The organism is Yoonia sp. SS1-5 (genome assembly GCF_038443705.2).
Classification (GTDB): domain Bacteria; phylum Pseudomonadota; class Alphaproteobacteria; order Rhodobacterales; family Rhodobacteraceae; genus Yoonia; species Yoonia rhodophyticola.
Window position 1 is genome coordinate 2,405,172 of record NZ_CP151767.2, and the last position, 57,671, is coordinate 2,462,842.

At 58.6% G+C, this 57,671-nt stretch carries 50 protein-coding genes (2 of these 50 cut by a window edge); 22 read left to right on the top strand and 28 right to left on the bottom strand.

All coding sequences use genetic code 11. From position 1 onward, the window contains the following. The 6 genes from AABB31_RS13410 to AABB31_RS13435 form a co-directional block, all read right to left on the bottom strand. A protein-coding gene (locus AABB31_RS13410) for a branched-chain amino acid ABC transporter permease (protein ID WP_342077662.1) crosses the window boundary here: on the bottom strand, positions 1-155 show its 5' end (the start). The gene continues 922 nt to the left of window position 1, outside the view; only the first 155 of its 1,077 coding nucleotides appear in the window; the start codon lies at positions 153-155; its stop codon lies off the left edge, out of view. Further along, the gene (locus AABB31_RS13415; RefSeq protein WP_342077661.1) at positions 156-593 is read right to left on the bottom strand and encodes a hypothetical protein; all 438 of its coding nucleotides are present in this window, start codon (positions 591-593) and stop codon (positions 156-158) included. It lies immediately after the preceding gene. A gap of 64 nt (positions 594-657) precedes the next feature. Beyond that, positions 658-1,656 (bottom strand): branched-chain amino acid ABC transporter permease, encoded by a 999-nt coding sequence (locus tag AABB31_RS13420; protein WP_342077660.1) that lies wholly within the window; start codon positions 1,654-1,656, stop codon positions 658-660. Positions 1,657-1,706: 50 nt separating this feature from the next. Then, complete coding sequence (locus tag AABB31_RS13425; RefSeq protein WP_342077659.1) at positions 1,707-2,522, bottom strand: ABC transporter ATP-binding protein; 816 nt, start codon at positions 2,520-2,522, stop codon at positions 1,707-1,709. After that, on the bottom strand, positions 2,519-2,815 hold the full coding sequence (locus AABB31_RS13430) for a hypothetical protein (protein ID WP_342077658.1): 297 nt from the start codon (positions 2,813-2,815) through the stop codon (positions 2,519-2,521). The genes AABB31_RS13425 and AABB31_RS13430 overlap by 4 nt, the downstream gene beginning before the upstream one ends. 110 nt (positions 2,816-2,925) lie before the next feature. Next, the gene (locus AABB31_RS13435) at positions 2,926-4,878 is read right to left on the bottom strand and encodes an AMP-binding protein (RefSeq protein ID WP_342077657.1); all 1,953 of its coding nucleotides are present in this window, start codon (positions 4,876-4,878) and stop codon (positions 2,926-2,928) included. Between the two features lie 418 nt (positions 4,879-5,296). On the opposite strand from AABB31_RS13435, the gene AABB31_RS13440 reads away from it, so the two are divergent. Then, the gene (locus tag AABB31_RS13440) at positions 5,297-5,896 is read left to right on the top strand and encodes a hypothetical protein (RefSeq protein WP_373634860.1); all 600 of its coding nucleotides are present in this window, start codon (positions 5,297-5,299) and stop codon (positions 5,894-5,896) included. A gap of 13 nt (positions 5,897-5,909) precedes the next feature. Here the strand turns inward: AABB31_RS13440 and fdhF are convergent, their stop codons facing one another. From fdhF to gloB, 3 genes are all read right to left on the bottom strand, one after another. Next, entirely contained in the window at positions 5,910-8,678 is a 2,769-nt protein-coding gene (gene fdhF, locus AABB31_RS13445) for a formate dehydrogenase subunit alpha (RefSeq protein WP_342077655.1), read from the bottom strand. A 711-nt stretch (positions 8,679-9,389) separates the two neighbouring features. Then, positions 9,390-11,714 (bottom strand): ATP-dependent Clp protease ATP-binding subunit ClpA, encoded by a 2,325-nt coding sequence (clpA, locus tag AABB31_RS13450; RefSeq protein WP_342077654.1) that lies wholly within the window; start codon positions 11,712-11,714, stop codon positions 9,390-9,392. Between the two features lie 190 nt (positions 11,715-11,904). Continuing rightward, positions 11,905-12,681: a hydroxyacylglutathione hydrolase gene (gloB, locus tag AABB31_RS13455; protein WP_342077653.1), complete on the bottom strand. Its 777-nt coding sequence runs from the start codon at positions 12,679-12,681 to the stop codon at positions 11,905-11,907. A 63-nt stretch (positions 12,682-12,744) separates the two neighbouring features. On the opposite strand from gloB, the gene AABB31_RS13460 reads away from it, so the two are divergent. After that, a complete protein-coding gene (locus AABB31_RS13460; RefSeq protein WP_342077652.1) occupies positions 12,745-13,497 on the top strand; it encodes a methyltransferase domain-containing protein in 753 nt (250 codons plus the stop codon). 7 nt (positions 13,498-13,504) lie between these two features. Here AABB31_RS13460 and AABB31_RS13465 read toward each other — a convergent pair whose 3' ends face one another. Continuing rightward, entirely contained in the window at positions 13,505-14,053 is a 549-nt protein-coding gene (locus AABB31_RS13465; RefSeq protein WP_342077651.1) for a CAP domain-containing protein, read from the bottom strand. 44 nt (positions 14,054-14,097) lie between these two features. Here AABB31_RS13465 and AABB31_RS13470 point away from each other — a divergent pair, with 44 nt between their 5' ends. The 4 genes from AABB31_RS13470 to AABB31_RS13485 all read left to right on the top strand — a co-directional run bounded on the left by AABB31_RS13470 (position 14,098) and on the right by AABB31_RS13485 (position 17,981). Further along, entirely contained in the window at positions 14,098-14,232 is a 135-nt protein-coding gene (locus tag AABB31_RS13470; RefSeq protein WP_342077650.1) for a hypothetical protein, read from the top strand. A gap of 9 nt (positions 14,233-14,241) precedes the next feature. After that, positions 14,242-15,585, top strand: a complete 1,344-nt coding sequence (locus tag AABB31_RS13475; RefSeq protein ID WP_373634861.1) for a hypothetical protein — start codon at positions 14,242-14,244, stop codon at positions 15,583-15,585. A gap of 39 nt (positions 15,586-15,624) precedes the next feature. Next, positions 15,625-16,734, top strand: a complete 1,110-nt coding sequence (locus tag AABB31_RS13480; RefSeq protein ID WP_342077648.1) for a class I SAM-dependent RNA methyltransferase — start codon at positions 15,625-15,627, stop codon at positions 16,732-16,734. A 305-nt stretch (positions 16,735-17,039) separates the two neighbouring features. Continuing rightward, positions 17,040-17,981 carry a stealth family protein gene (locus tag AABB31_RS13485; protein WP_342077647.1) on the top strand — a complete coding sequence of 314 codons (942 nt, stop codon included), beginning with the start codon at positions 17,040-17,042 and terminating at the stop codon, positions 17,979-17,981. 196 nt (positions 17,982-18,177) lie between these two features. On the opposite strand, the gene AABB31_RS13490 is transcribed toward AABB31_RS13485, so the two are convergent. Then, positions 18,178-18,378 carry a hypothetical protein gene (locus tag AABB31_RS13490; protein WP_342077646.1) on the bottom strand — a complete coding sequence of 67 codons (201 nt, stop codon included), beginning with the start codon at positions 18,376-18,378 and terminating at the stop codon, positions 18,178-18,180. Between the two features lie 132 nt (positions 18,379-18,510). Here AABB31_RS13490 and AABB31_RS13495 point away from each other — a divergent pair, with 132 nt between their 5' ends. Continuing rightward, positions 18,511-19,443, top strand: a complete 933-nt coding sequence (locus AABB31_RS13495; protein ID WP_342077645.1) for a LysR substrate-binding domain-containing protein — start codon at positions 18,511-18,513, stop codon at positions 19,441-19,443. A gap of 130 nt (positions 19,444-19,573) precedes the next feature. Continuing rightward, a complete protein-coding gene (locus AABB31_RS13500) occupies positions 19,574-20,419 on the top strand; it encodes a DUF481 domain-containing protein (RefSeq protein ID WP_342077644.1) in 846 nt (281 codons plus the stop codon). 132 nt (positions 20,420-20,551) lie between these two features. Here the strand turns inward: AABB31_RS13500 and AABB31_RS13505 are convergent, their stop codons facing one another. Beyond that, positions 20,552-21,847, bottom strand: a complete 1,296-nt coding sequence (locus AABB31_RS13505) for an acetylornithine deacetylase/succinyl-diaminopimelate desuccinylase family protein (protein WP_342077643.1) — start codon at positions 21,845-21,847, stop codon at positions 20,552-20,554. A gap of 160 nt (positions 21,848-22,007) precedes the next feature. Between AABB31_RS13505 and AABB31_RS13510 the strand changes: the two genes are divergently transcribed. The 8 genes from AABB31_RS13510 to AABB31_RS13545 all read left to right on the top strand — a co-directional run bounded on the left by AABB31_RS13510 (position 22,008) and on the right by AABB31_RS13545 (position 34,796). Next, positions 22,008-23,651: a S8 family serine peptidase gene (locus tag AABB31_RS13510; protein WP_373634862.1), complete on the top strand. Its 1,644-nt coding sequence runs from the start codon at positions 22,008-22,010 to the stop codon at positions 23,649-23,651. 22 nt (positions 23,652-23,673) lie between these two features. After that, positions 23,674-25,398 (top strand): serine protease, encoded by a 1,725-nt coding sequence (locus AABB31_RS13515; protein WP_373634863.1) that lies wholly within the window; start codon positions 23,674-23,676, stop codon positions 25,396-25,398. Next, entirely contained in the window at positions 25,395-28,472 is a 3,078-nt protein-coding gene (locus AABB31_RS13520; RefSeq protein WP_373634864.1) for an ATP-binding protein, read from the top strand. The genes AABB31_RS13515 and AABB31_RS13520 overlap by 4 nt, the downstream gene beginning before the upstream one ends. 16 nt (positions 28,473-28,488) lie before the next feature. Next, entirely contained in the window at positions 28,489-30,432 is a 1,944-nt protein-coding gene (locus AABB31_RS13525) for a DNA/RNA non-specific endonuclease (protein ID WP_373634865.1), read from the top strand. A gap of 119 nt (positions 30,433-30,551) precedes the next feature. Continuing rightward, entirely contained in the window at positions 30,552-31,160 is a 609-nt protein-coding gene (locus AABB31_RS13530) for a CDP-alcohol phosphatidyltransferase family protein (RefSeq protein WP_373635806.1), read from the top strand. A gap of 12 nt (positions 31,161-31,172) precedes the next feature. Continuing rightward, positions 31,173-32,372, top strand: a complete 1,200-nt coding sequence (locus AABB31_RS13535) for an ABC transporter substrate-binding protein (RefSeq protein WP_342077633.1) — start codon at positions 31,173-31,175, stop codon at positions 32,370-32,372. 101 nt (positions 32,373-32,473) lie between these two features. Further along, entirely contained in the window at positions 32,474-34,168 is a 1,695-nt protein-coding gene (locus tag AABB31_RS13540) for an ABC transporter permease (RefSeq protein WP_373634866.1), read from the top strand. Then, entirely contained in the window at positions 34,161-34,796 is a 636-nt protein-coding gene (locus AABB31_RS13545) for an ATP-binding cassette domain-containing protein (RefSeq protein ID WP_342077632.1), read from the top strand. Before AABB31_RS13540 ends, AABB31_RS13545 begins: the two co-directional genes overlap by 8 nt. Positions 34,797-34,803: 7 nt before the next feature. On the opposite strand, the gene AABB31_RS13550 is transcribed toward AABB31_RS13545, so the two are convergent. Beyond that, the gene (locus AABB31_RS13550) at positions 34,804-35,526 is read right to left on the bottom strand and encodes an FCD domain-containing protein (protein WP_342077631.1); all 723 of its coding nucleotides are present in this window, start codon (positions 35,524-35,526) and stop codon (positions 34,804-34,806) included. A gap of 149 nt (positions 35,527-35,675) precedes the next feature. Here AABB31_RS13550 and AABB31_RS13555 point away from each other — a divergent pair, with 149 nt between their 5' ends. From AABB31_RS13555 to AABB31_RS13565, 3 genes are read left to right on the top strand one after another with little or no spacing between them, the layout of a single operon-like run. After that, the gene (locus AABB31_RS13555; protein WP_373634868.1) at positions 35,676-36,776 is read left to right on the top strand and encodes a mandelate racemase/muconate lactonizing enzyme family protein; all 1,101 of its coding nucleotides are present in this window, start codon (positions 35,676-35,678) and stop codon (positions 36,774-36,776) included. Continuing rightward, complete coding sequence (locus tag AABB31_RS13560) at positions 36,773-37,804, top strand: zinc-binding dehydrogenase (protein WP_342077628.1); 1,032 nt, start codon at positions 36,773-36,775, stop codon at positions 37,802-37,804. Before AABB31_RS13555 ends, AABB31_RS13560 begins: the two co-directional genes overlap by 4 nt. Continuing rightward, complete coding sequence (locus AABB31_RS13565; RefSeq protein ID WP_342077627.1) at positions 37,801-38,562, top strand: SDR family oxidoreductase; 762 nt, start codon at positions 37,801-37,803, stop codon at positions 38,560-38,562. The genes AABB31_RS13560 and AABB31_RS13565 overlap by 4 nt, the downstream gene beginning before the upstream one ends. A 13-nt stretch (positions 38,563-38,575) precedes the next feature. Here AABB31_RS13565 and AABB31_RS13570 read toward each other — a convergent pair whose 3' ends face one another. The 4 genes from AABB31_RS13570 to AABB31_RS13585 are packed head-to-tail and all read right to left on the bottom strand — an operon-like array spanning position 38,576 to position 41,992. Further along, complete coding sequence (locus AABB31_RS13570) at positions 38,576-39,436, bottom strand: metal ABC transporter permease (RefSeq protein WP_373634869.1); 861 nt, start codon at positions 39,434-39,436, stop codon at positions 38,576-38,578. After that, positions 39,436-40,293, bottom strand: coding sequence for a metal ABC transporter permease (locus AABB31_RS13575; RefSeq protein ID WP_342077626.1), 858 nt, complete (start codon positions 40,291-40,293; stop codon positions 39,436-39,438). The genes AABB31_RS13570 and AABB31_RS13575 overlap by 1 nt, the downstream gene beginning before the upstream one ends. Further along, the gene (locus AABB31_RS13580) at positions 40,290-41,132 is read right to left on the bottom strand and encodes a manganese/iron ABC transporter ATP-binding protein (protein WP_373634871.1); all 843 of its coding nucleotides are present in this window, start codon (positions 41,130-41,132) and stop codon (positions 40,290-40,292) included. Before AABB31_RS13580 ends, AABB31_RS13575 begins: the two co-directional genes overlap by 4 nt. Beyond that, positions 41,129-41,992: a metal ABC transporter substrate-binding protein gene (locus tag AABB31_RS13585; protein WP_373635807.1), complete on the bottom strand. Its 864-nt coding sequence runs from the start codon at positions 41,990-41,992 to the stop codon at positions 41,129-41,131. Before AABB31_RS13585 ends, AABB31_RS13580 begins: the two co-directional genes overlap by 4 nt. 252 nt (positions 41,993-42,244) lie before the next feature. Between AABB31_RS13585 and AABB31_RS13590 the strand changes: the two genes are divergently transcribed. After that, positions 42,245-44,341 carry a S9 family peptidase gene (locus AABB31_RS13590; RefSeq protein WP_342077624.1) on the top strand — a complete coding sequence of 699 codons (2,097 nt, stop codon included), beginning with the start codon at positions 42,245-42,247 and terminating at the stop codon, positions 44,339-44,341. Here the strand turns inward: AABB31_RS13590 and AABB31_RS13595 are convergent. From AABB31_RS13595 to AABB31_RS13630, 8 genes are all read right to left on the bottom strand, one after another. Continuing rightward, positions 44,338-45,273 (bottom strand): DMT family transporter, encoded by a 936-nt coding sequence (locus AABB31_RS13595; RefSeq protein WP_342077623.1) that lies wholly within the window; start codon positions 45,271-45,273, stop codon positions 44,338-44,340. The two genes, AABB31_RS13590 and AABB31_RS13595, sit on opposite strands and share 4 nt — an antisense overlap. Then, positions 45,218-46,105, bottom strand: coding sequence for an NAD(P)-dependent oxidoreductase (locus AABB31_RS13600; protein WP_342077622.1), 888 nt, complete (start codon positions 46,103-46,105; stop codon positions 45,218-45,220). The genes AABB31_RS13595 and AABB31_RS13600 overlap by 56 nt, the downstream gene beginning before the upstream one ends. Before the next feature lies 1 nt (position 46,106). Beyond that, positions 46,107-47,138: a Gfo/Idh/MocA family oxidoreductase gene (locus tag AABB31_RS13605; protein WP_342077621.1), complete on the bottom strand. Its 1,032-nt coding sequence runs from the start codon at positions 47,136-47,138 to the stop codon at positions 46,107-46,109. Beyond that, positions 47,116-48,063, bottom strand: coding sequence for a phytanoyl-CoA dioxygenase family protein (locus AABB31_RS13610; protein ID WP_342077620.1), 948 nt, complete (start codon positions 48,061-48,063; stop codon positions 47,116-47,118). The genes AABB31_RS13605 and AABB31_RS13610 overlap by 23 nt, the downstream gene beginning before the upstream one ends. Before the next feature lie 13 nt (positions 48,064-48,076). Continuing rightward, positions 48,077-49,705 carry a TRAP transporter large permease subunit gene (locus AABB31_RS13615; RefSeq protein ID WP_342077619.1) on the bottom strand — a complete coding sequence of 543 codons (1,629 nt, stop codon included), beginning with the start codon at positions 49,703-49,705 and terminating at the stop codon, positions 48,077-48,079. Then, entirely contained in the window at positions 49,705-50,553 is an 849-nt protein-coding gene (locus AABB31_RS13620; protein WP_342077618.1) for a TRAP transporter small permease subunit, read from the bottom strand. The genes AABB31_RS13615 and AABB31_RS13620 overlap by 1 nt, the downstream gene beginning before the upstream one ends. 131 nt (positions 50,554-50,684) lie before the next feature. Beyond that, positions 50,685-51,701, bottom strand: a complete 1,017-nt coding sequence (locus AABB31_RS13625; RefSeq protein ID WP_342077617.1) for a TRAP transporter substrate-binding protein — start codon at positions 51,699-51,701, stop codon at positions 50,685-50,687. 171 nt (positions 51,702-51,872) lie between these two features. After that, positions 51,873-52,742 (bottom strand): NAD(P)-dependent oxidoreductase, encoded by an 870-nt coding sequence (locus tag AABB31_RS13630; protein WP_373634872.1) that lies wholly within the window; start codon positions 52,740-52,742, stop codon positions 51,873-51,875. 84 nt (positions 52,743-52,826) lie between these two features. Here AABB31_RS13630 and AABB31_RS13635 point away from each other — a divergent pair, with 84 nt between their 5' ends. After that, positions 52,827-54,659 carry an IlvD/Edd family dehydratase gene (locus AABB31_RS13635; RefSeq protein ID WP_373634873.1) on the top strand — a complete coding sequence of 611 codons (1,833 nt, stop codon included), beginning with the start codon at positions 52,827-52,829 and terminating at the stop codon, positions 54,657-54,659. Between the two features lie 9 nt (positions 54,660-54,668). Continuing rightward, positions 54,669-55,622, top strand: a complete 954-nt coding sequence (locus tag AABB31_RS13640) for a 2-hydroxyacid dehydrogenase (protein WP_342077613.1) — start codon at positions 54,669-54,671, stop codon at positions 55,620-55,622. 215 nt (positions 55,623-55,837) lie between these two features. Here AABB31_RS13640 and AABB31_RS13645 read toward each other — a convergent pair whose 3' ends face one another. The 3 genes from AABB31_RS13645 to AABB31_RS13655 all read right to left on the bottom strand — a co-directional run. Next, positions 55,838-56,059, bottom strand: coding sequence for a hypothetical protein (locus AABB31_RS13645; protein ID WP_342077612.1), 222 nt, complete (start codon positions 56,057-56,059; stop codon positions 55,838-55,840). Positions 56,060-56,169: 110 nt separating this feature from the next. Further along, on the bottom strand, positions 56,170-56,820 hold the full coding sequence (locus AABB31_RS13650; protein ID WP_373634874.1) for a YjbF family lipoprotein: 651 nt from the start codon (positions 56,818-56,820) through the stop codon (positions 56,170-56,172). Next, positions 56,799-57,671 carry the 3' end of a YjbH domain-containing protein gene (locus AABB31_RS13655; protein ID WP_373634875.1) on the bottom strand. It continues 1,308 nt past the right edge of the window, so only the last 873 of its 2,181 coding nucleotides appear in the window; the start codon falls outside the window, past its right edge; it ends in the stop codon at positions 56,799-56,801. Before AABB31_RS13655 ends, AABB31_RS13650 begins: the two co-directional genes overlap by 22 nt.

Here is a 57,671-nt window from a genome sequence, read left to right on the forward strand (position 1 = left end):
ATCGCGTTTGCCCAATAGTCATTGATCATGAATGGAATGACGAGGAATGCGATGGCCATCGTCACCCAGAACCCGACGCGATCAAACTTGATCGGAAAGGTCTGGTTGTCGGCATGGTAGGAGGTTTTGAAATCTCCGGCTTCACGGTAGAGCATTTATTCCTCTCCAAATAGTTCTTTGAGGCTGCTAAATCCGTTCAACTCAGCGACCCGAAAGAATATTTCACTGTCTTTGGTCGGCGCCGCAGATGACATAAATTCGCAACTGGGAAAGCTGTACCTGATGATGTAGCTTCTCAAGGCGACTGTGCGCTCAATAGGATCCGAAACATTTGGGTCGCTTGCGTTACCCGGTTTCGGGAAGAAATCGGCGCTAAATCTATCTCCCGCCAGCCGCGTGACCATGAACGCGTTTGTTGGCAAACCATCATCCTGCAAGTCCGGGTCACTTACTTTTTCGAACCGGGACATCATTAGAACCCCGTCTTTCTGACAGAAAGGTATTGTGCCTACCATTCCCCGCTCACCAACTTCGAGTTGGAATGCATAATTATCGCCCCTTCGTAGCAGTAATTCCTCAAATGGAATGTCCATAGTAAAGCCGTCTGCCAGTGAAAGTGTGGGCAATTGCACACAAACCAAGACCCACAAGGCGTGCCTAAACCCGTTCAATGATCTTCTCCCCGAACAAACCCTGCGGCCGGAACACCAGAAAGATCAGTGCCAGCATGTACGCGAACCAGTTCTCGGTCGCGCCCCCAAGGAACGGTGCGCCGATGGTGTATTCGAACAGCTTCTCGCCCACGCCAATGATCAGCCCCCCTGCAATCGCGCCGGGGATCGACGTAAAGCCGCCCAGCATGAGTACGGGCAGCGCCTTCAACGCAATCAGTGAAAGCGAGAACTGAACCCCCGATTTTGCGCCCCACATCACCCCGGCGACAAGCGCCACAAGACCTGCCAGCGACCAGACCAGAACCCAGATGTAGTTCAGGGAAATCCCAACACTCAATGCGGCCTGATGGTCATCCGCAACCGCACGCATCGCGCGGCCCTGCTTGGTATATTGGGCAAAGCCGATGAGACCCAGCACCAGAACAAGGGCGACAACCGTTGCAATCATATCCAGCTGGTCGATGAAGAACCCGTAGAAATCATCGCCGCCCAGGCCGGCGGTCCATTCCTCAACCACCAGCGAGCCGCCTTGCGGCAGGCCAAGGGCCAGCGTTTTGATGTCGGACCCCCACATCAGATCGCCGACGCCCTCAAGGAAATAAGCCAGACCGATTGTGGCCATGAACAGGATAATCGGCTCTTGCCCCACAAGATGCCGGAAGACAAAGTGCTGCACGGCCCAGGCAAAGAATATCATCACGACAAGGGTCAACAGGATGGCCAAAAGCGCCGGGACCTCCCACCCGAAATGGTGAATTTCCGTCCCTAAAATCGCGTTGATCAGGTGGCTGAAAGGAACCTGCCCTTCCATGATGCCAACAAGGGTCAGCGCGGCAAACAATGCCATGACCCCTTGCGCATAGTTAAAGATGCCGGAGGCCTTGAAAATCAGCACAAAGCCCAGCGCCACAAGGGCATAGAGCACGCCTGCCATCAGGCCGTTGATCACAACTTCAATGCCATAAAGGAAATCAGCAGACATCATATGCCTCCGTTGCTGGGGCGTTGCCCATGGCTGGTTTTGCGTTTGGTCTAGTCATGCGCCACCCCCAGATAGGCGTCGATCACCTGTTCGTTGTTGCGCACTTCATCGGGGGTGCCATCGCCAATCTTGCGCCCGTAATCCATCACGACGACCCGGTCAGACAGGTCCATCACGACGCCCATATCGTGCTCGATCAAGGCAATCGTGGTGCCAAATTCATCATTCACATCGAGAATAAATCGGCTCATGTCTTCTTTTTCCTCGACATTCATGCCGGCCATCGGTTCGTCCAGCAAAAGCAGCTTTGGTTCTGCAGCCAGGGCGCGGGCCAGCTCCACCCGTTTTTTCAGACCATAGGGCAGCCGTCCGACCGGCGTCTTCCGGATCGCCTGAATTTCGAGGAAATCAATGATGTTCTCGACAAATTCGCGGTTCTGCACCTCTTCACGTTCCGCCTTGCCCATCCAGAGCGCCTGGCTGAACATCCCGGTTTTCATATGCGTCAGCCGGCCGGTCATGACATTGTCCAGCACGGACATGCCTTCAAACAGGGCGATGTTCTGAAACGTCCGGGCAATGCCGAGGCGGGCGACCTGATAGGGCTTCATCGGCGGACGCTTGGCCCCGCGAAACCAGACCTCGCCTTCTTGCGGGTTATAGAAACCCGAGATCACGTTCAGCATTGACGATTTGCCAGCACCATTGGGGCCGATGATCGCCCTGATCTCACCCTCGCGGATGTCAAAAGAGATATCCTTGATGGCCTCGACGCCGCCAAAGCGCAGCGTGATATTGCGCATATCCATCAGAACATCGCCAATGGTACGCCCATCCGGCGTGACAAAGGGCGCTTGTGCATTCATGGGGTCACCTGCTGTGTATTTGCCAGAAGATCGCGCAATTTCAGACCCAGCAACAAGCCCGGCAAACTTGCCAGACAGCTTGCAAGGCCGGCGCGAAACCCACGCCCGATCAACTCGCCGATGCCAATCAGGCTGACATGCCTGATTGGCTTGGTTTCATCTGTGCGGTACGCGTCGTGAAACGCCACTGCACCTATCGCGATAATCAACCATACGTCTGTCTGCGGATCCGAGCCAAAGGCGCTTGCAACACAGACCGTACCGGCCACCAGCGCCAGAACGGTCCAGGCCATGGGCGACGGAAGCAGCCGTTTGAGTGCCCAATCGCGGCGCGAGGTTGAGGACGGGCCCGAGCGCGTGGGAGGTCGCGTATGCCCGGGTGGCGTTATGCGATCATCTTGCGTCATTCGGCGGCCACGCGCTGTTGCGCGACAACCGCATCACGCAGGTCAAGTGTCGCAGTAATCTTGCCCTTGCGCCCGTCCTCATAGGTAACTTCCGTCTCGGTGTAGACCTCGCCGCGCCCGTCATAGAGGGCATCAATCAGATCGCCGAATTTATCGGCAATCACGGCACGCCGTACTTTGCGCGTCCGGGTCATTTCGCCATCGTCGGCGTCGAGTTCTTTGTGAAGAACAAGGAAACGGTGAATTTGGCAGCCTGCCAGCATTGGATCCTGTGCAACAGACGCGTTGACGTCCGCCACATGGCCCTGGATCGTGTCGAGGACCTGCGGGTGTTGTGACAGTTCCTGATAGCTGGAGTAGGCGATATTGTTGCGTTCGGCCCAGTTGCCGACCGCCGTCAGATCAATATTGATGAAAGCCGTGCAAAAATCCCGTCCGGCGCCGAAAACGACGGCCTCCAATATGTTGGGAAAGAACTTAAGCTTGTTTTCGACGTATTTCGGGGCAAACAGCGCACCATCGGCCATTTTGCCCACGTCCTTGGCACGGTCGATAATCCGCAAGTGTCCGCTGCTTTCCTCGATAAAGCCTGCGTCACCTGTCGCGACCCAGCCTTCTTCATCCTTGGTTGACGCGGTGCTTTCGGCATTCTTGTAATATTCGACAAAGACACCCGGCGACCGATAGAAAACTTCACCACTCTCCGCGATCTTCAGTTCAACACCGGGGCTTGGAACACCAACCGTATCTGACCGAACTTCGCCATCTGGCTGTTGGGTGATGAAAACAGTGGCCTCGGTTTGGCCGTAAAGCTGTTTGAGGTTGATGCCCAGCGCGCGATAGAAATCAAAGATTTCGGGGCCAATCGCCTCGCCCGCGGTATAGCCAACGCGGACACGGCTTAGGCCCAGCGTGTTTTTCAGTGGGCCGATGATCAACAAGTCCGCCAGACGATAGCGCAACTTGTCCAGTGTGCTGACAGGTTCCTTGTCAAGCAATGCAGGTCCGATGCGGCGGCCGACAGCCATATAGCGATCAAACAGCCATTTCTTGAAGCGACCGGCATCTTCCATGCGGATCATGACGTTGGTGAGTTGTGTTTCAAAGACGCGCGGTGGTGCGAAGAAATAGGTCGGGCCGATCTCGCGCAGGTCAGTCTGCATGGTCTCGGCGCTTTCGGGGCAATTGACGCAGAAACCTGTCCACATCGCCTGCCCGATCGAAAAGATGAAATCACCGACCCAGGCCATCGGCAGATAGGCCAGAACCTCGTCCCCGGGCTGCAGGCTATCGAATTCGGCAGAGTTCTTGGAGGTCTCGATCACATTCCGGTTGGACAGCACGACGCCCTTGGGGCGACCGGTTGTGCCTGATGTGTACAACATCACACAGGTATCGTCGTAACCGCGGGCATCGCTGCGCCGCGTCACCTCGTCCATGTGGTTTGATTTGCGGCCCGCCTCTTGCAAGGCGGCATAGCTTGTCATCGCGGCATGGTCGTATTTACGCAAACCGCGCCCATCGAGATAGACGACATGTTCCAGTGCGGTCAGCGTTTCGCGAACATCGGCGATCTTGTCCACCTGTTCCTGATCGCCGACAACGGCGAAACGGGCGCCGCAATGATCCAGGGCATAGGCAATCTCTTCTGCCGCAGCATCAGCATAAAGGGGGACGGGAACGCAGCCTATCCGCTGGGCGGCAACCATTGCCCAATACAAGGCAGGCCGATTGCGCCCGGCGATGGCGATGTGATCGCCGATTTCGGCACCAAGGGACAGAAAACCGCAGGCCAATGCGTCGATTTCAGTAGCAGCTTCGGACCATGTCCAGCTTTGCCAGATCCCGAATTCCTTTTCGCGATAGGCAGGCTTGTTGCCATGCGCAGCAACATTCCGAGCAAGAAGCGCAGGAATAGATGCAAGTCCCCGCGTTGCGGCTTCGGGCATTGGTTTATCCTCCCTTGCTGAACGTTGTCAGCGCGATCTGTGCAGGCGAGTCGCCTCCTCGCGATCCCTGCTTGTCGTATATTGTGGTGTAGAGGCGTCGCAGGTCAATCTTTTTTTGAACAAGCGTTCAATTAACTGCCGAAGCCGCGTTCTTTGCGGGAAATTTGCAGGTCAAATGTCGAAAACAGGCCAAACGTGCATTTCGACACAGACCGCAGGACAGCTCGCGATTACACAAGAACAAATTGTTAACGAAACGAGCCCAAAAGTCACATATTGGGATTATTGGTGCCGCAAAATACCGTCACGGTTGCGACAACCACCTTAAATGTGGCATTATTTTGTCATCGTAAGGGTGGTATTTTTGGCCCTTAAGTATTGGATTGGTAAAATGTTCTACAAATATTGTGCAATTTCTTTGCTTGCGTTGAGCGTCTCTGCCTGCGCGACAACCACCGAAACAATAACAACACAGACGGCCCAATCAGCCTTCCGAACGCCTGTTGACGGCAAAACGGATGCCGGATTTGTCGTTGGCCCGCTGACGCGCAGCTTTTCCAACCACAACGCCGAAGGTGACGGATACGCCAACACAATTGGCCCGCTGATCGAAGGCGGCTTTGGTGCGGCGGCCGGTATCCTGCCCACAACCACCGTTCTGGCACAGCCCGATTCGGGGTCAATCAGCTATGATGCCAATTTCATTGTGCGCGCACTTGTCGGCATCGGTGAGACGGATGGGCAGGTGCATGCGTTCAGCGTCGGCCAGAACGGGCAGATTGAACTGACCGCCGATTTCGGCGCCAACACGCTCACGGGCAGCGCTGACCAATTCTCGGTCGACGGGGTGCTGGATGAAAACGGCACTGGTATGTCCGGCACAGTCCGATGGACTGACCAGACTGGCGCGCTGATCGGTCAGGTTGGCAGTGACGAGGTCATCGGGGCCTTCCAGGGGCATAGTGACACCACCGTCTTTACGGGTGGGTTCATCGGTACAGCGCAACCAACGCCATAACTAGCCCCCGGCGCTATTCGGCGGCGACTGGCGTGTCGATCTTTTCGACACGCACAGCTGCAAACTTGAACTCGGGTATCTTGCCATAAGGATCAATAGCCGGGTTCGTCAGAACATTGGCTGCAGCCTCTACATAGGCAAATGGAACAAATACCATATCGGGCGCCACAGCCCGGTCAGCCCGTGCCATGATGTCGATACTGCCGCGGCGGGTTGATAGCCGAACCATGCCCCCCGGTGCGACGCCCAATTGGCGCAACGTGGATGGATGAAGCGAGCAATTGGCCTCTGGCTCCACCGCGTCAAGCACCTTGGACCGGCGGGTCATGGACCCAGTGTGCCAATGTTCCAACTGACGCCCAGTGGTCATGATCATCGGGTAATCTGCATCCGGCGTCTCATCAGGCGCGATGACATTCGCGGGGGTAAAGCGGGCACGGCCATTCTGGCGCGGGAACCCATCACCAAACACAATTGGCTGGCCCGGATCCTCGGGCGAGAGCGAGGGATAGGTCACCGCATTCTGGCTTTCCAGCCGATCCCAGGTGATGTTGCTCAGCGATTTCATCGACCGTCCCATCTCGGCAAACACCTCTGATGGATGGGTGTATGTCCAGCCAAGGTTCAGGCGTTTGGCCAGTTCGACGGTGATCCACCAATCTTCCTTTGCATCCCCCGGGGGTGACACGGCCGGGCGGCCCATCTGCACCTGACGGTTGGTATTTGTCACTGTTCCGGTCTTTTCAGCAAAGGCCGAGGCCGGCAGGATCACGTCTGCATAATTGGCGGTTTCGGTAATAAAGATGTCCTGCACAACCAAATGGGTCAGCTTTGCCAATGCCTCGCGGGCGTGTTCCACATCAGGGTCCGACATGGCCGGGTTTTCGCCCAGAATATACATGCCATGAATGTCGCCATCATGCACGGCATCCAGGATCTCGGTCACGGTCAGCCCCTTGTTGGGGTCAATCTGACCTTCCTGCCAAATCTCCTCGAACGCAGAGCGGACGCCATCGTCGCCCACAGGCTGATAATCCGGCAGGAACATCGGGATCAGGCCCGCATCCGACGCACCCTGGACATTGTTTTGCCCCCGCAGCGGATGCAAGCCCGCGCCTGGACGCCCAATCTGACCGGTCATCAGGGCCAGGCTGATCAGGCAGCGGGAATTGTCTGTCCCGTGAATATGCTGCGAAACGCCCATTCCCCAAAAGATCATCGCTGATTTCGCACCCGCAAATGTCCGTGCCACGTCGCGCAACGTGTCAGCAGGAATGCCGCAGATGCCTTCCATTTTTTCGGGGGCGAAATCAGCAAGATGCGCCTTCTCTGCCTCCCAATTCTCGGTATAGGCCGCGATATACTGCTGGTCGTAAAGTTCTTCTTCGACAATCACATGCATGATCGCATTCAGCATCGACACATCGGCACCCGGACGGAACTGCAACATATGTGAGGCGAACCGTTTCAAGGCTTGGCCACGCGGGTCCATCACGATCAATTTGCCACCACGTTTGGTGAACTGCTTGAAATAGGTGGCGGCAACGGGGTGGTTTTCAATTGGGTTCGCGCCAATCACGATGGCCACATCAGCGTTTTCAATTTCGTTGAACGTCGCCGTAACAGCGCCAGAGCCCACATTCTCGATCAAGGCCGACACGGACGAGGCATGACACAGGCGGGTGCAGTGATCCACGTTGTTGTGGCCAAAGCCTTGGCGGATCAGCTTTTGAAACAGATACGCTTCTTCATTGGTGCATTTTGCAGACCCAAAACCGGCGACCCCCTTGCCGCCGATGCGGGCCAGCCCATTTGCTGCGACATCAAGGGCCTCGTCCCAGGTGGCCGCGCGAAAATGGGTTTCCCAATGCGCGGGATCAACATTCAACCCCTTGGCCGGAGCATCATCGCGGCGGATCAGCGGGGCGGTCAGACGATGTTCGTGATGGATGTAGTCAAAGCCAAAGCGGCCCTTCACACATAACCGTCCCTCATTGGCCGGGCCGTTGATGCCTTCGACGAATTTGACCTTGTCGTCCTTGATCTTCAACGAGACCTGACAACCTACACCACAGAATGGGCAAACGCTTTCAACTTCCTTATCGTAATCTTGGGTGTCGCCGTGCTGGTTTTCATCGGTCACCGTTGCGGGAAGCAGCGCACCGGTCGGGCAGGCCTGCACGCATTCGCCGCAGGCCACGCAGGATGACGCGCCCATCGGATCATCCATGTCGAAAACGGGATATGCATTGTGACCGCGCCCCGCCATGCCGATCACATCATTGACCTGCACCTCGCGACATGCGCGTACGCAAAGGCCGCATTGGATACAGGCATCAAGGTTGACGGACATCGCCACATGGCTGTCATCAAGCAATGGAATGTGGTCACCTGCCATCGCGGGAAATCGGCTGTCGGTCACATCCTGGCCCGCGGCCATATCCCACAGATGAGATGATTTGTCGTGGGCCACGGCCTGTTCCGGCTGATCCGCAACAAGCAATTCCATCACCATTTTCCGGGCCTGCACCTCGCGCGGCTGGTCCGTGGTCACGACCATCCCGTCAATCGGTTCACGGATGCAGGACGCTGCGAGCGTACGTTCCCCCTCGATCGCCACCATGCAGGCGCGGCAGTTGCCGTCAGAGCGATAGCCGGGTTGCGGCTTGTGGCACAGATGCGGGATCACAAGGCCACGCCCGTGCGCGACCTCCCAAATGGTCTCGCCAGGGGCGGCGGTCACTGTCTTGCCGTCAAGGGTAAATGTGATCTGGTCCGACATTCGCATTCTCCGCGCAATACTTGGGCAATTTAGATCAGTTTCGGCGTGCTGTTGAAAGGTCCTGGGCGACCCGAACGCATGCATTTGCGCCAGCCGGCATTTCCAATGACGGACCCACGGTTCCGATACGGAACCTTTTGGTGCGAGCGAAATCCTGTGTTTGGTGCCAGCATAATGTCCGACACGCGGTGCTGTGGCACGAACTTGCACCGGTGGGCGCTTTGCCGCGACCCCGTCGAATAGCCGGATGTCTCGGCAAGCCCTCGCTCCCATCAGACTGCGTGAGGCGGCTTGCCAAGGCCGATATGGGTTGGGGTTCATCCGCATCACGACCAATAGACCGATGAGGGCAATCTGACCAATTAACACAATGCCCTGGGCACAAAGGGAGTTTTACCCGGTCCGCGTCACGCGCTGAAGAGGGAATTTGCAGATGTGCATCCGCGTCTGCGCGTCAACCTGTTCGCGTATATTTTGGCTGGGCCAGTCACACGATCCCGGGTGAAGGGGTTGAGACGAACAGCGTTTGGCCGCCGCTTTACACCGGATAACTAAGGGGAGGTGAGGCCATCACGTGAAAAGCTGCCAGAACGCACGCGGCTTTGTGCAATTGATCAAAAAAAAACGCGCATGGCAGACGATATCAGCCTGCCATGCGCATGTGTTGTCTGTTGTGGGGCGCGCCATAACCCGGCCCCACATCAATCATATTCAGTCAGCGGTCAGCAGCGGCGGCTTATCACCTTTGTCGGTGATCTTTCCTTGCTCCGGCGCTTCATACTTCAGCTGCAATTCGCCGCCCTTGACGCCAACCTTGACAATGCCGCCTTTCATAAGCTTGCCGAACAGCAACTCCTCTGCGAGCGGCTTTTTGATGTTTTCCTGAATGACCCGCCCAAGCGGACGGGCACCCATTTTCTCATCATAGCCCTTATCGGCGAGCCATTCGGCGGCAGCCTTCGTCAGTTCAATGTGAACATTGCGGTCGATCAATTGTGCCTCAAGCTGCAGAACAAATTTTTCGACAACCTGCATGATGACCGGTTTTGGCAGCGCGCCAAAGCTGATCACGGCATCCAGACGATTGCGGAACTCGGGCGTGAAAGTACGTTCGATAGCGGCAGTATCCTCGCCCTCGCGGCGATCACGACCAAAGCCCATGGCATTCTTGGACATTTCCGCAGCACCCGCATTCGACGTCATGATGACAATGACATTCCGGAAATCGGTTGTGCGACCGTTATGGTCCGTCAGTTTCCCGTGATCCATCACCTGCAACAGAATGTTGTAAACGTCCGGATGGGCCTTTTCCATCTCGTCCAGCAGCAGCACACAATGCGGGTTTTGATCAACCCCGTCGGTCAGCATGCCCCCCTGGTCAAAACCGACATATCCCGGTGGCGCGCCGATCAAACGGCTGACAGCGTGCTTTTCCATGTACTCCGACATGTCAAAACGCAGCAGTTCAACACCCAACGTGTCGGCCAGTTGTTTGGCAACTTCGGTCTTACCAACACCGGTTGGACCCGCGAACAGATAATTGCCGATTGGCTTTTCAGGTTCGCGCAGGCCGGCCCGCGCCAGTTTGATCGCAGATGACAGCGCCTCAATGGCCGTATCCTGACCAAACACAACACGCTTGAGCGTTTTCTCGAGATCCTTCAGCACCTCTGCATCATCCTTGGAGACATTCTTGGGCGGAATGCGCGCAATCTTGGCGACGACATTCTCAATCTCCTTGGTGCCGATTGTCTTGCGACGTTTGGATTCGGCAACCAGATGTTGCGCTGCCCCAGCCTCGTCGATGACGTCGATGGCTTTGTCCGGCAATTTCCGATCATTGATATAGCGCGCCGACAATTCGACCGCGGTCTTGATCGCATCGGCGGTATATTTGATGCTGTGATGCTCTTCAAAATAGGGTTTCAGACCCTGCAGGATCTTGATGCTGTCTGGCACCGATGGTTCTGTCACGTCGATTTTCTGGAACCGGCGGGACAACGCGCGGTCCTTCTCGAAATGTTGACGGAACTCCTTGTAAGTCGTCGACCCCATGCAGCGTAGCTTGCCGCCCTGCAGCGCAGGTTTCAGCAGGTTGGAGGCATCCATCGCCCCGCCAGATGTGGCACCCGCACCGATCACGGTGTGAATCTCATCAATGAACAGCACCGCATCGGGGTGGTCTTCCATCTCGGTCATGACGGCCTTGAGGCGTTCCTCAAAATCGCCGCGATACCGTGTCCCGGCGAGCAAGGCGCCCATATCCAGAGAATAGATCGTCGCTTTCGACAACACCTCTGGGGTTTCGCCATTGACGATCTTAAAGGCCAGCCCTTCGGCAATTGCCGTTTTGCCAACACCCGGATCACCCACAAGAAGCGGGTTGTTCTTGCGTCGGCGGCACAGAACCTGAATGCAGCGTTCGACCTCATGCGCCCGCCCGATCAGCGGATCCACATCGCCTTTGGTGGCCTTTGCGTTCAGGTCTACGCAATATTTGGCAAGCGCACTTTCCTTTTCGTCACTTTCACCGCTGTTGATTGTCTCTGTCTCTTCGGTGGACCCGGTCACGGGCCGCTGTTCGCCAAAGGCAGGATCCTTTGCAACGCCATGGGCGATGAAGTTGACCGCGTCATAACGGGTCATGTCCTGTTCCTGCAGGAAGTAGGCCGCATTGCTTTCACGTTCCGCAAAGATCGCGACAAGCACGTTGGCGCCGGTCACCTCGGATCGGCCGGATGACTGCACATGAATTGCGGCACGCTGAATAACCCGCTGGAACGCGGCCGTTGGCACGGCCTCGGACCCTTCAACATCGGTGATCAAGGTCGAAAGATCATCTTCGATGAACTCTTCCAGATCCTTGCGCAGATCATCAAGGTTCACCGAACAGGCGCGCATCACGCGGGCGGCGTCAGGTTCATCAATCAATGCCAGAAGGAGATGCTCCAATGTGGCGAGTTCGTGCTTGCGTGCATTCGCAAGGGCCAGTGCCCCGTGAATGGACTGCTCCAACGTTGTCGAAAATGATGGCACGATCTGTGCTCCTTCATATCGGGGGCAGGATTGGTTCCGGCCAACCCTACCGTGGCCTCTTATCCTTAAGGTTTGGTTTTATCCCGGAACCTTCAAGGACTTTTTTTGATTTCAGGGTCACAAAAGTGTCGCGTGATCGCGCAAAGACCCAAATTTCATCAGCTTTCGTGAATATTTCACATATTCGTGGTCAAAATTTGTCCTTCCGGGCTCTGATCTGCGCAAACACCTCGACATCGGTGGCATCTGCCAGCCCCAACACGGCCTTGAACGCCGGATCATCGGCACGCAAAAACGGGTTTGTTCTGATTTCGTCATCCAGTGCCGACGGCACGGTGGGCCGTCCTGCCGCCCGCGCGGCCTTCACACCCTCTAGTCGAGAGATAAGCGCGGTATTTTCCGGGTCAAGGGACAGCGCGAAACGTCCGTTGGTTTCGGTGTATTCGTGACCTGAACAAATGATGGTGTCTTCCGGCAGGTTGCGCAGCTTTTGCAGGCTTTCCCACATTTGCGCAGGTGTCCCTTCAAACAAGCGCCCGCAGCCAAGCGCCATCAGACTATCGGCGGTAAAGGCCAGCTCTGGCTCGGGCATATGGTACGCGATATGGCCGATTGTGTGGCCGGGTACGTCCAGCACATGTACATCAACGCCGCAAACGGTGATGACATCGCCGTCGCCGACTTCCAGATCAAGATCGGGCAGCCGATGTTTGTCGGATCCGGCCCCGACAACGCGCACGCCGTCGCGCAGGGCCTCCACCGCATCAATATGATCGGAATGATGATGGGTGATCAGAATATCTGTCAGGGTCCAGCCCTTGGCCCTCAACGCATCCTGAACAGGCCCTGCCGCGGGGGCATCAACCAGGGCGGTCTCACCACTGTCCCGGTTGTGGACCAGGTAGGTATAATTGTCTGACAGACACGGGACAACCACCAGATCAATCGGAGCGAATTCGTTTGTCATGGCAATATACCCTTCAGTTGATATGTTAAGCGGCAAGCTTTGCCGAACGGGGACCAAACCGCAATGCATCTCGACGTGCTGGATCTGCGAAAGTTCTACTACCGCAGCGCGCTTGGCCGGGCGGCGCAGAAAGTCATCCGTGATGAGTTGACCACGCTTTGGCCCGAGGCGAAAGGCCAGATGGTTGTGGGCTTTGGATTTGCGGTCCCGCTGCTGCGGCCTTACCTGAAAGATGCGCGGCGGGTGATTGGTCTGATGCCGGGGCCTCAAGGGGTGATGCCATGGCCCCCCGAGGGGGCCAATCACAGCGTGCTTTGCGAAGACACATTATGGCCGCTTGAAACCGGCCATGTCGACAAACTGATTCTGCTGCATGGGTTGGAAACGACAGAGCATCCCTCTGCCTTGCTGGATGAGGCATGGCGGGTTCTTGGCCCGGGCGGGCGGGCCGTGTTTATCGTTCCGAACAGGGCAGGCCTGTGGTCGCGATCCGACGCGACGCCGTTTGGCTATGGCAGGCCCTATTCGCTGGGGCAGCTAGAGGCACAACTCCGCAAGCATCAATTTGTGACGGAACGCACCCTGTCGACACTGTATCAGCCCCCATCCACCAACCGGATATGGCGCAGATCGGCCAGTCTTCTTGAAAAGATTGGTCATAGCATGCCGGTTATTGTGGCTGGCGGGGTATTGATGGTTGAGGTCAGCAAGCAGATGGCCGCCCCGACCCGTCCCGGTCTGGGAGAAGCGGTCAAGCGCCCGCTGAGAGCGCTTGAAGAAATCACCAAACCAAAACCGAAACCGGAAACCGCCTGATCCGGCCTTACTGTTCTGCAGCCAGAACCAACACCCAACGTGTGCTTGATCCGCTGCCGGCACGTGCCAGGCCGAAATCTTCGAAATTGGGGTTCACATTGTTGCGCTGGTGGCCGGGGGAATTGACCCAGCCCTGCAGCACGGCGGCTTCGGACTGATAGCCCTGCGCAATATTTTCACCATATGTGCGCCAGCGATACCCTGCTGCCGTGATCCGATCGCCGGGGGAGGATCCGTTGAGACCGGTATGGCTAAAGTAATTCTGCGCCAGCATGTCATTGGCGTGGTTTTGCGCCGCGTTGCCCAAGCGGGCATCAAACGTCACAGGTGCCGCCCCATTCGCAAGGCGTACGTCGTTCAGCATGCCCGCAAATGTGGTGGGCGCGGGCGCGCTGGGTGATGAAGACGGGCGCGCCGCCGGGGCGGATGCGGTGGTCGGCGACGTCGACGCCGCGACCGAGGGCGCGGTTAGCGTCGAGACAGAGGTATTTCCCCCGCCAGAGCCACCACAGGCAGCCAGTGCTACAAGCCCAACAATTGCGTAAATAATCTTCATGTCCCGATCTCCTGTCGTCCCCCAGCAATGGTCCTAACCGGGAAATGTGGCGGGTCGTAGGCAAGAATTGGGTGGGTGCGGGCAAGCAGCGAGATCACGCCGATCTGTCAAAATCCGACAAGCAGGCTGTCGCCACAACGGGGCCACACAGCTATGCCAACATGGGGCAGGCAAGGTAACAGATCGACATGCATGTACTGACAAGAACCGTTTGGGCGAGCATCCTGCTGGTGGCGTCAACAATCGGGCTGGCTGCCCAAGATGATGCGGAGGATCCGATCACAACCGCCTTGTCGGCGGGCGATCCGGGCAGGGCATTGGCGCTTGCCGATCAACGGCTGGCCGATGATCCCGATGATTTCGAGGCGTTGTTTCTAAAGTCCTTGGCGCTTTCCGATTTGAACCAGCCCGACGCGGCCGCGCAGGCCGCAATGCGGGCCTATGCCGCAGCGCGCAACGATGCGGAACAGTTTCAGGCAGCACGGCTTGTGGGCGGCGCCCTCTTCAGCGCAGAAGCGTATGGGCGCGCAGGCTGGTGGCTGCGCAGGGCGGCCAATCATACCCAGACGGAGGATGAACAAACCACCTTGCGCGCAGAATTTGGCCGGGTTCAGGCGGCAAATCCATTTTCCGCGCAACTTAGCTTTTCCCTAGCTCCGTCAAGCAACATCAATGGCGGCGCGGCGGATGCCTCTTTCATTCTGGGAGACTTCGAACTGCTTTTGCCCCCCGACCGCCTGGCATTGTCCGGGATTGAGTATGCCGGCGATGCGCAGCTTTCCTATCGGATCAGCCAGGGCGCGCGCTACCAGACCAGCATTGAGGCATACGCCTACGGACGGACCTACAGCCTGTCCGCCGACGCGCGCGAACAGGTGCCTGATCTGTCAGGCAGCGACTTTTCCCTCGGGCTGGCCGAGGTTGCGCTAAGCCATCGACAGTTCCTGTTCGCGGGGGCCGGGCCAACCAGCATTTCTGTCCATGAGGGCAAGGTGCGCTATGCAGGGGCGCCGCTATGGGATTACCGCAAGATATCGCTTGGTCAAACGCTGCTTGTCGGGACATCGGGGCAATTCAATCTGCTTGTGTCCGCGCAGGATCAGACCGCGCGGGACGGGCTGCAATCGGACACAATCGTCTATGACACAGCGCTTAGCTACGGGCATACATTCGGCAACCGGGATTATATCGAAGCATCCCTGTCACGCCGACTAAACGCGGCAGAAGAAGAAGACGACACGTTCACGGATTATCGATTCAATCTGTATTACAGCCCTGCCGAACCGGTACTTGGTACCAAATGGACCTTTTCAGCGGGGCTTGGTCATGTGAATTACGACTCGTTTGACATTTCGTTCGATGGCCGGCGGGATGATATTGTAACCGTCGGCGGCACAGCCACTTTCGAAAACCTGTCCTATTTCGGTTTCTCACCCAGCATCAGCGTTTCCGCAACGCAAACCACATCCAACGTGTCGCAGTTTTCGACAACCCAGGTGCAGGGACGGTTCGGGATCCAATCCAGCTTCTAACGCGCTTGCGATGTGCGCAAATGGCGCTAAACACGGCGGGTGGATCAGGCATTCGAAATATTTCTGACGGGAACGCCGGGGCTTGAAAAAGCACTTCAGGCCGAGGCGCTAGAGCGGGGGTTTACGGGTGCCGCCGTGACCCCGGGTGGTGTGACCTTCACCGGAACATGGGACGACGTGTGGCGTGCCAATCTGGTGATGCGGGGGGCCACGCGGGTGCTGGCCAGAATTGGCAGCTTCATGGCCTTCCACTTGGCTCAGCTGGACAAACGCGCGCGCAAATTCCCTTGGAAGGATGTGTTACAGCCCGATATCCCGCTGCGGGTCGAGGTCGCGACCTCACGAAAATCCAAGATCTATCACGCCGGGGCTGCAACACAGCGGATCGAAACCGCGTTAAAGGCCAATGGATACACGATCGACGCTGATGCACCGGTCGTGATCAAGGCGCGGATTGATGACAATCGGGTCACGATCAGCCTCGATACATCCGGCGAAAGCCTGCACAAACGGGGTCACAAACAGGCGGTCGGCAAGGCGCCCATGCGTGAGACGCTGGCAAGCCTGCTGTTGCGCGAATGCGCGTATCGGGGTGATGAACCGGTCCTGGACCCGATGTGCGGGTCAGGCACGTTTGTCATCGAAGCGGCCGAGATTGCCATGGGGCTTTATCCGGGCCGGCAGCGCCATTTCGCCTTTGAGCATTTTGCCAATTTCGACGAAAGCCGCTGGAACGCGCTGCGGCAAACAGGCCCGCACAGGACACCGGCGACGCAGTTTCACGGCAGCGACCGGGACGCCGGCGCAATCCGGATGAGCATTGCGAACGCAGAGCGCGCGGGTGTCAGCGATCTGACAGCGTTCACCAATCTGGCGGCGAATGACCTGCAACGGCCCGATGGCCCGCCAGGCCTGATCATCTGCAACCCGCCTTACGGCGGACGGATCGGCAACCAAAAGATGCTGTTTGGCGTCTATGCAGGCCTCGGCGCCCGCCTTATGTCGGCGTTTCAAGGCTGGCGAGTGGGAATGGTCACAAGCGATGCTGGGTTGGCCAAGGCGACCGGCCTGCCATTCGGCCCAAAAGGGGCGGCCATCCCGCATGGCGGTCTGAAGGTGTGGTTGTTTCAGACGGGACCGCTGCCATAGGACTTGCTGACGATATTGGCTACTATGGTCACGCTGAATGTCTTCCTGACCAGCCGTACCTTTGAGCCGCTGGTTAATGTGTGACGTCAAACACTATTCAATTGGTACCCTTTGTCATCAAGACGGCAACACCATGCCATGTCGCCGGCTTCATGCCATCGCAACCTTTCGCCGAACCAGTCACGCAACCGGGTTGCGTTAGAAGACAGGGTTAAGCTACTACAAGCCGCCATGATTGCTTTTGAGCACGCCACATATGCCGACGTTAAGGTGGTAGAATAGGTCAGATAGGAAACCAGGATTCAATGGTTGATGCAGTTATCGCGTGGGTTGATGGTTCAGACCCTGAGCATATTCGGAAGCGGGAAAAGTACAAAAGCACTCAGCATACGCAACGTACAGACGCATACGCGGCGACGCGCTTTTCAAATAATGGCGAATTGCGCTACTGTATCAACCTCATTCGAAAAAACGCGCCTTGGATCCGTGAGATTTTCCTCATAACCGATTCACAGTGCCCAGATTGGCTGGATGCAGCACGACGGACCGAGCTTGGGGTTACAATTGTTGACCACAAAGTCATATTTCGCGGGCACGAGGAGGTGCTGCCGACCTTCAACAGCCTCGCCCTGGAAACCGTTTTACATCGGATACCCGGACTGGGCGAAAAGTTCATATACTTTAATGATGACTTCTTCATCGTTAAGCCGGTTTTGCAGAAAGATTATTTCGATGGATCAATTCCATTGATACGGGGATTCTATTATTCCAATAATAAATTCTTTCGTGAATTGAATCGCCTTTTCGGCCCGAAGAAGTTCAAAATGAGAGGCATGGTCGGGACACGCTTCAGGCAGGAGGACGGGGTTCCGCTGCCTCATAAAGTGAAAATATGCCATACGCCGCATCCAATCATCAAACAGGATTACGCAAATCTGATGGAAGATTGCGACCGGGTCGCACGAAACACGAAATATAGGTTTAGAGACGCGGCGCAGTTTGGCCCTGTTCCATTTTATGTGAGTACTGCATTCAGTGCTGGAAGAGCAAAAATCGTGCGACGTGACGACCTGTATTTGGATCCGGCGGACCGTGAAGACATTGATCAATCAGACATCAGGGCCCAGCTAAGTAAGAAACGCATCAGACATATGTGCGTGCAAAGCCTCGAAGAGTTTGCCGATGGGTCGCGGGCTGGTATCTATGACATCCTAGATGAGCTTGTTGCGAGTGACGTAACCCCCTGAAACCACCCAGGCGGCTAAGCTGTCTCGCCGGTCGATAAAGGGACACGAAAGTCTGGGCGAACCCTATCAGGGGTGCCACGATCCAGCCACGCAGAACGCGTGTCGTGCGTGGTGTTGCGGCAGTTCGCGGACTTGCTGATAACAGCAAACGGCTTCGGGCAAGGGGGCCGCATCGGTCCCCCCGCCAATGGCTCGATCACTCGCCGGATGCGGCGTTCACAACTGCGCCGGTTCCCCGCACGACCAGCTTGCCTGCGCCCACGGTCCCTTTGACGGCGGTCCGGCCCACGAACAACGCGCTATCGACGCTCCGGTCGACGACTTTCTCTGCAGAGCAGGCGGACAGAAAGACAAGACCGGTCAGGATCATGATTGTGCGCATAACATTCTTTTTCATTGTCATTTCCTTTCAGTTCAGACGCGCATCGGCGGTGTGCCGTCGCTTGAACCGATAGATAGCGACTAGCGATCCACATGAAAAACGAATAAGAAATATATATAAACTGAGTTTCTCATATGGATAACCCCGATGGACATTACATTGCTGAAAACCTTTCTGGAGGTCGCCGCAACCGGATCGTTTGTGTCAGCGTCAGAACGGCTCTACGTCACCCAATCGGCAGTATCCCTGCGCATTCAGCGGCTGGAAGATACGCTGGGAAAGCCAATGTTCACCCGGTCCAAGGCAGGTGCAGAACTGACGAATGCGGGTCGCGAATTTGAACGCTACGCGCTGTCGATCATTCGCGTCTGGGAAGAGGCCCGCCAGCAGGTCGCCATCCCCGAAGGCTTTACGCGATCCCTGACAATCGGGGCGCAATATTCGCTCTGGCCGCGTTTGGGGTTTCGCTGGATTGACGCCCTGCGACAGGACTTTCCCGATTTGAATATTCGGGCAGAGTTGGGCATGCCCGACCGCCTGACCAGGTTTCTGATCGAAGGGATCATGCATGTCGGCCTTCTCTACATGCCCCAGCTGCGGCCGGGCCTGATGGCCGAGCAGATATTGGAGGAAGAACTGGTCATGGTTGCATCCTGGCCCAATCCGACGATGGAGATTTCGGATCGCTATGTCTTTATCGACTGGGGGCCCGAATTCGTGGGTGCGCATGCGCTGGCCTTGCCAGAACTGACCAATCCGGGGCTGACATTTTCGCTGGGCGCGATGGCGGCCGAATATATCGTGAACCGTCAGGCCGCCGCTTATCTGCCTGCACGCTATGTCAAAAGGTATCTGGATGCCGGGCAATTGCATCTGGTGCCGGACGCCCCGCGCTTTCCCTACCCGGTATGGGCGGTCTGGCGCGAAGATCTCGACCCTGCCTTGCGCAATGGTGCGGCGCTGGCCCTGCAAACCGTCGCGACCGCCGCAGAAGCGGACGGTGACGCCGTCATCGAAAAGCTGCGCGACATCAGCGAAGATGGCGAAGTCGACATCCTCGGGCTTACAGAGGATACATAACAATTACTCGCCTCAAGCATGATTATTTTGAATTTCCATTGTTGATACGATTTCCATAAACGTCATCGCAGCAGGAATGCTCCCGTTCTGAGAACAGGGCGGGTCACCTTCTTTGGGAGAGGAATGACCCATGAAGAATGTCTTTATTATCGCTGCAATCAGCGGCTTTATGGCAACCGGCGCTGCCGCACAGACAACGACTTTCAACAACCAGGACGCATCTGCAGACGCTGTTGAAGCGCTGGAAGAAGCCATCGAAGATGATCGCGATCGCGACCTTGGTCGTTTTGGCAATGAAGGCCGCGAAATCGGCTCTTACGGCTCACTTGCGGTCCGGGGTACAAATGTTCAAAGCGGCGACGACTCCACAACCGATATCGGTTTGGGCCTGCGCTATGGTGCGTTTGACGGCGTGAACGGTTTCGACATCACGGCAAGCCTGTCATATGGCGAAACTGACAGTGAAACCACCAAAGATACATTGCTGGCCGGCATCGACTACCGCCGCGATCTGACAGCGTCGACTTTTGCCTTCGGCAAGTTGGAAGCCTTCTTTGACAACCTCGCAGAAGCCCCTGCTGATCCGACCGAAACTGCGCCAGTCGAACAAGACGTGTTTGTTGGTGCGGGTCTGGGTTACCGGATCTTCAACGACAACATGATGCAATGGTCCGTGCAGGCAGGCCCTGGCTACCGGTCCGCAAAACTTGCCGGTGGTGATGAAATCGAGGAAGCCGCAGCATCCGTGTCGTCCAACTTCTTCCGCAGCCTGTCGGAAAGCTCTTACGTCACAAACGACACAGACGTGATCTATTCGGAAACGCTGACAACCGTGAACAACGAACTGGCGCTGAATGTCGCAATGACACAGACGCTGTCGCTGCGCACCAGCTACACATCAGTTTTCGATGTGGATCAGGGACCACAGGAAGGCACAAATACGCTGGGCGTATCTGTGATCTACAACTTCAACTGATCACGGGTTTGCATTCCCAAGTGGGCCGCGCCCTCGCAGGTCCTCGTCAGATTGAAGCAAGGGGCGGAGAAATCCGCCCCTTCGTTTTTTTTTGGGAATAGCTTGGCCGGAGCGGTCCAGTTACGCACAAGGTTATGATTGCGGCAGCAGAATATCCACCAGCCCCCGCACCATGATTTCGGCGCTGTCGATCATATCCTGCACGCCGATATATTCGTCAGGTTTATGGGCAAGTTCCAATATCCCCGGGCCGTAAGCGATACAGTTTTTCAGTTTGCCGATCCGGTCGATATGCTTTTGGTCATAGGTCCCGGGCGAGGCGACAAACTCTGCCGGTTTTCCCAGAACTTTCTCGATCTGGCTGGCGATGACCTGCACCACTGGCGCGGCGCGATCCGTCATGCTTGGCAGGACCAGATTGATCTCGCGCAGGTCGTAGTCAAACTTGTCCCGCGTCGCCTTCAACCCATCCAGCAAGGCGGTCACCTCGCCACGCACATCGGCGATGTTTTCCTCGGCCAGAAACCGGCGGTCGATCACGATCCGGCAGCTGTCGGGGACGCAATGGGCGGGCAATCCGGTATAGTCCGCCGGCTGTTCGGGCTGGCCGCCATGTACCGAATTAATATTCATCGTCGAAGACCGGGCGCCTTCAGGCACGACAGGCATATCCGTCGTCCGGGCAGCCATGGCCGGGTACAGCTTATCCTCGAACTCTGTCAGCACCGCCCCCATATGCCGCACCGCGCAATCGCCCAGAAAGGGCATGGACCCATGGGCAATTTCGCCAAATGTCTCGATCTCGGCCCACCAGCCCCCGCGGTGACCAAGGCAAACCCGATCCTTGTTCAAAGGTTCGGGGATAATCACATGCTGCACGCGCTGGGGGCTGAAATAGCCCTGCTCGGCCAGATAGGCCACGCCGCCATAGCCACCGGATTCCTCATCCGCTGTACCCGAAATTTCGATCGCCCCTGAATAATCCGGAAATAGCGCAATAAAGGCCTCGGCGGCGATAATGGACGTGGCAAGCCCGCCCTTCATATCGCAGGCCCCGCGCCCGTAAATCTTGCCGTCCTCAAGGGCGCCGCCAAATGGGTCCTTCGTCCAGCCATTGCCGACCTCAACCACATCGGTATGGCTGTTGAAATGCACGCAAGGGCCCGGGTGGCACCCCTCACGACGGGCAATGATGTTCCAGCGCGGATATGTGTCGCTATCCCCCGGCGTACCAACGGCGCGGATCAATTCGGTCTCAAACCCCGATTGCGTCAATCGTCGGGCCAGATATTCGCAAATCTCGCGATAGCAATCGCCCGGCGGGTTCAGCGTGGGAATGCGAATAAGGTCCTGCGTCAGCGAAATCAAATCCGCCTCGCGCGATCTGATCAGCGCTGTGATTTGCTCAAAGGCGGGTTGGTCATCCATAATCGGAGTATTGGCGAGAATGCAGACAGGTTCAACTCACCCCCATCCATGCGGTCAGGATTCTATGACCTTGAGAAAAATCGTGGTGTCGCTAACGTCAAAGGCGGTGTTGACCTAACGTCAGTAGGCCTGCGCGCAAGACAGTGAAGGAGTGGGGACAATGTTACAGGACATTTATCAGGCTTTGACCGCCGATGAGACCATGTCGGGGGCAGAGCCGATCATTATCGAGTTGGTTTTTGAAGACCCCCAGACCCCCGATACGGTTGCTGCCGGCATCGCCGCTGCACTGCCCAACGCACCGGTGACAGTGACAAGTGCGTTCGAGACCCCGACCGATCAGTTTCTTTTCGCCGCATTTGAAGGCATCCGCGAACGCGGCCAGGAAGCACAGATTTTCGCGATGGCCCGCGCCCTGCGCACCGCCCTTGACGCGGTCGAGGCAAACCCCGTTCTGACCGACAGCACCTATGGGGCCGCTGCCGTTGACGCCGCCACGGATCGTGAAAGCTTCAAGGGGCTGTGCACGACCGAAAAGACAAATCTGCAACCCTTCGGATGGCCACACAAGATGATCCGCACGCCGCAGGCCTGGCGCAAAAGTCGCGGTGAAGGCGCCCGCGTTGCAGTGATTGATACAGGTCATTCCACCCATCAGGAATTGAACGGCGCCATCGTGCAGACCGGCCAGCGCAATCTGGTCGAGGGCGGCACGGACGCGCATGACAGGTTTAACGACGGGATGATGATGAACCCCGGCCACGGCACGCTGGTATGTTCGGTTGTGGGCAGCCGTGGTGACGTCGATACCCGGGGGAATGTTGCGAATAATGGTGCGGTTGTCGGGTCTGCCCCCGCCGCCGAGGTCTTGCCGATCCGGGCAATCAAATCGGTCGTCAATTTCCGGCAATCAACGATACCCGCCGCGATTGCCCATGCCATCAACCAAGGTGCAGATGTGATTGCCATGGCGTTGGGCGGGCCGACCCGCGTCGCCTCGACCGAGCGGGCGTTGCGGCAGGCGGTTGAACACGGGCTGGTCATTGTCTGTGCGGCAGGGAATTGCTGGCCCAAGGTCGTCTTTCCAGCCGCCTATGCCGCCGAAGGGCTGTGTACAGCCGTCGCGGCACTGACCCAGTCCAAACACCCTTGGGCCAAATCGGGGCAAGGTCCGCAAGTGACCATTGCCGCCCCGGGCGAAAACGTCTGGGGGGCGTCAAAGAACAAGGCCTCCGATCCCGATAACGGTGTCCGGGCGTCACAAGGGACAACGCTGGCCACATCCCTGACCGCCGGTGTCGCGGCCCTTTGGGTGGCCCATCACGGCGGGCGTGCCGCCTTGCAGGCCAAAGCCCGGGCCGCCGGCACGACGGTGCAGGCGATGTTCGTGGCCAGCGTGACCCATGACATCACCAAACCCGGTGTCTGGCGTGGTTCAAAAACGTTGGGTGCCGGGATGATCGACGCAGAAAAGACACTGGCAGCCCCGCTGCCCGGACAGGCCACAGGCACAGAAGCAGTGGCCGCAAAAAACCTTGGAAAGACCGGGGTCAGCCCGACCCTGAACACGCTGATCACCCATCTTGCAAATCATGATCCCGACGCGCTTGACGATGTCGGCCCCGAAATAGCCGATTTCGCAGCTGAAATCCTTTGGCTGTCTCACCGGGCAGGGGCCAAGGCGCGCGCGGTTGAAACATTGGGGGACGAGGCCGCAGTTGGGCCGGATCACGCCAGCGCAGACCTCGCCGCCGCATTGTCAGACAAACCACATTTGCAAGCCGTCCTGCGGATTGCTGGCTGACGGCCATGTTTGGACGCCGGGCATGACAGCGGTCCTGACAGCTGACTTGTTGCAACCACATCTGGAAGCGCATCCAGATCTTGTTGATGATGCGCTGGCCGAACTTTACGCAGGACAGCCCGTCAAACTCAGCATGGACGCGGTCGAGGTCAACGCCGGGCTTTTGGGCCTGAACCCGGCGGACCTGCTTGTGCTCAGCCTGAACAAGCACCAGACAGCCGCGAAATTCGTGGCCTTCCTGCAGGGGCACGGTATCGCGATTTTTCCGCTGACGGGCCTGCAGGCCGGGCCTGCGGATGACACGGTTGATCATCAGAAGATGTCAGATTTTGCAGCCCGCAGTCAGGCGTTCCGCTGCCGGATTCAGGTGGGCGGCCGCGTGATGGGCAGCGGCGCGCTTGTCTCGCCGCGCATGGTCCTGACAGCCGCACATGTTATCCAGCAGGTGCTTGACGCTGCCGAAGGGGATGAACCGGCGCTGGAAATCATCGCCTCGGATACCAAGCGTTATCCGGCGCGCACGGCATTTGCCCTGCCCTGCCATCCGGACGAGCATTCCGGCGCCTTGCCCCCGGCCACACTCGCCAAGGCGCATATGGATGTGGCCCTGTTGCGGATTGATCACCCGCTTGGGCGTCTGTATGGCCACATCAAATTGCCCGATGCACCGCATGAATGGACCGGACACAGCCGGTTTTTCCTTGTCCATTTCCCAAGCGGCGCCGATACCGGCCTGTCAATTGGCGAGGTGACCCGGCAAGGCGCTGGCGATATTCGCCTGCCGCATAACATTGCCGCCGCCGGTGGGTCGTCAGGCGGGCCGGGTTTCGGTGGGGATTTTCAATTCCTCGGCATCCATCAGGGACGTTTGGGGGATTTCCGCCGGATCGTCCCGTATAACCAGATTGCCGCGAATGATGATTTTCGGGCAACGCTGCAAAGCGATGCACCCCCCCGCTATCTCTGGTCGCTTGATGGATCGCTGGACAGCCACCTGATCATTGGACGCGCGCTGTTCTTTGATGCGCTTTCCGCCATTGTTGAAGGGACCGCCCCACAATTGCGGGGCCTTTGGATCCGCCGCATGCGTACTGACAGCGTGACGGGCCTCAGCTTCAGCCACACCCTGCTGGATGGGTTTTTGCGCGCACATGATGTGCCGCACCGGATCGTCCGGGTGCCGATGGATCTTGGGGTGACCGATCTGGCAGATCACCTGCAACAAATCACGGATGCCGGTCCGCTGGACACCGATGAAAACGACGCAGACGCGCGCCTGCATCATCTGGTTGATCAACTCAATTCCGCCGCGGCCGCAGCGGATGAGCTTTTGTGGGTCTACATCGACAACCCACCGGCCGGTCTTTTGGCGCAGACCCAGGTGCAGCTGGAACATTTTGTACAGGCGGTTCTGGGGCAATCCCATCTGCGGATCGTGATCGCGGGCTATGAAACCGTCGGGCTGCACAACGCCCTGTCCGAAAACGTCGCCGACGCGCGACGCGCCAATCGCCCGAACCTGCTTGTCGAGCATCTGGCGGATTTTAGTCTGCGTGACATCGAACTCAGCGTGAAGGCCATGGCAGACGCACTGGATCTTGGTTGGGGGCCCGAGATGATTGCGCACACTGCCCGCTTTGCGGTGCGGAATATCCCGGCCAAGTTCGGAACGCTCTACGATCCGAGCCACTTTCGTACTGTGTCTGACATCGTGCGCGAAGAAGCACGGCGGACCATGCCGTCATGACCGATGGACCAACACCGCGCCTTCAGGAACTGGTGGAAAAGGCCCGCTATCAGGCCGCCATCCGCGAAAGCTTTGCGCCGGCCGTGCTGATACAGGACATCAGTGCCGATGCCTCTCTGGATCCGGTCATGATGGTTGATGTGTTGTCCGCATTGCGCGCCGATTGTACCGTGGACGGGCCACGCTGGGTGATGCGCCCCGGTGTGCGCCGCAAGGTGCTGGGCGATGTTGGACCGGACCCGGCAGACAAGACGGCCGCAACACCGGTTGAGGATGCGCTGGCCGGCAAGGGGATATTCGCCCCCGCCAACCTGACACCCCTGATCACTGATCCCGGCGACACTGATCTGCAACAGATCGTTGCCACCCTTGATCGGGCCGGGCCGACGGCGCCGGCATATGGCCTATTGGTTGGCTTGCGCGCGGCCTTGAATACCCAAAGCCAGTCACGTCGGACGGATGAGATATTGGCAAAAGGGTTCTTTGGGCGCGAGGTTGAGCTAGGCCATGCCGCAGATTGGGTCGCCACCCCCCAGCATGCACCGCCCTTGCGGACCTGGCATATCTCGGGGCTGCCGGGCATCGGCAAATCCTATTTGCTGGAAAAGGTGCTGCAAGCTGCCCGGCTTGCGGAAGAACCGCTGCTCATCCGTCTTGATTTTAACCGGATCGCCCTTGATGTGCTGAACCCCTCGACATTGTTCGAAGAGATTTCCCGCCAATTGGGCGATGCTGTTCCTGCGGCTGCGGCCGATATGCGCAGCTTGCGGATGGAAAACGCCACCGCACGCGAAGCGGCAGGCAATATGCGCCATGTGCCGCGGACCCTGCTGCGGGGGGTGGCAGAGGCCGCAAACAACTCCGGCCGGACCGTGTTGATCATCCTTGATACACTGGAACACTTGCGCAGCCGCGGCGAGACCCATGTTGCGGGCCTGTTTGCACAACTCGATTTGTTGCTCTGCTACGGCATGCGGCGGGTCACGGTCGTCTCTGCAGGGCGGGGCGATGCGCTGGCCCCTGCGCCAGACCGGATGCGCCATCACACGGCACTGACCGGGCTGGAGGATTGGGCCGCCGAAAAACTGCTGGATAAGCAGGGGGTCGAACGGGCGCTTTGGCCGCGTATTTTACCGTTGGCCAAGGGCAATCCGCTTTTGTTGAAACTGGCCGGTCGGGCCCTATCGCAACGCAGCGTCGCGGTCGCAGACCTTCCAGCGGATGTGTCGGGGATCGGCAGCTATCTCTATCGGGCCATGTTGGCCCGCCTGCCATCTGATCTGCGCGAGATCGCCAATCTGGGCTTGATCCTGCCGTCGATCAACAAAACCGTGCTCGAGAATGTCATTTCACCCGCCCTCGGCCTTGCCCTTGATGCGGTTGGATCGCAGGCCGCAATTGCGGCCCTGCGCGCGCATGACTGGCTGGTTGCACCAACGGCCGACGGCGGCCTGCGGCATCGGCGCGATATCCGCGCGGCCTTTCTGCAGCAGATATACGCGGATGAACCCAAGCAAACGGCAGCAATCAACGCGGTTGCCGCTGATTGGTTTACACAACGCGATCCGGTTCTGGCGCTTTACCATCGGCTGCAATTGGTGCGGTCAGGGGGCAAGTTACCCACAATCAGCCCTGCCGAGGCCAGCAGCGTTACCCCGGCCCTGCTTGCCGATCTGCCCGCCCGTTCGCGGGATCAGGTCTTGCAGGCACAGGGCCAGCGATCCGGCTTTGCCCGCATTGGCGACGGGCCTGCCCGACCCGGCCCGGATGATGCCGCGCCACCGGCAGATGGCTGCATGGCCTGGTCCGAAAGGCTGGATCGGATCATGTTCGACCCACCAGGGTCGCCTCGCAGCCCTGATCCACGGGCGATCAAGGACCTGACGATGTCTATTGAACGCAACGATGCCGCCGAGGCTGCGTTTATCGTGTCGCGCGCGTTTGAAGCGCCCTTTCCCTTCGACAGCAATGCGGCCCTGCTGGTGATGTGCCAGCAATGGCAAGCCGGGCGCTGGGACAGCGTTGACCATCTGTACAAGCACCTGGGCTTTAAGCGGGTGTTGAACGCAGTCGTCGATGACAATCACCCGCCGGCCCGTCTGCTGTTGGAGATCGCAGCAGAATTTGATTTTGACGCGACGGTAGAGGCGCTGCAGACCCGCGATCTGGCGAATGTGGTCAACACCCTCGTACATAGTCCGCCCCCCCACGCCGCAACGCCCGGCGCATTGGATTTTGCATTTCTGGTCGCCATGGGCCTGCCTGCACTGGGGCAAGCGTCAGACCGCATTTTGGGGCCAATCGCCCATCACCTTGGCGGGGTTGCGCCAGACGCCTCAATCCTCGCCCGGCGCCGGACCGATCTGCTGCGCAAACCGGTTGGCGTTGATCTTGTCGATAGCGGGCATATCGCGACGACCGCAGTTTTGCCCATCAACCCTTATGGGGCGTTCTTCGCCAACCGGGTCGCCGCACTGCCATTGGCAACGGATGCGATCACACGGCTTGATATCGGCGACCTGGCCACGTTTTTTGCGCCGGGGTTGACCCCGGTTCCGCCGCTGCAGGCCAGCGACTATCGCAGCGATCTTGACGCGATTGAACGGCTGGGCCTGCTGGTTGAGACGGCAACCGGATTGTCAGGCTATCACCGGCTGCCAGACATCCCGCGTATCGCGCGGGCGGCGTATCGCTGGCGACGGACGGTATCTGGCGTTTGGTCTTATGGGCGGGCGGCACCGTCCGGTTGGGCGGATCAGTCGTCAGACCTTGATGACTATAGCGCCATGCAGCTTGATCATTTCCTGCAGCAACCCGATCCCACGCGGCTCGCGCGGCGGGCGTTGCTGTCCTGGGTGCCACCGGGTGGGGACGCGGGGCGGCTGGTCCGCCGGTTTGGCCGCCGGTATCACCGGATCAGAACTGACCATGATGACGCCAAGGCACCTGCCGGGCGCGCAACCGGGCGCAAGGCGACCGAACAATTCATCGCTGCCGGCGTGCCGTTTGCGGTTGCTCTTCCACTGGCCGTACTGGCCATCCACGCATTTGATTTGACCCAAATTATTGATTGAAAAAGGGGGGCTTTTGATGACTGATCACCGTTCCATTTCCCGGCTTGAAGGGCTGGCGACCACAGGCGCGCTCGACCGTGTGCAGGATGCACTGGACAAGGCCCCGCCCATACTGAACGAACTGGGGATCAGCCCCGACGCTGTAAAGACCGCGCTGGGCACCGGGTTCACCCAGTTGGAAAGCATCGGGATGCAACCGTCGCAATTAGAGGCCATTGTGCGCGCCGTTGGCCGCCCGCCCATGCTGGTCAAAAACAGCAAGGTGGAAGGGAAAATGTCGCTATCGGGTGATTTCGACGCAAATATCAGCGGCAAGATCACCGCGGTAGAGCCATTTCTTGGCTCTGTGGGTAGGGTCGAATTCGTCAACCATGACATGGGCTGGGGCGGCACCGGCTGGGTAATCGCGGATGATGGCACAACAATGCTGATGGTGACCAACCGGCATGTGGCCAAGCTTGTCGCGAAACGCACCCATCGTGGCGATGGCGTCTTTCTGTTCAGCCCCTTCGGGGCCACCCGCTATGCCGCCCGGATTGATTTCGGCGAAGAGGCCGGCGTGCCACCGGATCCTGCGCGTGTGCTGCAGGTCGAAAAGTTCACCTATCTGGCCGACGATGCCGCCGCGGATGTTGCCATCGCCGAGATCAGGCGCCCGTCCGAAGGCGTCCAGATCGGCGCGCTGCCGCTGGCCGCCTCGGATGGCGATGACGGCGAGACTGTCGCGGTTGTGGGATACCCCGCTGCCGATCCTTTCCGAAACGACCCGACAGAGATGCAGAATTATTTTCGCAACCTTTACGACGTCAAACGGTTTGCGCCCGGGTTGCTGCGTGTGCAGGATACGCTGGGCATTCTGGGGCATGATTGCACCACATTGGGTGGCAATTCCGGGTCGCCCGTGATCAGTCTTGATCAGGGCGGTGTCGTGGGGCTGCATTTTGCTGGCACTTACGGGGTTGGCAACAGCGCGGTGCGCGTCAGCACCCTGAAAGGGTTGCTGGATCAGACCGTGACCACAGTGCCTGCTGCCGCGGTGCAGGCCCCCGCATTCCAGGACCCGACACATGATGCAAAATATTTCCGGGGTCGTGACGGGTATGATCCGGGCTTTTTGCGGGTTGTGGATGTGCCGCTGCCAACGTTGCCCGCGCATCTGGATCTGGCCCGCCCCTCTGACGGAACCGATGACCGCCCGCACGAGCTGCGCTATCAGCATTTCGGCGTTCTTTACAGTCTGGCGCAGAAAAGCCCCGCCATTGCCGCGCTGAATATCGACGGGGCCAAGACCCGACGCATCAAACGCAGCAACTCGCGCTGGTGGAAAGATCTGCGCATCCCGGCGGACCGGCAATTGGGGCGCGATGACTATAGCGATCCCGAAATTGACAGGGGTCATATGGTGCGCCGGGCCGCCACGAACTGGGGGCGCGACCTGCGCATCGCCAAGCGGGCCAACCGCGACACGTTCCATTATACCGTGGCCAGTCCGCAGCATATGGGATTGAACCGCAGCCGGTCATCCTGGCTGGGTCTGGAAGACTACATCATGGAAAATACGCGCACCTTTGGTTTCCGCGCCAATGTGTTTACCGGCCCGATCTTCACCGATGACGATCCGCCACTGGGTGACAGCGGGGCCACAATCCCGCTGAACTACTTCAAGGTTGTCACCATGCTGGCCGAGGACGAATGGGACACGCTGCGCCTGCATGCAACGGCCTATGTCCTGTCGCAGGGGCAGTTGATCCAGCAGATGCTGCTTGAGGAAGGGCTCGCAGCCGCGGTTGAGGGCTTTACCTTTGGGGAATACCGGACCTTTCAGGTACGGATCAGCGATCTGGAAGGGATGACCGGCTATGATTTCGGCAATCTGCGCGACGCTGACCCGCTGGCGCACGAGGATGAGGCTACCCTGCGCGTGCAGGCCATCGACGCATTGGCACAAATTCGGATGTAGGCAAAAGGCGGTCCACCGGATTTGTGACAAAGACGCACCCACCGCTCACATTGCTGTGGGTGCGATTGCGTCTTGATGCCGCATGGGTCAAAACCCTGCCGAGCTTTGGATCGGAATGGATGCTAGATCGTCGCGCACGCCAGTTGATTGACCCGCCGTTGAACCAGATCGGTCAGGGTTTGGCCCAGCGCGGGTTCACCGCCAATGGCGTGACATTGATCGGGCTTGGCCTGGGGCTGGTGGCCGCAGTCTTCATCGCATTGGGCGCGCCGGTCCTTGCGATTATCCCACTGCTTCTTGGCCGGTTGGCCGATGGGTTGGACGGCGCAGTCGCGCGGGCCACGCAAAAGACCGACTTTGGCGGGTATCTGGATATCACATCGGATTTTCTGTTTTACGGCGCGATCCCGGCAGCCTTTGTAATCAACGACCCGGCGATGAACGGGGCTGCGGGAGCGTTCTTGCTGACATCCTTCTATTTCAACGGTGCCAGCTTTCTGGGCTATGCGATCCTGGCGGAAAAACATGGCCACAAGACCGACGCCCAAGGGCAAAAGTCCCTCTATTACTCCAACGGGATACTTGAGGGGACCGAGACAATCGTCTTTTTCGTTCTGCTTTGCCTGTTTTCAGCCCATTTTGCGGCACTTGCCTGGCTTTTCGGGATCGTTTGTTTTGCCACAGCCGCGCTGCGCATCTATGCCGCCTATCAAATCTACACCGACTAAAGGAAACCACCTATGAAACATCTCGCCATTTTGGCCGCAATAATGTCGCCACTTGCCGCGATGGCTGACCCCGATCCAGCAGACTGGGATGCCGTCACCCAAGAGGCAAATGGCCAGACGGTCTATTGGAATGCATGGGGTGGGTCGACCACAACCAATGACTTTATCGCCTGGGTCGGTGACCGGGTCGCCGAGGACTACGGGGTCACGCTCGAACATGTGAAGCTGACCGATACCGCCGACGCGGTTACCCGGGTGCTGTCAGAAAAGCAGGCCGGCGAGAATGACGACGGCGCCATTGACATGATCTGGATCAACGGCGCCAATTTCGCCGCGATGAAAGAGGCCGACCTGCTGTTCGGCCCCTATGCCGAACAACTGCCGAACTGGGCCATTGTCGATAGTGCGGGAAAATCCGTTCAAACCGATTTCACGGTGCCGGTCGAAGGTTTTGAAAGCCCTTGGGCCATGGCCCAGGTCGTGTTTGTACATGATACAGAAGACATGCCCAACACGGTTGGGTCCATGGTCGAACTTCTGGAATGGGCGCGCGAAAATCCGGGTCGTTTCAGCTATCCGCAACCGCCGGATTTTCTGGGGACAACATTCCTGAAACAGGTTCTGGTTGATATTCTGCCCGACCCGCAAATTCTGGCGACCCCCGTGACGGATGCCACCTATGACGAGGTCACGCCGATCCTTTGGGATTATCTGGACCTGCTGACGCCGAACCTCTGGCGGCAAGGCAAGGCATATCCGGCCACAGGCACAGCCATGTTCCCGCTGATCGCGGATGGCGAGATTGATCTGTCGATTTCGTTCAGCCCCGGTGCTGCATCAACTGCAATCGCCAATAACGAACTGCCCCCAACCGTCCGGACCTTTGTTCTGGACAAAGGCACCATCGGCAATGCGTCCTTTGTGGCGATCCCCTATAATTCCGGATCAAAGGCCGGGGCGATGGTCGTGGCCAACTTCCTGATGTCCCCCGAGGCACAGGCTCGCGCGCAGGACCCCGAGGTGCTGGGTTACGGCACAGTTCTGAACATGGATGCCCTGTCAGCCGACGATCGGGCCTTGTTTGACGCGCTGGATCTTGGGGTCGCGACCCTTTCGCCTGCTGATCTGGGGGTCGTACAGGCCGAGCCGCACCCCAGCTGGATGACCCGTATCGCCGATGATTGGGTCGCCCGCTATGGCGTCGCGCAATAACGCCATTCCGGTGTTTGCGAGAGATGCCCCGGAACAGGTCCGGGGCATTTTTGCGCAATGAAGGCACTGTCTGAAATCAGCGACATATCGGTGGGCTTTTCATGAACCGGCGGCGCGCCTTTCCCGCACTGCCTGTCCTGACATTGCTGGCCATGCTTGGCCCGGTTGCCGCGGGCCTGTGGGGGACGGTGCTTCCCGCGTTTGGGCATCTGCCTGCTGCGGGGCTGACCGGGCCGTCGCTGGACCCGTTTCGCGAGCTTTTCGGTTGGGCCGGCTTGCCGCGCGCGGTTCTGTTATCGGTCACCACAGGGGTCATTGCCACATCCATCTCGCTTGCCATCGTCATGCTGGTGACGGCCGGTTGGTCCGGCACCCGGCCATTCCGGGCGCTGGAACGATTGCTATCGCCGCTTCTGTCGGTGCCACATGCGGCGGCGGCGTTTGGGTTGGCCTTTCTGATTGCACCTTCGGGCTGGCTGTCGCGGATCGCTTCGCCCGGGATCACAGGCTGGGACCGCCCGCCGGACCTGTTGATTGTGCAAGACAGCTGGGGGCTGACCATGACGGCAGGCCTGATCATCAAAGAGGTCCCGTTTCTGCTGTTAATCACCCTTGCCGCACTTTCGCAGGCAGACGCCCCACGCAGTGTCGCAATCTCGCAGGCGCTGGGCTACGGGCGGCTGACGGGCTGGTTGAAAACCGTGTTTCCACGGGTCTATGCGCAGATCAGACCACCGGTTTATGTGGTTCTGGCCTATGCAATGTCGGTGGTGGATGTCGCGGTTATTCTAGGGCCGAACACGCCCCCCTCCCTATCGGTGCAGATCGTGAAATTGATGTCGGACCCCGATCTTGCCATGCGTCTGGAAGGTGCAGCGGGTGCGTTGCTGCAACTGGCGTTGGTGATCGGCGCCTTGGCTGTCTGGCGTCTTGGGGAGGTCATTATCGCGCGGCTCGGACGCCGTTGGATCATGACCGGGCGACGCGGGCGGTTTGATCCGCTTGTCGCGCAGGCCGCATTGGGATTGGGGGCCATCTCTGCGCTGGCTGTGCTGCTTGGTCTTGTGGTGCTGACCCTGTGGTCCTTTGCCGGGTATTGGGGGTTTCCGGACGCTTTGCCAGACAGCTTTACGCTCAAGAACTGGATGCGGCACGGCCCCGGCACGCTGGAGGCTTTGGCCGAAACCGGGCTGATTGCCATCACTGTGGCCACCGTCGCGTTGATCCTGACCATCGGTTGTCTGGAGGCGGAATACCGATACGGGCTGACCTTCAGCGCCCGGACCGTCTGGCTGCTCTACCTGCCGCTGCTTATTCCGCAAACCGCCTTTCTGCCCGGGCTGCAGACGCTCATGCTGAACCTTGGCGCGCAGGACGGGCGCTTTGCGGTCATGCTGGCACATCTGGTTTTTGTGCTGCCTTACGTTTTCCTGTCATTGGCAGATCCGTTTCGGGCATGGGATAGCCGCATGGGTGTAATCGCAGCCGCATTGCGGGCCAGTCCCAACGGTGTCCTCTGGCGGGTCAGGTTACCGATGCTGCTGCGCCCGATCCTGACGGCGCTTGCAGTTGGCGTGGCCGTGTCGGTCGGGCAATATCTGGCCACCCTTTTGGTCGGGGGCGGGCGGGTTGCCACCCTCACGACCGAAGCCGTGGCACTCGCCTCGGGCGGTGATCGGCGGGCAATTGGCGTCTATGGTTTGATGCAAACGGGGGCCGCACTTGTCCCCTTTGCGCTGGCACTGCTCATTCCGGCGATTGTCTGGCGCAACAGAAAGGGATTACGGCATGGATAAGGGATTGTCGCTGCGCAACGTGATCATTCACAAGGGCGACACGCAGCTTTTGTCAGTCAACCACGATATCGGCCCGGGTGAGGTGCTGACGATCATGGGGCCATCCGGAGTTGGGAAATCGACGCTGCTGGCCTTTATCACCGGCACGCTTGCGCCCGATTTCACAGCCACTGGCGAGGTCTGGCTAGACGGGCAGAACATCACCCATGCCCGCCCGCATCAACGCCGGGTTGGTATTCTGTTTCAGGATGATCTGCTGTTTCCGCATCTGTCTGTGGGCGCCAATCTGGGCTTTGGACTGCAGCCGGGGGGCAGCCATGCGGCCCGGCAGGCAAAAATCGCCGAAGCACTGGACGAGGTCAGCCTTGCGGGCTTTGCCGACCGCGATCCAGCCACGCTGTCAGGCGGGCAAAAGGCGCGTGTCGCCCTGATGCGCATGCTGTTGTCGGAACCGTGCGGGTTGCTGCTGGATGAACCCTTTTCGCGGCTGGACGCGGCCTTGCGGGCGCAGGTACGTGATATGGTGTTTGACCGGGCAAGGGCGCGGGCGCTGCCAGTGTTGATGGTCACACATGACGCCGACGATGCGCGCGCTGCCGGGGGCACGATCATCACGCTGGGCGACTGATCCGCAATCAAAGATCGCCAAAGGTTTCTTTAACCTGTTGCCAGGCTTCGTGCAGATGCGCCCTGACAGCCTCTTCCGCCGCGTCGGCAGAACCCGCCTGAATGGCCTCGAATATCCGTTCATGCGCTGCAAAATTGCGGCTGTTTCGCGTGGGCCGGCGGGGCATCTGGGACCATTGCGGGGCAAGCCATGTCGAATAGGCGGCGTGAATGGCGGGCAGAACCGGGTTTCCGGACAGATCAAAAAGCACTTTGTGAAAGGCCATATCGGTCTGGTAAAACGCCTCGCTGTCCTTAATGGCCGCATGATTATCTTCAAGCGCCTGTTTCAGCGGGGCGATATGCGCATCATCGGGGCGCTTGGCAGCCTCGCGGGCAAGGGCAACTTCGATCAGGATGCGGGTCTCAAACAGGTTCGCAACGCCGTCCGGTTCGCGCAACAGGCGGCCCACCACATTGTCGACAGTCTTGATCGCCGTCTTATAGCTGGGTCGGCGTACAATCGGTCTGTAACGCGGCCGGGCCTCGACCAACCCTTTGTTCGACATCGCAAGCAAGGCTTCACGCACAACCGTGCGACTGACCCCATAGGTCGAGACGATTTCACGCTCGGGCGGCAACGGGTCCCCTTCCTTGAGGACGCCGGTATTGATCATGTCCTCGAGGGTTCGGAACAGGTCGTCCGCTGCCCGACGCTGATCGGACCCGTCTTGTGATGGCTTCTGGCCCATGAATGTCACCCCACCTGCGTCCACTGCCGCTGCAGCTTAGACAAGTTGTAAAGTTTGATCTAGTTTGGTCTGACCAAATACGTTAACGATTGAATCGCAAGTTAACCTTGTCTGCACAAGGTGAGAAGTCACGACAATTCGGGTAGGGTATGACGAGGATCACAAACGTAGAGGTGCAGGTATTTGATGTGCCTCTCGCCGAAGTGCTGACAGACGCAAAGCATGGCGATCACACCCATTTTGAACTGATCACTGCAACGATCACCCTTGCGAACGGTGCGGTGGGCACCGGTTACACCTATACCGGTGGCAAGGGGGGCCGGGCCATCGCGACCATGATCACACATGATCTTGCGCCGTTCCTGATCGGGCGTCGCGCAACGGGGGTTGAAGAGCTCTATGACGCGATGCAGTGGCACATCCATTATGTCGGGCGCGGTGGCATCGCCGCCTTTGCGATTTCCGCGTTGGATATCGCGCTATGGGATCTGCGCGGCAAGGCACTGAACCAGCCCTTATGGAAAATGGCGGGCGGCGCCTCTGATCGGTGCAAGGCCTATGCGGGCGGTATTGACCTGAATTTTCCATTGCCCAAGCTGTTGGCCGGCATTCAGGGGTATCTTGACCGCGGGTTCAACGGGGTGAAAATCAAGATCGGGCAGCCCGATCTGGCGGATGATATTGCCCGGATCAAGGCAGTGCGGGACTTGATCGGGCCGGATATCAGCCTGATGGTTGACGCGAATTACGCGATGACCGTGGACGAGGCGATCACTGCCGCCAACGCCTTTAAGGCATACGATATCCTGTGGTTCGAGGAACCAACCATCCCCGATGATTACAAAGGCTTTGGCCAGATCGCTGCGGCCACCGGCGTGCCGCTGGCGATGGGTGAGAACCTGCACACGATCCACGAGTTCGAATATGCCGTTGCTGATGCCGCCCTCAGCTACATGCAGCCCGATGCCTCCAATTGCGGGGGGATCACCGGATGGCTGCGCGCGGCTGCGCTTTGCGCGGCACATGACATCCCTGTTTGCAGCCACGGGATGCAGGAGCTGCATGTCAGCCTTGTCTCCGCCCAACCCAAAAGCGGCTGGCTCGAGGTACATGCGTTTCCAATCGACACTTACACCACCCGTCCGCTGGTCGTTGAAAACCATCTGGCCGTTGCGCCGGATACCCCCGGTATCGGGGTCGCCTTCGATTGGGACAAACTTCACCAGGCACATAAAGGAATGCACAGATGACCGCAGATATGATCAACGCCGCCTTTTATCGCGGGGACAGAACGTTTGCGGTTGAAAAGACCCCAAAGACCGCGCCGCAACCCGGCGAAGTGCCGATCCGCATTGCGTATTGCGGTATCTGTGGCACGGATATGCATGTCTATCACGGAAATATGGACGCCCGCGTCGGTCACAACCGGATCGTGGGGCACGAGATGTCCGGCATTGTCGCAGCAGATGCAGAAGGCTTTGCTGCCGGTCAAAAGGTCGTTGTTCGCCCGCTGGATCACTGCGGCGATTGCCCTGCCTGCAACGCAGGCAATCAACATATCTGCCATAACCTGAAATTCCTTGGGCTGGATACGGACGGCGCGATGCAGGAAATCTGGTCTGTCCCGGCCCACACATTGCACCGTTTGCCCGACGATATGCGGATGGACCATGCCGCATTGATCGAACCCGTCGCGGTGGCCTGTCACGACGTGCGCCTGTCAGGTCTGCGCCCGGGCGAGGATGTCGTGGTAATCGGCGGTGGTCCGATTGGCGTGCTGGTTGCGATGGTTGCCCGCGATACCGGCGGCAAGGTGGTCATTTCCGAAGTCAATCCGCACCGGCTTGCCATTGCGCAAAAGATGGGGTTCGACACGATCAATCCCGCCGAAACAGACCTGAAAACCGCAATCGAACAGCGCACTGGCGGCAAGGGTGCCGAGGTTGTCTTTGAGGTGTCCGGCACGCAGCCCGGGGTGGATGCCATGACGCAAGTGGCCGCAACCCGGGGCCGGATTGTCATGGTCGCCATTCATGCGCAAAAGCCGCAGATTGATCTGTTTCAGTTCTTTTGGCGGGAATTGCAGCTGGTTGGTGTCCGGGTCTATGAACCCGAAGACTATGAAAAGGCGATTGCCATCATCGCCGCAGGCGGTGTGGACGCCGACACGTTTATTACTGATATCAGCCCGCTGTCGGATATTCAGGCTGCGTTCGAAGCGCTCGACAGCAGCCCGACAGCAATGAAAAGCCTGATCAAGGTAGGAGAAGACGCATGAAAATGTTCGATCTGACGGGCAAAACCGCCCTGGTCACCGGCTGCAAACGGGGCATCGGGCGCGGCATGGCAGAGGCACTTGCCGCAGCGGGTGCTGATATCATCGGTGTTTCCGCCTCGCTCGAGGCGCAGGGCAGCGCGGTTGAAAAGGCCGTCACCGGGCTGGGCCGTCGCTTTACAGCGCATCAATGCGATTTTGCCGATCGCACGGCCGTCACGGCCTTTGCGGCATCCCTGGCCGCGGCGGGGATCGTTCCGGATATCCTGGTCAACAATGCGGGCACGATCAAACGCAAACCCGCTGCCGATCATCCTGATGACTGGTGGGACGAAGTGCTGGAGGTGAACCTGTCCGCCCAGTTTGTCCTGAGCCGCGAGATCGGCCGGGGTATGGTTGCGCGCGGGTCCGGCAAAATTATCTTCACCGCCTCTTTGCTGACGTTTCAGGGCGGGATCACTGTACCAGGCTACGCCGCCTCAAAAGGTGGGATCGGTCAATTGACCAAGGCATTGGCCAATGAATGGGCCGGTGCGGGTATCAACGTGAATGCCATTGCACCCGGCTATATCGCAACCGACAACACCCAGGCTTTGCAGGATGATGCCGCCCGGTCCAGCGCGATATTGGAACGTATTCCGCAAGGGCGGTGGGGCACACCCGCCGATTTCGGGGGACCCGCGGTATTTCTGGCCTCATCGGCGTCCGATTACGTGAATGGCGAAATTCTGGTGGTTGATGGCGGCTGGATGGGCCGCTGACCCCGGGGCGTCCTTATCCATCACCCGAGGCAAGCCCGTCGATACCGGGCCGATTGCTTGCACGTCTGGCCATCCGGCCTGCCCGCAGGAAAGCCACGATGAAGATGGCCGTCAGCACAAGGATCATGGTCGGCGCAGGCGCGCTGTCCAGAAAAAAGCTCAGATAGACGCCCGTTAGCCCCGAAATCACGGTGACCACCACCGCGATCAGCAGCATTCTGTCGAAACGCGACGTCAACAGAAAGGCGATAGCACCGGGCGCGATCAACAGGCCGATCGACAGGATAATGCCTACCGCAGACAGGGTGGCGACGATCGTCATCGAAATCAGTGTCAGCAGCCCATAATGCAACCAGTTGACCCGCAACCCAACCGCCCGCGCCTGCACCGGATCAAAGGCATGCAGCAGGAAGTCCCGCCATTTCCCGACGATAATCAACGCAACACCGGCGGCGATCAGCCCCGCTTGCCATAGGTCGGCCTGGTCAACGCCCAGCATGTTGCCGAACAGGATATGATCCAGATGCAAATCCGTGTCGATCTTGGTGTAAAGCACGATCCCAAAGCCAAACATGCCTGAAAACACGATCCCCATGATGGTATCCTGCTTGACCCGGCTATGTTCGGCCAGAAATCCGGTCGCCAGCGCGCAAATCATTCCGGCGCAAAATGCGCCCAGGATCAGCGGCGCGCCCACAAGGTAGGCCAGCACAATCCCCGGCAAGACCGCGTGGCTGATCGCATCTCCCATCAGTGACCAGCCTTTCAACACCAGATAGCAGGACAGAAGGCTGGTCGGCACCGCAAGGATGGTGACCATCACAAAGGCCTTGTTCATGAATGCAAACTGGAACGGCAGGAAAAGCGTCTCCATCAGCCGCGCTCCAACGCACGGGCGGCACGTCGGCGCGCGGCCAGAAACCCGTGTTTGGGGGCCAGAAAAAACGCGGTCAGAAAGATGATCGTCTGCAATGACACGATTATTCCACCCGTGGCCCCATCAAGGAAAAAGCTGAAATAGGCGCCGACAAGGCTGGTACTGGACCCGATCAGCACGCTTAGCATCAAAAGTCGGGGAAACCGGTCAGTCAAAAGATATGCGGTCGCCCCCGGCGTCACGACCATCGCAATCACCAAAAACGCACCCACAGTCTGCAATGCGGCGACACAGGACGCGGCAAGCAGGGTGAAGAAGACGACCTTGAGTATATCAGGGCGCAGTCCGATTGACCGAGCGTGGTCTTCATCAAAGAAGGTCACCATCAGGTCCTTCCATTTCGACAAAAGCACGGCCAATGTCACAAAACCGATGATCGCAAGTTGCAGCGTGTCCGATGGGGTGATCGCAAGAATGTTCCCCAGGGTGATCGTTTCCACACTGACCGATGTGGGTGAGATCGAGACCATGAAAAGGCCCAGGCCGAAAAATGACGTAAAGATCAAACCAATGATGGTGTCTTCCTTCAGCCCCGATCTTTGGTTCAGGAACAGCATTGCGCCGGCGGCAAGGCCGCCAGCCGCAAAAGCGCCCAACGCAAAAGGAAGGCCCAGCATATAGGCCCCCGCCACCCCCGGTACGATGGAATGGCTTAACGCATCACCGATCAGCGACCAGCCTTTCAGCATCAGATAGGCAGACAGGAACGCGCAGATCGCGCCAACCAATGCGCTGACCCACATGGCCGTCACCATGTAATTATAGCTGAACGGCAGCAGCAGCGTTTCGATCATTGATCTGTCTCGTCGCCATAAACAACGAAAGGGCGTTCATCATCTGTGATGACCCTGATCTGACGGCTGTCATCATCGTCATGCAGCTCCGCACCACCAAGCACGAAGTGCCGCAGAACCCCGCCAAAGGCCAGTTCGAGATTTTCCTGGGTAAAGGTTTCGTCCGTGGGCCCATGTGCGAGGACCGTTTCCTTGACCAGAATGGTCCGGTCACAGAATTCCGGAACCGACCCCAGATTATGGGTGGATACCAGCATCACCCGCCCCTCGTCGCGCATCTCGCGCAGCAAGGCGATGATTGCGTCTTCGGTCTGCACATCGACGCCGGTGAACGGCTCATCCAGCAAGATCACCCGGCCCTCCTGCGCCAGCGCCCGGGCCAGAAAGACCCGCTTGCGCTGCCCGCCGGAAAGCTCGCCGATTTGGCGGTGTCGGAACGGTTCCATATTGACGCGGGCAAGGGCGGAGGTGACAGCAGCCCGATCCGCCGCACCGGGGCGTCGGAAAAAACCCATATGCCCGTAGCGGCCCATCATGACCACGTCTTCGACCAGCACCGGAAAGCTCCAATCGACATCCTCGGATTGCGGCACATAGGCCACGATGTTCTGGGCCAATGCGTCTTTCACCGGGCGCCCAAGAACCGAGATCGCGCCACGCGCGGCAGGGACAAAGCCCATGATCGCCTTGAAAAGCGTCGATTTACCCGCCCCATTGATGCCGACAAGCGCCGTGATCGTCCCGGTCGGAATATCAAAATTCACGTCGCGCAGGGCTGTATGCCCGTTGCGATAGGTCACGGTCACATCCTGTGCCGATATCCCGGCGCCGGCGGTCATTCGGTCAGACCGTTCACAATTGTCTCGGCAGTCACGCGCAGCAGATCAAGATAGGTAGGCACCGGGCCGTCAGCTTCGGTCAGACTATCCACGTAAAGCACGCCGCCATATCTGGCACCGGTTTCGCGGGCCACCTGCTGGGCCGGGGCCTGACTGACCGTGCTTTCGCAAAACACGGCCGGGATCGCATGCTTGCGCACGCCATCAATGACCTTGCGAACCTGCTGCGGGGTGCCTTGCTGATCAGCGTTCATCGGCCAGAGATACAGCTCTTGCATCTCGAAATCGCGGATCAGATAGCTGAACGCGCCTTCACAGGTCACCAGCCAGCGTTGTTCTTCCGGCAAGGCAAGCACCGCAGCACGCAGCGGCGCAATCGCATCGGTGATCTGTTGTTGATAGGCCGCCGCATTGGCGGTGTAGATCGCTGCATTTTCTGGATCATGTGCAATGAACGCATCGCGGATATTATCCACATAGATCAACGCGTTGCTTAGACCCATCCAGGCATGCGGGTTGGGTTTTCCGTTATATTCACCCTCTGCGATGCTGATGGGGGCGATACCGTCGGTCAGTGTCGCGCTTGGGACATCAGACAGGTTGGCAAAGAATTGTTCGAACCACAATTCCAGGTTCAGCCCGTTCCACAGGATCAGGTCTGCATCCTGCGCACGCAGGATATCGCGCGGGGTTGGCTGATAGCCATGGATTTCGGCACCGGCCTTTGTGATGCTTTCGACCGTGGCTACATCACCAGCCACATTCCGGGCCATATCGGCAATGACGGTAAACGTCGTCACCGCCTTGAATTTATCGTCCTGGCCCATAGCGCTTGTTGCCCCGAGGACGGACAAAAACATCACTGCAATCGCGCGGGTAAAACGCATTTGATAGTCCTTTTGCAATTCACGAAGGTGGTTGGGTTCTTTTTGCTTATGAGAATTATTCGCAACTGTAAACGCATCTGACAACTATTCTCAACTCAGCCAGATAAGTGATGCCGCGCGACTGGCAAGGGTATGCGCAATCTTACGTGCCCCCCGCCCCCTTGCATTGGCGGGCACAATTCGAAACACCTGCGTCATGCCCCGCGCACTCACAGGAGAACCGTCATGACATCCGCGTTTCCAGCCATCCCAGATGCCCCTATCGCCGAGCGTCGCCAGACGACGACTAACGTACACGGGGTGACCCTGACCGATGATTACGCCTGGCTGCGGGCGGATAACTGGCAAGAGGCAATGCGCGAGCCTGAATTGCTCCCCGATGATATCAAGGCCTATCTTGTTGCCGAAAACACCTATTACGACCGTGCCATGGCGGATACCGAGGTGCTGCAATCCGATCTGATTGCGGAAATGCGTGGCCGGATCAAGGAAGATGACAGTTCGGTCCCCCGCAAGAATGGCCCTTACGCCTATCAGTGGCGCTATACAGAAGGGGCAGAGCACCCGGCCCTTGTCCGCACGCCACGCGACGGCGGTGAGGCCACCATTCTTCTGGATGTGAATGCCGAGGCAGAGATCGAAGACTATTTTCAATTCTCGGATGTCGAAGTTTCGCCCGATCACACCATGCTGGTGTGGAGTGCGGACACCAATGGGTCAGAGTTCTATAATCTGCGCCTGCGTGATCTGGCGACGGGCGACGACCGTGCCTATCAGATTGCGGATGTCGGATCGGTCGCCTGGGTCGACAACAAGACGCTGATTTACGCAAAGGTTGATGAAAACCACCGCCCCACAAAGGTTTTCCGCCACAGTCTGGGCGCTGATCCCGCAGATGATACCCTGATCTACGAGGAAAAAGATCCCCGCTATGGGCTGGGCGTGGGTAGGTCGCGCTCTGGCGATTTTGTGGCGATCTACACTGGGATGAATGACGAAAATGAAGTCTGGATCATACCGACCGCAACCCCGGACGCCGCGCCGCAGGTGATCGAGCCCCGCGCGCCGGGCATCCAGTATTCAATAGAGGAACAAGGCGACCACTTTCTGATCCGGACCAATGCGGATGGCGCTGTCGATTTCAAAATCATGCGGGCGCCCATCACGGCGCCAGCCCGGGCCAATTGGGTGGATGTGGTGGCACATGAAGCGGGCCGCATGATTGTCAGCATGTCCGCCTACAAGGACTGGATGATCTGGGTGGAACGCAGCAACGCATTGCCGCGCATCTGCTATCTGGCCAAGGGGCAGCCACTTTCAGACATGCAGGCCATCGCCTTTGACGAAGAGGCTTATGCGCTGGGTGCCGACCCAAGCCCGGAATACGACACCGCTGATTTCCGCTTTAGCTATTCATCCCCGACAACGCCGGGGCAGGTCTATGACTACGATCTGGCAACCGGGGCGCGGGAACTGCGTAAGACCACGGAAATCCCGTCAGGACATGACCCGGCTGACTACGTGACGCGCCGCATCATGGCCCCGTCCCATGACGGGGCAGAGGTTCCGGTCACCATCCTGCATCACAAATCCACCGCGCTGGACGGCACAGCCCCCTGCCTTCTTTATGGCTACGGGTCCTATGGTGTCAGCATGCCCGCATCATTCTCGGCCAACCGGCTGTCCTTGGTTAATCGCGGGTTTGTCTACGCCATCGCCCATATCCGCGGCGGCGAGGAAAAGGGGCGGGCATGGTATGAGGATGCCAAGTTCGGCAAAAAACCCAACACATTCCATGATTTCATCGCAGCGGGTCAGAAACTGATCGCTGATAGCTACACCCTAAAGGGCCGGATTGTCATTCAGGGTGGGTCGGCCGGTGGGCTGCTGGTGGGGGCTGTGCTGAACATGCGTCCCGATCTTTTGGCGGGCGCCATTGCGGATGTTCCGTTTGTTGATGTGTTGAACACCATTCTGGATGATACCCTGCCGCTGACGCCCGGCGAATGGTCACAATGGGGCAACCCGATTGAAAGCAAACAGGCTTTCGACGATATCGCCGGCTATTCGCCATATGACAATGTCACGGCACAGGACTATCCGGCGATGTTGGTCACCGCAGGCGTGTCCGACCCCCGTGTCACCTATTGGGAGCCCGCCAAATGGGTGGCCAAGCTGCGCGCGACGAAAACCGACACAAACATCCTGATGCTGCGCACCAATATGACGTCGGGCCATTTCGGCAAGTCGGGGCGCTTTGCAATGCTGGAAGATGCCGCGCGGTCCTACGCCTTTGCGCTGAAAGCCGTGGGGATGGCCTAGCCGCGCCCGCGATACCAGATCACAAGGCCCGACATGACGATCACCATAATACCTGCAATTTCCACCAGATCGGGCAGAAAGCCAAAAATGGCGACGTCAAAAACCGTCATGTAAATCAGGAAACTGTAGGAAAACGGCATCAACAGGCTTGCGGGCGCAATCGCATGGGCACGGGTCAGCAACTCGTGCCCGGCCCAGCCCGAAAACCCAAGGGTTGCCCAGCACAGCCAGACCAGCGGGTCAGCACTGGGTTGCCAGACAAGATAGGCCATGGGGGCGAAGACAAGCGTGCCAATCGCACCCGTATAGAACTGCAAGACAGGGGTCGGAACCGTCTGTGCCAGTTTCCGGGTCAGGATGGAATAAAGCGCCAGGGTCAACGCGTTGAACACACTCAGCAGGGCCGCCCAGCGAAAGTCATCACCAAATGGCTGGATGACGATCATGACGCCAACCGCGCCCAGAATGATCGCAGACCAACGCCAAGGGCCGACCGGCTCACCAAGAAGTTGCACGGAAAGAAAGGCCACGATGATTGGTGCCGAAAACATGATGGCCGAGGTGATCGTCAGTGGCAGATAACTCAGCGCCAGAAAGTTCCCCAACGTCGACACCACTAGCAGCCCGCCACGCAGGATCACCAGAGCAACGCGGTCGGTAACAAGGGCCGGACCGGCCTTTCCCCGCCACGCAAACAGGCCAAGGCTGATCGCGAAATGCCCCGCATAGCGCAGAAACGCCATTTGCAGCGCAGATGCGCCCAGACCCATCAGCCATTTGGCCGAGGTATCCACCGTCGAAAACAGGAAATTCGCCATCAGCATCATCACGATGGCGGCTGCAATTGTCTGAGGCAGGCCGCGCCCCATCACCCGGTCAACGCGCGAAAAGGTCAGCGAAGAAATCAACCATCTGCGACACCATCTGATCACCGCGCCCATCCTCGGTCGCCGTTCCCAGTGCCTTTAATGTGCCGGTGGACATGATCGACTGCACGCCAGCCGCTTCGGCCATCTGGCTGTAATAGCCGACATCCTTTGCGGCATTCCGGATCGAGAATGCCAGCATGTCGGGGTTTCCATCGACCCCGTAAGCTTTGACAAAATCCATCATGCCCGAATGCAGCGGCCCTGCCGCGATGACATCATACAGCATCTTGCGGTCGACACCCGCCGTATCAGCCATTGCAAAGGCCTCTGCCATCGCATTGGCGACGGTCATGCCAAAGAAATTGTTCATCAGCTTGATCGTGTGACCTGCGCCACTTTCGCCAAGGTAAAAGACATTTTCGCCAAGATCTTCCAGCACCGACTTGGCCTTGGCAAAGCCATCCGGACCGCCGGCGGTCATGATGTTCAATTGCCCGTCAAGGGCATGGGATGGCGTACGCCCCAACGGCGCGTCCAGCATGGTGCCGCCGGCATCTGCGACCTCCCCGGCCAGGGCGCGGGTACTGGCAGGCAGGGAGGTGCCGAAATCAACGACGACCGCCCCCGGTTTCAACCCTGCAATGATCCCGTCCGGGCCACGCATCCGGCCTTCGACACTTGCGGATGTATCAACGCAGAGCATCACGATATCGCTGGCCGCTGCAACGTCGCGGGCTGTTGCAACCTCGGTTGCGCCACGGGCAACGGCCGCATCTACATTGGTGCGCGATCTGTTGGCCGTTACCGTGACCGCATAATCGAGATCCTGCAGTCGATTGACCATCGCAGAGCCCATCAACCCAAGGCCGATAAATCCAATACGGGGTTTTTCCATCTCAATCATCCTCTTTGCTTGCAGTAAGGGTGGGCGCGATTGCGTTTTGCAATGCGGTTGTGACCCGTAAGGTTTCAGTGGCGTCACGGATATCGATCAGGGGTGTTGCATCACCTTTGATCACATCCAGAAAATGGGTCAACTGCGCCTCCAGCGGAATGGTTTTGGCCGCATCGAACTGATGCGGCGTCGGGGCGTTTGACCAGTCCTCTGATCCGCTCCAACAGGTGAGGGACGGAAAGGCGATACCGCCCCTGGTGCCAGTCGTCCACCACATGTCCTGACCGGTTGAGGCGATATTGGGGTTCTCGGCTGTGCCAGCCTCAAACCCCCAAGGGCTGGGGGCGGTGTCGGCAAAGCTGATTGTGGCACAGGCACCCGATGCAAATCGCAGCACGGCACCGCCGCTTTCGATGCGATCGGCATTACGTTGTAGACCGGACCCGAGCCCCACGACATCGGTCACCTCGCCCAGAACATAGCGCAAAAGGTCGATATCATGCACCAGATTGATCATGATCGGGCTACCGCCTGTGGCGCGCCACGCGGCGTCAAAATAGCTGTCCGGCTTGCGAACAGCCCAGATCAGCGTTGCCGTCACCGGCGCCCCGATCTGTCCCTGCGCGATGACCTCGCGCAAGCGTTGGACAGACGCGTGATACCGCCGGTGATGCCCAACGATGCAACGAACACCGTACCGGTCAACGGCCGCGCGCAGCGCCTGCGCTTCGGCCACATCGCTGGCCACGGGCTTTTCCATCAATATGTGCCATCCACGCTTGGCCGCGGCGATCCCATGTTCGGCATGCAACTGCGTGGGCGTCGCAATGATGGCACCGTCAACAGGAACATCGACATCGGCGATAGCGCCAAACTGCGGGACATCCGGATCCAAACCGATATGCGGATCAACCACCCCGGCCAGACGACACCCGGGATGATCGCGCACCATGCGCAGGTGACGCGCCCCGATCAGGCCGGCGCCGACAACAAGAATATTCTTGACCACGTCAGGCGCAGCCCGGGCTGTCATGCTGCCAACGGTGCTGGTCGATATGGGGCGAGCTTGCCGCGACGCTGCGGGCGGTTTCCCACATTTCCTTCCAGCTGCGCCAATCACGCAATTCATCCGCAGGATTGCAGGCGGAGCGGGCAACAAAATCGGGGAATTGCGCACGGCCCGTCGGCTGACCCGTGACGTTATATCGGATGTCAAAGGACCAGCGATATCCATCGCTAAGGTTCGGGCCCGCACTATGCGGGGTCAGCGGGTGGATCAGGACGATACCGCCGGCGGGCACCTCTGCCGGGACGGCGCGCGCGGTATCAATATAATCATCCGCAATCGTGGTCTGCGCACGGGGGCAATGGGGATACATATCATCGGGCGGGTTCGGGATGACCTGCAGGCATCCATTCCGGGTTGTGGCATCGGTCACCGCAATCCAGACGGTGACAATCTCGGTCTGATCCGCCTCGGCCAATCCAACGCCGCGGTCCTGGTGCCAGGCTGTCGGTGCAATATGGGCGCGCACCTCGCCAGTCGCGACATGTTGCTGGGGCGGCTTGATCCGAACGTGCTGGATCGGGTTAGAGGTCAGTTCCGGCCCAAGCAGGCTTTGCACAATATCAAGGATCGGCTTGTAGGTCAGCAAGTCGAACGCGGCAGGCCCGGCATGAAACGGCGTTTGTTCGGTGATGTCTGCATGCGGCAGGCTGATATCAAGCGGTTGAAACCACTCCAGCCCGGCGGCACCGGCCCGGTCCAGCATCGCCCAGAAGTCCAAACCGTCTGCCGGATCGCTTACCAGACCCTGATCATGCCAGTTGCGGTAATGGACGCGCAATACGCTCTCATATTCCTCCCTGAGGCGGTCCAGCAGGCCTGCATCAACCACGTCATTGACGATCAGATAGCCTTGGGTGTCAAAACGTGCGATCTGTGCATCAGACAGCATTGGCTTTCCTTTCTCAAAGCAACAGCGTCACAATCGAAGGCCAGATAAGAAGCACCGAAATCGCAACAATCTGCACGCCGATAAATGGCAGGAAGCCCCGGAAGATATCTGTCAGCGAGATATGGGGCGGCGCGACCGATTTCAGATAAAAGGCTGCAGGCCCGAACGGCGGTGACAGAAAGCTGACCTGCATATTCATGCAGAAAAGCACACCAAACCAGATGGCGACCTGGCTGGGCTCGAGCTGACCGATAAACCCGATCTCTTCGATGGGAAGGCGTTGCACAATTGGCAAAAAGACCGGGATGATCAGCAAGACAATCCCCACCCAATCCATGAACGCCCCCATGAATAGCAGGATCACCATCATCGTTAGAAGCACCAGCATAGTTGGCATCTCGGCCCCGACGATCAGATCGGCGATATAGACTGGGCCGCCAGCCAGCGTGTAGGCCCCCGCCAATGCAGCCGCACCTACCGTCACCCAGATGATTGTGCCGGTGGACCGCAAGGTGCGCATCAGGCTGTCCCAGATCAGCGCAACGGTGGCCTCACCGCGCGCCACGGCGATCAGGAACACGGCCACAGCCCCCATCCCGGCGGCTTCGGTGATCCCCGATATGCCGCCATAGATCGAGCCTAGCACAACCCCGATGACACTGAATGGCGGGACAAGGCCCTTGCCATGTTTCCAGCCTTCCTTGACCCGTGCTGGCCCAAAGACAAAGGCCGCAAGGACCAGACCGGCCACCAGATAGCCGATGATATAGGGGATGTGATAGGTCATCCCCCATGCGATCGGGTCCACGTTTTCGCCCATCGCGGTGTTCTGTCCGGTGACGGTAAAGAACAAGGCCCGCAGCAGCAAAAGCGTCGATACACCGGCCAGCAGCACAGACAGGAAAGCCCCGAACAGCCCAAGTTTCTGAATGCCTGTCGGGTCATCCTCTTCCGGTTCGGGCAAAGGGGCCAGCGACGGGTTCAGCTGCGTCCGCACCACGATATAGGTGATGATCAGGCAGGCGAGCATAAAGCCCGGAATGAATGCGCCGGTAAACAGCGCCTTGATCGAGGTCTCGGTAATCAGCCCGTAAATGATCAACACCAAGGAGGGCGGGATCATCGTGCCCAGCGATCCGCTTGCGCAGATGGTCCCGATTGCGAGGTTCTGATCATATCCAAGACGCAGCATCTGGGGCAGCGCGATCAGACCAAGCAGCACAACTTCACCGCCAATGATCCCCGACATTGCAGCCATGATGACAGCCATCAGCGATGTGATAATCGCAATCCCGCCGCGCACCCGGCTTAACCAATAGCTCAGCGAGTTATACATCTCTTTGGCAATGCCGGACCGTTCCAGCAAGGAGGCCATGAAGATGAACAAGGGGACGGAGATCAGGACATATTCGGTCATCAGATCAAATATCTTCTGCGTCAGCAGGTATAACGGCCCGGTCCCCGGTCGGCCGGTCAACAGCCCGTCACCCCAGCTGAACGGATCGGTCAGCAATGCGGGCTCAAACTTCATCACCAGAACCACGACAGCCAGAATGGCAGATGCAAAGCCCAGCGGCATCCCGATTGCCAACAGGATGATCAGGCCCAGAACCAGAACCATCGAAATTGTGCCGACATCCATCAGTTTGATCCAACGCTGCGTTTGATGGCTTCCAGTTCGTCATCGTCCAGATCGACGGGGCCATGTTCTTCGGGAATGATGTTCCAGTCGGCGATCAGATTCAGAACCGACTGTATGGCGATCAGCGTCACGATGATCAGGATCATCGGCTGGATCGTTGCGGGGATCGGTGGATCAAAGGCCGTGCCAAACATTTCCCAGCGGTAGAACTTGATCACAAAGACCTGCTTGAAACTGCCAAAAACCAAAAAGAAGGCAAACAGGCATATCAGCGCGGATGAAAGGATATCGCAGGTATGCTGCATCCATCGCGGAACCCGCTCGTAAATCAGGAAGATCCGGATATGGCAGCGTTGCTGCATCGCGTAAAAGCCCGAGCACAGGAAAACAAAACCCGCCAGCCACAAGGTCAGCTCGTTCGCCCAAAGGGTCGGTTTTTCCAGCGCATAGCGCAGAAACACCTCGTACATCATGACAAGGGTCATCAGCAGGACCAGCATCATGGTGACCCGGCCAATGAACAGACCAACCCGGTCAATCGCGCGCCAGTCCGGATATTCCATCGCCGCGACCCGGACGCTGAGCGTGCCAAACAAAAAGATCACCGGGATCAGTAGCAAGGCGGCCCAATCAAGAATATCTGCGGTTCCACCAAACAGCCCGGCCATCTGGGGGGCCACATCCTTGCGCGCGTGCAGGCTGCTGATCTGGTCAAGAAGGCTTGGATTTTCCGGGGGCAGAAAATCGAGAATAAAGGCAGGCATGTGCCAGATCACCCAACCCGCACAGACAATAAAGGCAAGTGGCAGCACCCACTCCCAAAAACCACCGGTTTGTTCTTCCACCATGTTCCCGCCTATTCGTACCGCGACAAGGGGCGTCGCACAGCGACCCCGGATGCCAGATTTATCGCAGTTATTGGAAAGGTGGCGGGATCACTCCTGACCCCGCCACCTGTTCGTTGCGCAATCCTTTTGGATTACTTCATCAGGCCGAGACCGGTGAGAAAGCTGATATGGCTTTCCAGCATGGCCTGCGCTTCAGGCGTGGTTGCAAATTCTGTCCAGCCTGCTTTCACAGCCTCGCGATATTTGCCCAGTTCCTCTTCGGACCATTCATAAAGGTTCACACCCTGCGCCCGCAGGTCCTTTGCAGTTTGCGCGTTCTTGACCTCGTTTGCGGTCGCATTGCGCAGTGCAAGGGCCTGCATCCCGACTTTTAGGATCGCCTGATGATGGGCAGGCATCGCCTCCCAGACGTCCTTGCGGCAGGCAAGGTGGTCAGCCGGCATAGAGTGGAACCCCGGGAAATTTGTGTGCTCTGCAATGTCATAAAGACCCAGACCCACATTGTTGGTCAGGTTTGCGGCGTCAGCACCGTCAATGATGCCGGTTTCCAGCGCGGTGAAAATTTCGTTGAAGTCCATCACGATCGGGGACGCGCCCAGATTGCTGAACACCATCGTCGCCATGCCGGGAGGTGAGCGGAACTTCCAGTCCTTGAAGTCTTCAACACCGCGGATCGGGCGTGTCGATGACAGCGATTCCGGTCCGGGGATCCACCATCCGACGAATTCCATGTCATATTCGTTGTAGAGCCCGTTGATGGTTGTGTATCCATCATTGTGAAGCAGCCAGGCCAGCTGCTGATATGGGTTGGTATAGCCACCCATCAAATCCCCGGCGAACTGGAACGCTGGGTTCTTGCCGGTCTGATAGGCACCACCGGTCATGTCGCAATCCAGAATGCCCGTCGCCGCCGCATCAAAGGTTTCGGCCGCTTTGACGACAGAGCCGGAATAAAACATCTCGACCACGATCTCACCGTTCGACATCGCAGTAATGTCTTCGATGAACTCAGCCGCCATCTGTCCCGAAAGGGTTTCCGGCGAGAAGTGGGTTTGAATACGCAGGTTGGTTGTTTGCGCGGATGCCGCGCTTCCGATGCATAAGGCAGCTGCAGACGCCGCCAGCGTTAGTGTCTTGATTAAGTTCATAAATTATTCCTCCCTTGGCCACAAACAGTCGCAGTCTCTCTTATGTTGAGAGGCCGCTATTCCGCTTTTGGTATGACCAGACTAGCGAGCCACCCAATACACGGCAACAGATTTTTCCCCTAGGTAAGGTTGATACGACTGCCGGTGCGGGACCGGTTGCCAACGTGCCAGTCAGACAGGTGTGGTCCGTCCGTTGCGGGCAAGCAATTCCTCAAACAGGCCGGAATGGTCCCTGTCACCACCCCCCATCACATCCACGTAATGGGCAAAGCGGTCCCTGACATGCTGGACGGTGGGCAATGCAAGCGTCCCGGCCTCTGCCAGAACGTTATCAAGGTCCTTAACCTGCAGCCGCGACAACCCGCCCGGCACAAAGTCGCGATTGGTCATGCGGGCGCCGTGCTGTTGCAGGATGGTGCTATCGGCAAAGCCCCCCTTCAACGCGGCACGCACAGCCGCAGGGTCAGCGCCCCCATCCTCAAGCAAAAGCATCGCCTCGGCCACGGCTGCAATTGTCACCGCAACGATTGATTGGTTGGCAAGTTTGGCCAGCTGGCCCGCGCCGGTCGGGCCCACCAAGGTGGGGCGACCCATCGTCATCAGGACATCCTGCACCCGGTCCAGGACTGCCTGATCACCGCCGACCATGATGGCCAGCGTCCCGGCCTCGGCCCCTTTGGACCCGCCCGAGACGGGGGCGTCAAGAAACGACACATCGGCCGCGCCCAGAAGGGCGGCCATGGCGCGGGCCTCTGCCGGTTTGGTGCTGGACATATCCACCCAGGTGGCCCCGGATTTCGGGCGCACGGACCGGGCGATTTCCAATACCGCATCCCCATCGGACAACATGCTGATCACGACATCCGCATTCGCCACCGCATCCGCAGGTTTTGGGGCAACCATGATCCCTTCCGATTTCAGGGGGTCAGCCTTTGCACGACTTCTGTTCCAGACGGTCAGGTCAAAGCCGCCACGCGCAATGTTGCGTGACATCGGGAAGCCCATCAATCCGGTCCCCAACAACGTGATCTTTTGGTGCATGCGCGTTACCCCTATCCAGCATGGACAGTCTGAACGCTGCCCGCAATGATCTTCCTCTGGATAGATGCAGTTTGGTATGATCAAATGCAAGCAACCCCGACAAGACAGGAGCAGCCCGCCGTGACCAAAATTCGTCCCGAAGACCTGCGCTCGCGCAAGTGGTTCAACAACCCCGACAATCCTGAAATGACGGCGTTGTACCTGGAAAGATACCTGAATTACGGGCTGACCCGCGAAGAGTTGCAATCAGGCAAACCGCTGATCGCCATTGCCCAGACAGGCAGCGACCTGAGCCCGTGCAACCGCCATCACATCGAATTGGCCAAGCGGGTCCGCGACGGGATTATCGCGGCAGGCGGGGTGCCTATCGAACTGCCCGTCCATCCCATTCAAGAGACGGGCAAGCGCCCTACGGCAAGCCTGGACCGTAACCTGGCCTATCTGGGGCTGGTGGAAAGCCTCTATGGCTATCCAATTGACGGCGTTGTGCTGACCATCGGCTGCGACAAGACCACCCCTGCATTGCTGATGGCTGCTGCCACGGTCAACATCCCGGCCATCGCCCTGTCGGTCGGGCCAATGCTGAATGGGTGGTTCGAAGGGTCCCGTGCCGGGTCTGGCACCGTCATCTGGAAAGCCCGGGAGCGGCTGGCCGCGGGCGAGATTACCGACGATCAGTTCATGGAAATCGCCGCGGCCTCTGCCCCGTCGGTTGGCTATTGCAACACGATGGGTACGGCGACCACGATGAACTCACTCGCCGAGGCGTTGGGGATGCAATTGCCCGGCTCTGCCGCCATCCCGGCACCCTACCGGGAGCGGGGGCAAATCAGCTATCAGACCGGCAAGCGGATCGTCGATATGGTCTGGGAGGACCTGCGCCCCGCTGACATCATGACGCGGGCGGCATTCGAAAATGCGATTGTGATCAATTCCGCGATTGGCGGATCAACCAATGCGCCCATCCACCTGAACGCTATTGCGCGCCACCTGGGCGTGCCGCTGAACAATGATGATTGGCAAACCCATGGGCATGACATCCCACTGTTGGTCAATCTCCAACCGGCAGGCACCTATCTGGGCGAGGATTATCACCGTGCGGGCGGGGTGCCAGCGGTCGTGGCGGAATTGATGCAGGCTGACTTGCTGCCCCATCCGGGCGCGATCACGGCCAATGGCCAAACCATGGGTGACAATTGCGCACTCAGGCGGACCAGCAATGATGATGTGATCAAACCGGCCGATGCACCGTTGATGCAGGCCGCCGGGTTCATCAATCTCAAGGGCAACCTGTTTGACAGCGCGATCATGAAGACCAGCGTAATCAGCCCGGCATTCCGCAAGACCTATCTGTCCAACCCCGACGACCCGGATGCATTCGAGGGGCGCGCCATCGTCTTTGACGGTCCCGAGGATTATCACCACCGGATCGACGATCCGGCAGAGAACATCGACGAAGGGTGTATCCTGGTGATGCGGGGTGCGGGCCCAAAAGGATATCCGGGCGGCGCGGAGGTCGTGAATATGCGCCCACCTGCCTATCTTTTGAAAAAGGGCGTTGGCGCATTGCCGTGCATCGGCGACGGGCGGCAATCCGGCACGTCCGGGTCCCCATCCATCCTGAACGCCGCACCCGAGGCTGCTGATAATGGCGGGCTGGCCCTGCTTCAAACCGGAGATCGACTGCGCATTGATCTCAAAGCCTGCAGCGCCAATATCCTCGTCTCGGACGAAATACTCGAGGGCCGGCTTAAGGCACTGGTCGCCGCGGGTGGCTTTCCCATTCCTGTCAGCCAATCCCCCTGGCAGCAATATTTCCGCGAATTGGTGCAGCCATTTGACAAGGGCATGACCTTGCGTGACGCGCCGGAATATCGCGATATCGCACGCAAGCATATGCCCCGCGACAACCATTAGGACCTGCCAATGAACGATCTTTTTGTCATCGCCCCTTTGAATGCCGAGATGCGCAAGGCGCTTGAGGCACATTTCAACATCCATCATGTCGATGACATGGATGATCCGATCCGCTGGCTGGCCCGGCATGGGGCGGGGATCGAATATGCGCTGACCGACGGGCATTACGGTATCCGGCCCGATTTCATGGCCGGGCTGCCGAACCTGAAACTGGTCAGCTCCAACGGGGTTGGGTATGACGCAATTGACACCGGCGCTGCGGTATCGCGGGGCATCCTTGTGACCCATACGCCGGCCGTTCTCAGTGCTGAGGTTGCGACCACTGCGCTGATGCTCTTGATTGCGTGCTACAGGGATTTCCGCGCAAATGTTGATCTGGCCACCTCAGGCAAATGGGCCGTGGATGGAAACCTGGCCCTTGCACGCAGCGTCGACAACCGGACCATTGGCATCCTTGGACTGGGACGGATCGGCCAGGCTATCGCAGACAAGCTTGCCCCGTTCCAACCGCGCATCCTGTATAACAGCAGGTCCCCCAAAGCCGTTGACTACACATATTATGACGATCTGACGGCCATGGCCCGCGATGCAGAGGTCTTGATTTGCATTGCCCCCGGCGGGGCGGAAACCCATCACCTGGTCAACGCGAAGGTGCTCGAGGCCCTTGGCCCTGATGGGGTGCTGATCAATGTCGGGCGCGGATCAGTTGTGGATGAAAACGCGCTGATCGCGGCCTTGTCTGATGGGCGCCTGGGCGCTGCCGGTCTTGATGTGTTCGAGGATGAGCCGAACATCCCGGATGCGCTGCGCGCAATGCCCAATGTCGTGCTGACCCCGCATATCGGCAGCGCCACGGTCGAGACCCGGGCGGCGATGGCGCAGCTGGCCATCGACAATCTGCTGCAACATCGCAAGGATGGCACCGTCATAACACCCGTACCAGAATGCGCAGAGCTTCTATAGCCGGGCAGGCATTTGGCGCCCCGGAGTAGATCAAAATCACACCGCAAGACCGATGGCAGGCCCGGGCTGGTCAGTTTCCGATCAGTCGCACGCAAACATCAGGCCGATCACGATGTTGCGCGATGTCAGCGCAGCTATGTCGATATCCGATGGGACAGAAACGCAAAAAGGCAGGCGCGAGAGCCTGCCTTTTCAAAATCTGTAGAACGCGGGCGTTATTCTGTGCCGCTTGTTCCGCTTGTATCGTCGTCATCACCGCCGGAGGCGACGATTGCACCAACAACAACAACGGCGGCAATAGCCGCAACTGTCCCAGATGTACCAAGTGCACCCAGTTGCAGGCTGGTTGCTGGATCTGGTGCCGATCCGACAGGTTGGGCAAATGCGCCCGATGCGGCCATCATGCCAGCGAGAGAAAGTGCGACAAGCGTCTTCATACTGTGGTCTCCTTGAGCCAAAGAATTTCGTTGATCAGATAATACAAGTTCAGCGCTGGTTGTAAAATGCATTCTACTAACAGGCGACTAAGACGTGCCATATATGCCAACTACTTGATCTTTTCGATCACAATATAACCGGTTTCGGCCGAAATCCATTGCCGGGAGGTACGAATATTTCCACTCGAATCAGTTAAATAGCTGTTTGTGAAGGTGCGATCAGGGCTTTCACAGGTCTCGGCGATCTGCCCATCGGGGCGTCGCGCATAACTGCAAACGAAACTGGTCGCAATAAGCTGGTTTTCGCCGTCAAGATGGCGGTGAATGCGGTTGCCTGTCGCACCGCCGCCGCGCAGGGCGCGGGCAACGTCGTTCACATCAGCGGACATCAGATCGAATCCCAGTCCGCGCGTGGCGACAACAAGGCCATTTGCTAGGCTCAGGCTGATACCGTCAGGCGTCAGAAACGTCTCAACCCCGCGATTTGTCCCAATGCGGGTCAGCACGGCAGCTGCATCGCGGGCAGGCAGTTCAACAAGCAAGACCGGCCCATCAACCGGCGCAAGAACCTGCGGTGTCAGGCTGGCGCGCAACGCCGCGGCATCCGGCGCAGGTTCACCTGCCCCCTGCGCGGTCGTGAACAGCTCAAACAATTGTTTGGTCAGCACATCCCTGTTTTCGGTATTTCCGCAGCCTGCAAGCGCAAGCACAAGGGCTGCCATGATTGCCATGCCGGATTTCATCGCCAGAACCTGCCCCATGAGCCCACCAGATTGTCATCGTGATTTTGCCGGACGGTTTCGTAGAGCCGCCAGTCCACATTCAGGCGCGCGCCCCCGTCGCGTACCAACGGCCGGATACTGGCGCTGTAGACCTTGCGCGATGGGGTTCCGACGAAATGCCCCAAAGGCACCGAAAGGCGCAAACCCTTGTCGAACGACCCCTCGCCAAAATCCTCGAACGGGACATCCGTCAAGGTTGCATATGCCCCGACCCGCCAGCCATTGTCGAATTCGCGATCAAGGGCAAAAGTCGCACCATAGTCGCCCGCCAGATAGCGCCCGACATCAATCTGCCCATGCCAGTTATTGTCGAAAGCATAATAGGCCGACGCATGCCCGGTCACGACCTCGTAGTCCCGAAAATCAAACAGCTGATCAAACGCGCGCTGGCGCGCATAATTCAGCTCCAGTCCCAGACCCAATCGACTTTGTACCGGTTTCCACAGAATTTCGGTCGAGACGCCGCCAAACATCGTCTCCAGATAGCCCGCCGTTACGCGGCCATAATAGTCAGGCGCCAGATTGAACTGATACGCGGCCGTCAGACGACTGATGGCTGGATCGCCCTCTCTGACATAAAGCTGCGCATTTGACCGGACCCGTTCGATGACGGAATTCGATGGGCGGGGCTCATCGGTCCGATTGAAGAACAGGGGCTGCCGAAGCCGCCCGGTGAATGTCAGACCGGGTGCTGCGGAATACGTGGCCGAAAGCTCTGCGCCGACGTCAAATTGCACCGGATTGTCCGGGTCAAAATAGGTCGCGCGAACATACGGCCCAAGGCGCCAGTTAAAACGCGGATAGACGCCCGCGATTGGGGTCGCGTTTGT

Bases quoted from the DNA above. Each gene is read 5' to 3' on its own strand.
- AABB31_RS13615 (WP_342077619.1), bottom strand. From the start codon at position 49,705: ATGGATGTCGGCACAATTTCGATGGTTCTGGTTCTGGGCCTGATCATC.
- AABB31_RS13415 (WP_342077661.1), bottom strand. From the start codon at position 593: ATGGACATTCCATTTGAGGAATTACTGCTACGAAGGGGCGATAATTAT.
- AABB31_RS13500 (WP_342077644.1), top strand. From the start codon at position 19,574: ATGAAGAATGTCTTTATTATCGCTGCAATCAGCGGCTTTATGGCAACC.
- AABB31_RS13475 (WP_373634861.1), top strand. From the start codon at position 14,242: ATGCATGTACTGACAAGAACCGTTTGGGCGAGCATCCTGCTGGTGGCG.
- AABB31_RS13545 (WP_342077632.1), top strand. From the start codon at position 34,161: ATGGATAAGGGATTGTCGCTGCGCAACGTGATCATTCACAAGGGCGAC.
- AABB31_RS13620 (WP_342077618.1), bottom strand. From the start codon at position 50,553: ATGGTGGAAGAACAAACCGGTGGTTTTTGGGAGTGGGTGCTGCCACTT.
- AABB31_RS13555 (WP_373634868.1), top strand. From the start codon at position 35,676: ATGACGAGGATCACAAACGTAGAGGTGCAGGTATTTGATGTGCCTCTC.
- AABB31_RS13590 (WP_342077624.1), top strand. From the start codon at position 42,245: ATGACATCCGCGTTTCCAGCCATCCCAGATGCCCCTATCGCCGAGCGT.
- AABB31_RS13460 (WP_342077652.1), top strand. From the start codon at position 12,745: ATGCATCTCGACGTGCTGGATCTGCGAAAGTTCTACTACCGCAGCGCG.
- AABB31_RS13435 (WP_342077657.1), bottom strand. From the start codon at position 4,878: ATGCCCGAAGCCGCAACGCGGGGACTTGCATCTATTCCTGCGCTTCTT.
- AABB31_RS13490 (WP_342077646.1), bottom strand. From the start codon at position 18,378: ATGAAAAAGAATGTTATGCGCACAATCATGATCCTGACCGGTCTTGTC.
- AABB31_RS13565 (WP_342077627.1), top strand. From the start codon at position 37,801: ATGAAAATGTTCGATCTGACGGGCAAAACCGCCCTGGTCACCGGCTGC.
- AABB31_RS13540 (WP_373634866.1), top strand. From the start codon at position 32,474: ATGAACCGGCGGCGCGCCTTTCCCGCACTGCCTGTCCTGACATTGCTG.
- AABB31_RS13610 (WP_342077620.1), bottom strand. From the start codon at position 48,063: ATGCTGTCTGATGCACAGATCGCACGTTTTGACACCCAAGGCTATCTG.
- AABB31_RS13635 (WP_373634873.1), top strand. From the start codon at position 52,827: ATGCAAGCAACCCCGACAAGACAGGAGCAGCCCGCCGTGACCAAAATT.
- AABB31_RS13510 (WP_373634862.1), top strand. From the start codon at position 22,008: ATGTTACAGGACATTTATCAGGCTTTGACCGCCGATGAGACCATGTCG.
- AABB31_RS13605 (WP_342077621.1), bottom strand. From the start codon at position 47,138: ATGACAGCCCGGGCTGCGCCTGACGTGGTCAAGAATATTCTTGTTGTC.
- AABB31_RS13560 (WP_342077628.1), top strand. From the start codon at position 36,773: ATGACCGCAGATATGATCAACGCCGCCTTTTATCGCGGGGACAGAACG.
- AABB31_RS13425 (WP_342077659.1), bottom strand. From the start codon at position 2,522: ATGAATGCACAAGCGCCCTTTGTCACGCCGGATGGGCGTACCATTGGC.
- AABB31_RS13570 (WP_373634869.1), bottom strand. From the start codon at position 39,436: ATGGAGACGCTTTTCCTGCCGTTCCAGTTTGCATTCATGAACAAGGCC.
- AABB31_RS13465 (WP_342077651.1), bottom strand. From the start codon at position 14,053: ATGAAGATTATTTACGCAATTGTTGGGCTTGTAGCACTGGCTGCCTGT.
- AABB31_RS13550 (WP_342077631.1), bottom strand. From the start codon at position 35,526: ATGGGCCAGAAGCCATCACAAGACGGGTCCGATCAGCGTCGGGCAGCG.
- AABB31_RS13525 (WP_373634865.1), top strand. From the start codon at position 28,489: ATGACTGATCACCGTTCCATTTCCCGGCTTGAAGGGCTGGCGACCACA.
- AABB31_RS13640 (WP_342077613.1), top strand. From the start codon at position 54,669: ATGAACGATCTTTTTGTCATCGCCCCTTTGAATGCCGAGATGCGCAAG.
- AABB31_RS13585 (WP_373635807.1), bottom strand. From the start codon at position 41,992: ATGTTTTTGTCCGTCCTCGGGGCAACAAGCGCTATGGGCCAGGACGAT.
- AABB31_RS13600 (WP_342077622.1), bottom strand. From the start codon at position 46,105: ATGGAAAAACCCCGTATTGGATTTATCGGCCTTGGGTTGATGGGCTCT.
- AABB31_RS13470 (WP_342077650.1), top strand. From the start codon at position 14,098: ATGTGGCGGGTCGTAGGCAAGAATTGGGTGGGTGCGGGCAAGCAGCGA.
- AABB31_RS13430 (WP_342077658.1), bottom strand. From the start codon at position 2,815: ATGGCCTGGACCGTTCTGGCGCTGGTGGCCGGTACGGTCTGTGTTGCA.
- AABB31_RS13505 (WP_342077643.1), bottom strand. From the start codon at position 21,847: ATGGATGACCAACCCGCCTTTGAGCAAATCACAGCGCTGATCAGATCG.
- AABB31_RS13530 (WP_373635806.1), top strand. From the start codon at position 30,552: ATGCTAGATCGTCGCGCACGCCAGTTGATTGACCCGCCGTTGAACCAG.
- AABB31_RS13650 (WP_373634874.1), bottom strand. From the start codon at position 56,820: ATGGGGCAGGTTCTGGCGATGAAATCCGGCATGGCAATCATGGCAGCC.
- AABB31_RS13575 (WP_342077626.1), bottom strand. From the start codon at position 40,293: ATGATCGAAACGCTGCTGCTGCCGTTCAGCTATAATTACATGGTGACG.
- fdhF (WP_342077655.1), bottom strand. From the start codon at position 8,678: ATGTCGGACCAGATCACATTTACCCTTGACGGCAAGACAGTGACCGCC.
- AABB31_RS13625 (WP_342077617.1), bottom strand. From the start codon at position 51,701: ATGAACTTAATCAAGACACTAACGCTGGCGGCGTCTGCAGCTGCCTTA.
- AABB31_RS13535 (WP_342077633.1), top strand. From the start codon at position 31,173: ATGAAACATCTCGCCATTTTGGCCGCAATAATGTCGCCACTTGCCGCG.
- AABB31_RS13495 (WP_342077645.1), top strand. From the start codon at position 18,511: ATGGACATTACATTGCTGAAAACCTTTCTGGAGGTCGCCGCAACCGGA.
- AABB31_RS13630 (WP_373634872.1), bottom strand. From the start codon at position 52,742: ATGCACCAAAAGATCACGTTGTTGGGGACCGGATTGATGGGCTTCCCG.
- gloB (WP_342077653.1), bottom strand. From the start codon at position 12,681: ATGACAAACGAATTCGCTCCGATTGATCTGGTGGTTGTCCCGTGTCTG.
- AABB31_RS13485 (WP_342077647.1), top strand. From the start codon at position 17,040: ATGGTTGATGCAGTTATCGCGTGGGTTGATGGTTCAGACCCTGAGCAT.
- AABB31_RS13580 (WP_373634871.1), bottom strand. From the start codon at position 41,132: ATGACCGCCGGCGCCGGGATATCGGCACAGGATGTGACCGTGACCTAT.
- AABB31_RS13420 (WP_342077660.1), bottom strand. From the start codon at position 1,656: ATGTCTGCTGATTTCCTTTATGGCATTGAAGTTGTGATCAACGGCCTG.
- AABB31_RS13520 (WP_373634864.1), top strand. From the start codon at position 25,395: ATGACCGATGGACCAACACCGCGCCTTCAGGAACTGGTGGAAAAGGCC.
- AABB31_RS13515 (WP_373634863.1), top strand. From the start codon at position 23,674: ATGACAGCGGTCCTGACAGCTGACTTGTTGCAACCACATCTGGAAGCG.
- AABB31_RS13645 (WP_342077612.1), bottom strand. From the start codon at position 56,059: ATGAAGACGCTTGTCGCACTTTCTCTCGCTGGCATGATGGCCGCATCG.